Source organism: Paraconexibacter antarcticus, assembly GCF_024220175.1.
In the GTDB taxonomy this organism is placed as follows: domain Bacteria; phylum Actinomycetota; class Thermoleophilia; order Solirubrobacterales; family Solirubrobacteraceae; genus Paraconexibacter; species Paraconexibacter antarcticus.
This window is the reverse complement of record NZ_CP098502.1, coordinates 2,670,351-2,728,021: the sequence shown is the minus strand read 5'-3', so window position 1 is coordinate 2,728,021 and position 57,671 is coordinate 2,670,351. Positions and strand designations below refer to the sequence as shown.

The following is a 57,671-nucleotide window of genomic DNA, read 5'->3' as shown; positions in this document are numbered from 1 at the left end:
GAACGCCTCGCCGTCGAGGAAGCCCTTGAAGTCCATGACGACGAAGTCGCCGTCGACCGCCGCGCCCTCCTTCGTCTCCAGGCGGGCGGCGCGCTCGCGCAGCTGCTCGACCTGCTCGTCGATGACCTTCGGGTCGGGCTCGGGGTCGCGGCGCGGCGCCTCGACGCCCTCGTACTCGCCGAGCGTCGCGACCGGGCGCACGCCGATCTCGAAGGTGAAGGTCAGGGGCGCACCCACCTCGGGCATCTCCCCGAGGTTGAGGTCGGGCTCGCCGACGGGGGCGATGCCGGACGCGTCGAGCGCCCCGGAGTACCAGCGCCCGATCGAGCCGCGGATCGCCTCGTCGAGGACCGCCTCGCGGCCCATCTGCCGGATGACGACCGGCGGCGGGACCTTGCCCTTGCGGAAGCCCGGGAGGCGCAGGTCACGCCCGATCTGGCGGGCGGAGTCGGCGAGGCGGCGCTCCAGCTCGGCGGGGCTCACCTCGGCCTCGACGCGCACGCGCGACTCGGGGAGCTCGGTGACGGTGGTGGTGATGGGGTCGGTGACAGCGGCCATGTGAAGGCCACGATACCTTGGGCCTGTGCCCGAGCGGATCCTGACGCGCCCCGAGCGGCTGCGCGCCCGGTGGCTCACCGGGCCCGTCGCCCACTTCACCGCCGGGGTGACCGACTGGGCCGTGCTCGTCTGGACCTTCGCGCGGGACCGCCGCCGCGCGCGCCGGGACGACCGGGCCTGACCGCGGCGTGGGCCCGGCCCCGGCCCCGGCCGTCGCCACGCCCCCGACCCGACCCGGCGTCAGGCGGGCGACGGCGCCGAGCCGCCGTCGCCCCCGGCGAGGACGAAGATCGGCCACTCGCCGGGGATCCCCTTGAGCCGGTGGTGCCCCCGGTCGGAGAACGACAGGCCGCTGCCGACGACGGTCCCGAACGTCGTCCCCGACATGAGGACCTCGCCGCCCTTCGCCATCGCCCCGACGCGCGCGGCGATGTGGACGGCCATCCCGCCGACGTCGCCGCCGATCCGCTCGCACTCCCCGGTGTGCATCCCGATCCGCACGGTGAGGCCGAGGGGTTCGACGGCCTCGAGGATCGCCGCCGCGCAGCGGACCGCCTGCGACGGCGGCCCGGCGAACGTCGCGAGGAAGGCGTCCCCGATCGTCTTGACCTCCTCCCCGCCGAACGACACGAGCGTCGCGCGGATCGCGGCGTCGTGCGCCGCGAGGAGGTCGCGCCAGCGGGCGTCGCCGATCGAGGCCGCACGGCCGGTCGCGTCGACGATGTCGGTGAAGAGGACGGTGAGCAGCTCGCGCTGGAGCCCGCCGCCGCGGCGCCCGCCGGTGAGGAAGGCCTCGATCTCGCCGAGGATCGCCTCGGCGTCGCCGACCATCGGGAGGTTGTCGACGCCGGCCAGCTCCACGAGCCGGGCGCCCGCGATCCGCTCGGCGAGGTAGCGCGAGTGGCGGACGTCGATGAGGACGTCGCGGGTGCGGTGCATGATGAGCGTCGGGACGCGGATGCGCCCGAGGTGCGGCCGCACGTCGACCGTGGCGAGGGCGGCGGACATGCGCTCCAGGCCCGACGGCGTCATCGACTGGCGCTCGAGCCGGGCGAGCCACGCGCGCATGCGCGCGTCCTCGGCGACCGACGGCGCGATCCGGGCGAGGTTCGCCCCCGTCCCCCACTCGGACACGAGCAGCGCGACCCGCACCGCACGCTCCTCCTCGCTCGAGGCCCACTCGACCTCCTCGTCGCGGAGGTTGCGGACGACCGGCGCGTAGAGGAGGAGCGCGAGCGTGCGCTCCGGGTGGATCGCGGCGAAGGCGAGCGCCTGCGACGCCCCGCCGGTGTACCCCATGAGGACGGCGCGCTCGGTGCCGAGGGCGTCGAGGACGGCCTCGAGGTCGGCGACGTCGAGCTCGTCGGTGAACTCGCCGTGGTGCGGATCGGAGAGGCCCGAGCCACGCCGGTCGACGAGCACGACCCGCGCCGTCTGCGCGAGGCGCGTGAAGAAGCGGAGGGCCCCCGGCTCCTCCAGGAGGGCCTCGACGTGCGAGATCAGGCCGGACAGGAAGACGAGGTCGACGGGCCCCTCGCCGATCGTGCGGTAGGCGATGCTCGTGTCACCGTTGCGGGCCCAGCGGGTGGTGCTCGCCGTCGGCTGCCGCATCCGGCCAGCCTAACCACGCGGCGGCGCCCGGGCCCGGGTGAGTCCCCGGAAACCGGCGTCCTGCCCCGCACGCGTCATCGGCACCCACCGAAGGGGGTGGTTCCCCCTTGCTCCGGCCTCGCCGATCGGCGAGGCTCAGGCGACCATGCGCGGACTCATGCAGGACTACCCACTGACCCTCTGCCACGTCTTCCACCGGGCCGAGCGCCTGTGGCGGGACAAGGAGATCGTCACCGTCACCAAGAACGGCGCTCGCGAGCGGACGACCTACGGCGACTGGGCCGAGCGGACGCGGCGGGTCGCCGGTGCGCTCGACGAGCTCGGCGTCTCCGCCGACGGCCGGGTGGGCACCTTCGCCTGGAACTCCGCCCGGCACCTGGAGCTCTATTTCGCCGCGCCGTGCACCGGGCGCGTGCTGCACACGCTGAACATCCGGCTCTTCCCCGAGCAGGTCGTCTACGTCGCGAACCACGCGGAGGACGAGGTCGTGTTCGTCGACCGCTCGCTCCTGCCGCTCTTCTGGCCGCTCGTCGACGAGCTGAAGACGGTGCGCCACGTCATCGTCATGGACGACGGGGACGGGCCGGAGATCCCCGACGACCCGCGCGTGCTCGACTACGAGGAGCTGCTCGCGCGGTCCGCCCGCGTGGACCGCTTCCATGTCGCGGACGAGAACAGCGCCGCGGCCATGTGCTACACGAGCGGCACGACCGGCAACCCCAAGGGCGTCGTCTACTCGCACCGCTCGATGACGCTCCACGCGATGGCGACGATGCTGTCGGACACCTTCGGGCTCTCCGAGCGCGACGTCGTCCTGCCGGTCGTCCCCCAGTTCCACGCGAACGCCTGGGGCCTCGCGCACGCCGTCGTCATGACCGGCGCGTCGATCATCATGCCGGGCCCGGACCTCTCGGCTCCGGCGATCGCGAAGCTCATGGTCGAGGAGAACGTGACCGTTGCCGCCGGCGTCCCGACCATCTGGATGGGCGTCCTCCCCGAGCTCGAGGGCAAGGAGCTCCCCCACCTGCGCCACGTGCTGTGCGGCGGCTCGGCGGTGCCGCGCGCGCTCTCCGAGGCCTACCGCAAGCAGATCGGCCTCCCGATCCTCCAGGCCTGGGGCATGACGGAGACGAGCCCGATCGGCTCGGTCGCGACGATCCGCAGCTCGCACGCGGACCTGCCGGAGGAGGACCTCGCGGCGCTCCGCGCGACCGTCGGCATCACGAGCCCCCTCGTCGACGTGCGGATCGTCGAGCCGGGCGCCGACACCGAGCTGCCGTGGGACGGCAAGGCCCAGGGCGAGCTGCAGGTCGCCGGCCCGTGGATCGCCGCCGGCTACTACCGGGACGAGCGCTCCGCCGGGTCCTTCAGCGAGGACGGCTGGCTGCGCACGGGCGACGTCGCCACGATCGACGAGCACGGCTACATCCGCCTCGTCGACCGCACGAAGGACGTCATCAAGTCCGGCGGCGAGTGGATCTCCTCGGTCGAGCTCGAGAACGAGATCATGGGCCACCCGGACGTCGCCGAGGCCGCCGTCATCGGCGTGCCCGACGCGCGCTGGGGCGAGCGGCCGCTCGCGTGCGTCGTCGCGAAGGACGGCGCCACGCTCGACGCCGACGCCATCAGGGGCTACCTCGACGGCCGCGTCGCGAAGTGGTGGATCCCCGAGCGCGTCGAGATGATCGACGAGGTCCCGAAGACCTCGGTCGGGAAGTTCTCGAAGAAGGACCTGCGCGAGCGCTTCACCGGTGAGGCGACCGGCGCGACGAAGGCGGTCGAGACGGCCTGACCGGGCGGCGTGCGGTCAGGTGGGGGCATATCCCCCACGCGGCCGCACGCCGACGCCGGCGGCGGTCCGCTCAGGCGCGGCAGCCCGCGGGCGCCGGACCGCCGTCCGGCACCCACGCGCCGAGGTCGCGGTCGTCGTCGACCGGGGCCCAGCCGCGCTCGCCCTCGGCGTAGCCGGCGTGCGCGTGGCCCGCGACGAGCTCGCGCAGCGCGAAGAGGAGGCGGTCGACGTCGGCGGCGGTGCTGCCGACGCCGAGGCTCGCGCGGAGCGCGCCGCCGGGGAGGCCGAGCCGGGTCAGCAGCCGGTGGGCGCAGAAGCGCCCGTCGCGCACGCCGATGCCGTGCTCGGCCGACAGGTAGGCGCCGACGTGGCCGGGCGCGAAGCCCTCGACGCTGAAGCAGACGACGCCGATCGCGTCGCGGCCGTCGTCCCAGATGCGGTGGGTCCGGACGCCGGCGATCGTCCGCAGACCGTCGAGCAGCCGGGTCCGCAGCGCCGCCTCGTGGGCCTCGAGCACGCCCGCCGGGAGGACGCAGAGCGCGTCGCACGCGGCGGCGAGGGCGACCGCGCCGAGGAGGTTCGGCGTCCCGCCCTCGTGGCGCTGCGGGGCGGGCAGCCAGTCGGTGCCGTCGGCGCGTACGTCGCGGACCGCGCCGCCGCCGAGCAGGAACGGGGGCGCCGCGTCGAGCCAGTCGCGACGGCCGACGAGCGCGCCGGCGCCGAACGGCGCGTACAGCTTGTGGCCGGAGAAGGCGACGTAGTCGACGCCGGTGCCCGCGAGGTCGAGCGGACGGTGCGGCGCGAGCTGCGCGGCGTCGAGGGCGACGCGGGCGCCCGCGGCGTGCGCGAGCCGGACGAGGCGGCGCAGCGGCAGCACCTCGCCGGTGACGTTCGAGGCGCCCGTGACGGCGAGCAGGGCGACGGGCCGCTCGCGGAGCGCCGCCTCCACCGCGGCGAGCGTCCCTTCGACCGTCGGCGGCGCCTCCAGGCAGCGGTGCGGGCGCGCCGTCCACGGCAGGAGGTTCGCGTGGTGCTCGACGTCGAGGACGAGGACCTCGCCGCCGGACGGGACGGCGGACGCGAGGAGGTTCAGCGCGTCCGTCGTGTTGCGGGTGAAGACGACGGCGTCCTCGCCCGGGCGGGCGCCGCTGAACGCGCCGACGGCGGCGCGGGCGGCCTCGTACCTCGCGGTCGACGCCTGCGACGGGAGGCCGGCGCCGCGGTGGACGCTGCCGTACGTCGTCAGGGCGGTGGTCGCGGCGTCGGCGGCGACCTGCAGGGCCGGGGCGGTCGCGGCCCAGTCGAAGTTCGCGTAGCGGACGTGGCCGCCGCCGAGGACGGGCACCCGCAGGTCCTGGCCGACCGTCGGCAGGAGCGGTTCGGTCGCGGTCGTCGGGTCCGTCGGGGTGCCCGCGTACGGGCGGTGCTCGATGAGCGTCATGGGGGTCTCGATTCGTTCCGGGACCCGCTCGTCGCAGGTCCGCGCTTGCCACAGGAACCGCTTGCGCGGCCTGTGCGGCCTGGTCGTTCACCCGGGGCACCCCACCGCGGTGGAGGGTTGCCGGCCAGCGAGCCGGGGCTTGACGCTGGCGCTCTTGACCGCGGCGAACGGTAGCGGACGGGACCGGCAGGCGCAATACCTGATCGGGTTACTGGACATTGAGGCGGCGGCCCCGCGAGGGGCGGCGCGGGCCCCTCCGATCCTCCGCCGCCGCGCACCGGGCCGCCGACTGACAGCTGACGCAGGACTCCCCTGCGTCAGCTGTCAGTCGGCGCGGTGGCGGGGCGTCAGATCCCGCGCAGCAGGCCGCCGTCGACGGGTACCGCCGTGCCCGTGACGTAGGCCGCGGGCTCGCCGCACAGGAAGGCGGCCACCGCCGCGATCTCCTCGACGGTCCCCACGCGGCCGGCCGGGACGTCGCGCGCGGCCCGGGCGTGGACCTGCGCCTCGTCACCGCCGGCGCCGGCGAGCAGGCGCGCGGTGAGGATCCGCCCGGGCAGGACGGAGTTGATCGTCACGCCGTCGGCCGCGCACTCGAGCGCGAGCGTCTTCAGCGCGCCGAGGAGCCCGGAGCGCTCGGTCGTCGAGAGCATGAGGTGCGGGAGCGGCTCGCGGACGGAGGTCGAGGCGACCGAGACCACCCGCCCCCACCCCCGCGCCCGCATCCCGGGGAGGGCCACCTGCAGGAGTGCGAGCGGCGCGAGGACGAGCGTGCGGTGCGCGGCCTCCCACTGCTCCCGGGAGAAGGCGAGCGGGTCGGAGCCGGGCGGCGGGCCCCCGGTGCTGACGACGAGGATGTCGAGCGGGCCGCCGAGCGCCGACTCGGCCGCGTCGACGAGACCGGCGGCGCCGTCGAGGTCGTCGCTGTCCCACGTGAGCCCGGCCACCGCGCCGGTGTCCGCCGCAGCCGCCGCGCTGCGCTCGGCCGACCGCGAGCTGAGGACGACGGCCGCCCCCTCCCCCGCGAGCTGCGCGGCGATCGCCTTCGCGATGCCCGCCGAGGCACCGGTGACGAGGGCGCGGCGGCCCTGCAGTCCGAGGTCCATGGCCCGAGGCTAGTGCGCGGTGGCGGTGGCGGTCGCCGCGGCCGGGCTCGGCTCGCGGACCAGGAGGTGCGGGCGGTCGGCCGGCTGCGGGCGCTCCGCGAGGTGCGGGCGGCGGGACTCGCGGCCGGGCCCGGGACGGCGCTCTCGGGCCGCCGCCCAGCGGATGCCGGGACGCTCGACGAACGTCCACGAGAGCCAGGCGACCGGGAGCGTGACGGCGAGGACGGCGGCGAACGCGGCGGCCGGGTGATGCTCGGGGAAGACGTGCGCCCCGCGCAGGCCGAGCATCAGCGGCATGTGCCAGAGGTAGACCGGGAAGCTCAGCGCGCCGAGCACGCGGAACGGTGCGGTCGCGAGGACCCGCGCCGTCGTCCCCCGCGCCTGCGCCGCGACGAGGATGACCGCAGCGAACCCGGCGGCCGCCGGGAGGTCGCGGAGGATGCGTCCGGCGTACCCCGCGTCCGCCTCGTGCCAGCCCCCGTCGAGGACGACGAGCGCGGCGGCGGCGAGCAGGACCAGGATCCTCACGCCGGGCGGACGGCGCCGCACCGTCGGGCGCTCCGCGAGCACCGCGGCGGCCATGCCGCAGGCGAAGCACGGCGCCAGCGCCGGCAGCGAGGTCGCCACGACGATGCTGCCCGCGCCGACGGCGTGGGCGAGGTTGAAGAGCGTCCCGCCGGCGAGGAGGACGAGCGGCGGGGCCAGGAGCCGGGCGGTCCCCGGGACGCGGGTGTCACGCCGCTCCGGCGCGTCGAGCGCGAGCCAGGCCAGCACCGGGAGCAGGACGTAGAACTGCACCTCGACGGCGAGCGTCCACATCGGCGGGTCGAGGGCGCCGGTCGTCGCCGGGGAGAGGTTCGACGCGAAGACGGCGAACAGCGGCAGGGCGTGCAGCGGCGGGATGTCCACGCCCCGGACGTCCGCCAGCGGCGCGAGCAGGAGCAGGCTCCCGAGGAGCGCCGCGGCGTAGGCGGGGACGACGCGCGCGGCGCGCCGCCGCGCGTAGGTGCCCAGCCGCGGAAGCGGCCGCCCGCCGCGGGCGGCCACGACCCACGAGCGGTAGAGCAGGAAGCCCGACAGGACGAAGAAGAGCGGCACGCCGAGGCGGAGCTGGTGGACGACCGCGTCCCCGAGCGAGTCGCCCTTCTCGGCCACGGTCGTCGTGTACAGCCAGGCGTGCAGCGCGACGATCGCCAGGGCGGCGACGCCGCGGAGCGCGTCCAGGGCGGGGGCGCGGGACATGGCTCTGTGGTGCCCCGCGAACCTGAAGATCAGCCAAATGTTCATCCAGCCGCGGCTGAGCGTGCGTCCCGCGATCGTTGTGCCGGTCGCCCAGCCGCGGCCGCTCCGCTTGTGGGAAGACACCCCGCGCGTGCCGGAGGCCCCGGGTTAGGGTCGCGTCATGTCCGCTTCCTCGCTCTCCGACGTCCGGCACTTCGCCGCCCTCCCCGAGGCCCGCGCGGCCGCCGATCCCTCCGCGCCCGCGATCGCCGACGACAACCTGAAGCTCGACAACGCGGGCCTGCTCGACCGCGTCAACCGCGCCGCGGCGGCCTTCCAGCGGCAGGGCATCGGCACGGGCGACGTCGTCGCGGTCGTCCTCCCGAACCGCGCCGAGCTCGTCATCAGCCTCTTCGCCGCCTGGCGCCTGGGCGCCGCGGTCACGCCGGTGAACCCGGTGCTGACGAAGACCGAGATGCAGTACCAGGTCGACGACGCCGGCTCGAAGGTCATCGTGGGCGACGGCCTCGAGCTCGAGGGCAACGTCATCGAGGTCGGCTCGCTCGCCGACGACCCCTCCGGCGCCGCGCTGCCCGAGATGCCGGCCGACACGGCCGCCGTCGCCCTGCTCATCTACACGAGCGGCACGACCGGCAAGCCGAAGGGCGTCATGCTCGACCAGTCGAACCTCTACGCGATGTGCCGCAGCGCGGGCGAGGCCTTCCAGATCTCGCCGGAGGACCACAGCCTCCTCATCCTGCCGCTCTTCCACGCGAACGGGATCATCGCCGGGACGCTCACGCCGCTCCTCGGCGGCGGCCGCATCACGATCGCCTCGCGCTTCAGCCCGAAGACGTTCTTCGGCCTCGTCGAGCAGGCCCGCCCGACGTACTTCTCGGCCGTCCCCGCGATCTACGCGATGCTCACCGCGCTGCCCGAGTCCGAGAGCGCGGACACCTCGTCGCTGCGCTTCGTCGTGTGCGGCGCGGCGCCCGCGCCGGTCGAGCTCATCGAGCGGGTCGAGTCCCGCTTCGGCGTCGTCCTCATCGAGGGCTACGGCCTCTCCGAGGGCACGTGCGCCTCGACGATCAACCCGATCGACGGCGTGCGCAAGCCCGGCACGGTCGGCCCCGCCATGCCCGGCCAGGAGGTCGAGGTCATGGACCCCGACGGCAACATCCTGCCCCAGGGCGAGCGCGGCGAGGTCGTCATCCGCGGGCCGGTCGTCATGCGCGGCTACCTCAACAAGCCCGAGGAGACCGCCAAGACCATCATCGACGGCTGGCTGCACACCGGCGATGTCGGCATCATCGACGAGGACGGCTACCTGCGGATCGTCGACCGCATCAAGGACATGATCATCCGCGGCGGGGAGAACATCTACCCCAAGGAGATCGAGTCGGCGCTCTACACGCACGAGGGCATCCTCGAGGCCGCGGTCGTCGGGCGCCCCGACGACGTCCTCGGCGAGGTCGTCGTCGCCTACGTCTCGCTGCGCCCGGACGCCGACGTCACCGTCGACGAGCTCCACGAGCTCTGCAGGGACAAGCTCGCGAAGTACAAGCTCCCCGTCGAGATCCACATCCTCGACGAGCTGCCGAAGAACCCCGTCGGCAAGATCGACAAGCCGACGATCCGCAAGCGCGATCAGGCGGCCGCGACGGCCTGAGGCCGGACGTGTGGAATCCCGGTGCGCGTGACGCGCACCGGGATTCCACGCACGTGCGTCGTGCCCCCGGCGGGCCTGGCGACGTCAGGCCCGTGCCCGCGCCCGCGCCTGCGCCGCGGCGTAGGCGATCGGCCAGCCGCACTCGAAGTGGATCAGCGCGGGGGCGCCGTCGATCGTGCCGGTGCACGCCGCCTCGTTGAGCGTCGCGGCGCCGCCGGCCTCGAAGCTCAGGAGCGCGAACCGCCGCCCCGCGACGACGGTCTCCAGGCCCTCGGCGTCGACGATCGTCGCCGTGACGTCGCGCTGCCACCAGCGGTCGTCGTACTCCGCGCGGATCGCGACGTCGACGACCGGGGTCGTGACGCCCTCGCGGGCGACGTACCCGTGGCACGTCGTCTCGCCGCGGGCGTGGATGAGCATGACGTTCAGGGCGAGGTCGTCGGACGCCTGGGCCGAGAGCCACTTCCAGTCCTGGATCGCCGCCCAGTCCCGCTCGCCCCAGGAGTGATCGCGCTGGGCCGTCGCGTCGACCGCGATCTCGGTCCCGTCGAGGACGAGCGTGCCCGTCATCCGGCCCGCCTGCTCGAAGCGGTCGGTCGCGACGAACGACGGGCAGCCGTCGGCGTTGTCGCGGTAGCTGAACGCCGGGTGGGTCGCGGTGAACGTCGCCCGGAAGTCGACCCCCTCCCCCGCGAACGCGAGCTCCGCCGTCCGCAGCAGGTCGGCGTGCCGCAGCGTCAGGCCGTCCACCGCCCAGTCGTCGAAGTCGCGCTCGCCGATCGGCACGCCGTCGTTCGCGAAGAAGCAGCGGCGGTCGTCGTCCTCGCCGACGACGGTGAACAGGTAGCCCGCACGGTCCTCGGCGTCGACCCACGTGTAGACGAACAGGATGACGCCGTGCTCGGGGAGGAGCAGGTTGTAGAAGAGGCTCTCCCGGCCGTGCACCCCGGAGATCTCCCCGGGGTGCCGCAGGTCGTCGGCGGGCGCGAGCATCAGCCCGCGACCGTCGCCCGCACGGACGGAAACGCCTGACCGAGCAGCAGCACGGGCGCAAGCACCTCCGCGGCGGCGGGGCCGCTGAGCGTCGGCCACGCCTGCTCGGTCAGCGGGTGGATGTCGTCGAAGCCGTCGGCGACGAACCGGTCCCACAGACCGGCGGCGCGGGCGTGGGGCATGATCATCTCCCGCGAGTACATGCGGATCCCGGCGCGGAGGTTCGCGTCGGTGTCGTTCCCCGCGATGTGGGCGTAGAGCTTCATCAGCGCGGCGGAGGCGTCCTTCGCGATCTGCGCCCGCTCCTCCGGCCCGATCTGCCGGAGCCAGTCGACCGGCGTGTCCCACGTGTCGCGGACGTAGGTGCTCACCGCGACGACGTGCTTCTGGTAGTCGGCGGGCGTCGTGAACACCGTGGCCAGGTCGTTGACGACGAACTCGATCGGGGCGCCGGGCGGGAAGAAGAACGCCTGCGTCAGCGCGTACGGCAGGCCGTCGGCGACGTGCGACCACGGGTAGCCCGGCTCGCTGAGGAACAGGTCCCGCACGAGGACGAGGCCCCCGTCCGGCGTCGGGTACGGGCCGGTGTCGTTGACGCCGGCGCGGCAGTCGTAGTGGAAGAGGAACCCGAAGATCTCGGCCTGGGCGTTGAACTGGCGGACGGGCTTCGCCTCCTCGGGCGCCGAGAAGACCTCGCGGTCCTCCCAGAAGCGCTCGCGGACCGCCTGCTCGAGCTGCTCGACGCGGTAGCCGCGCGACGCGCAGAACGCCTCGCCGCCCTCCTCCTCGCCCCACGCGCCGAACATGACGCGGCGGGCGAACTGGATGAGCGTCTCGACGTCCTCGCGGCGGTCGGTCGGCTGCTCCAGGCCGAGCGCGCACGCGATGCCGCGGCCGAAGAGCGGGCACGCGAACGCCCAGTTGCGCAGGAAGTTCACCTTGCTGCCGACCTCGGTGCGCATCGAGCGCCCGAGCGCGATGACGCCCTCGGGGCCGAGCTCGGCGGTGAGCGCGCGGACGAGGTCGGGGTACGTCGCCCACTGCTGGACGAAGGCGAGCGTCTCGTACTGCTGGCGCGGGATGAGGCCCGACTCGCCCTCGGACGCGCGGGAGCGGATGACGTCCCACAGGTTCCAGCCGAAGTACTCGAACCAGCTGTCGATCTCCTCGTCGGCGAGCGCGTCCTTCATGACGCTCTCGCGGGTGAGGGTCGTGATCGGCGCGGCGAGCCTCGCCCGCATCTGCGCGTCGCCCTCGACCCCGGGCGGCGTCTGGGCGAGGTAGTTCTCGAGGAACTTCGCGAACTCCTCCTCGGCGCTCATGACGGGGTCCCCCCGGCCTGGACGAGGCCGTCGGGCACGCCGGACGTGTCCAGGCGCAGGAGCGTCCCGTCCTCGGGGACCGTCTCCCCGCGCTCGGTCTCACGGCCCTCGGTGAAGCTCACGCCGACGATGCAGGGGATGCCGAACTCGCGGGAGACGATGCCGAGGTGGCTCTCGACGCCACCCTGCAGCGTGAGGACGCCGCGGACGCCGAGGCTCAGCGCCGGGGCGACGAACGTCGTCGTGCCGCCCCGGGCGATGACGACGACATCGCTGACGTCCTCCCCGCTCGTCGCGAAGGCGAGCACGTCCTGCGGGCTGTCGAGCCACTTCGAGCGGCCCTCCACGGGCTCGGTGTCGAAGACGTTCAGGCCCCTCCCGATGTCGGTCCAGCTCATGCGATGCTCCTGTCGTTCGTGGGGGTGGTGGTGTTCTCGACCCGCGGCTCCGCGCCGGGAGCGGTGTAGTCGGCGATGTAGCTCTGCGGCCAGCCGAGCTCGATGTGCGCGATCGCGGCGTGGCCGTCGAGCGTCGCGCTGCAGGCGATCTCGTTCATCTGCATGTGGCGCGCGGGGATCGGCAGGCCGGCGACGCTCGTCGCCTCCAGCCGCAGCTCCTGCCCGTCGGCCGTCGTGAAGCGGCCGGCGACGCTCGTGTGCATGAAGGCCTCGTCGAGCGTCGCGCGGGCCTCGGCGGCGACGATCGGGCTGACGAAGCCGCCGCGGCTGACGTAGCCGTTGATCTGCCGGTCGCCGAGCGCGTAGGAGATCCAGCCGTGCAGCGAGATGTCCTCGTCGACCGCGGTCGCGTTGATCCACTTCCAGTGCTGGAGCGGACGCCAGTCGCGCGTGCCCCACGAGTGGTCGCGGTGCCCGGCGCTGACGAACTCGACCGTGCGGCCCGGGAGCGTGAACGTCCCGCGCGTGCGGACCGACTGCTCGTAGCGGTCGTCCGCGGCCCACGGCGGGCAGCCCTCGGGGCCGTCGTGCCAGCTGAACGGCGCGTGCGTCCCCTCCAGGCGGCACGTGATCGCGAAGCCGTCCGGGCTGACGAAGGCAAGCTCGGCCGCGTGCAGCGGCTCGGGCTGGCGGACGTGGAGGCCGCCGACGACGAAGTCGTCGAGGTCGTCGCCCTCGAGCTCGAGGTCGCCGGCCATGTCGAGGAAGAGCGGGTCGGGCGAGACGCCGTCGGCGAGCGCGACGATCCGGCCGAAGCGCCCGGTGCTCTCGTCCTTGAACACGTAGGCGAGCGCGAGCAGCCCCTCGTGCGGGACGGGCAGCACGTAGAACAGCGACTCGCGCCCGTTCTGGCGGCCGGCGATGTCGTGCAGCAGGTCGTCGGCGGCGGTGAACCGGCGCAGGGTCATGCGGGGGCTCCTTCGAGGGCGTGGACGAGGGACGTGACCTCGGCGGGCGAGCTGCCGTGCAGGACGACGCGGTCGGCCCCGGCGTCGAGCTGCGCGCGGACGCTGCGGGCGCACTGCTCGGGCGTCCCGGTGGCGGCGCCGTCGCGGAGCCACTCCTCGGGATAGACGTCGCGCAGCGCCCGCAGCTCGTCGGTCGTGAAGCGCGTGACGTCCGCCATCCGGCCGTCGAGGACGGGATGCTCGCGCAGCCGCTTCAGCACGCCCGGGTCCCAGCCGTTGGCCTCGACGATGAGCTCGCCGTAGCCGGGCCACTGCATGTACGTCGTCATGCGGCGGACGACGCGCTGCAGGACGTCCTCCTCGCTCATGTCGCAGGCGGTGACGAGCAGCGTCCAGATGCGCAGCGCCTCGGGGTCGCGGCCCGCCTCCTCCGCGGCGCGGCGGGCGAGCGCCGTGCTGCGCGCGACGCCCTCCGGCGTCCAGTGCGAGTGGAGGATGAGGTCGTCGTAGGCGCGGCCGGCGAGCTGCTGCGTCTTCGGGCCCAGGGCGCCGAGCGCGAGCCGCGGGATCACCGGCAGCTCGACGCCGAGCGACAGCGTCCCCGGGAAGCGGCCGAGCGGCCCGTCGTGGTCGACGACGGCCTCGCCGTTCCACATCCGCCGCAGGACGTGGGCGGCGTCCTCGAGCATCGCCATCCCGGGGCGCGGCATCCCCCACGTGTCCCAGTTGTGGTTCACGCCGCGGCCGAGGCCGAGCGTGAAGCCGCCGGTCGCCAGGTGGGCCATGGTCCCCCCGAACGCGGCGAGGTCCATCGGGTGCCGGGTGTGCGGGTACGTCAGGCCGGCGACGACCTCCATGTCCCCGGCGAGCGCCGCCGCGTAGCCGCAGAGCGCGGCCCCCTCCTTGACGTTCAGCCGCTCCGAGAGCAGGACGGCGCCGAGCCCGAGCGCGGCGCCGTCGGCCACCTCCTGGCGCAGCGGCGCCGCCGACTCGACGTGGCCGGGCAGCGCGTAGAAGGCGAGCTTGCCGGCGATGCTCACGAGGGCACCGCGATCGCGGTCGCGGTCGTCGCGGTCGCGGCCATCGCCTCGGCCGCGGCGCGCCAGCGCTCCACCCGGGCGAGCCGCTCGTCCTCCTCGGGCGCCGCGAACGCCGGCGCGGTCGTCGCGACGAGGCCGCGGTCGCCGTCGACGGCGAGCAGGTCGCCCTCGCGGATCGTGACCCCGGCGACGGTGGCGCTCGTCCCGTCGCGGGCGACGACCACCTCCCCGATGCCGCAGACCGCGGGCCGCGCCATGCCCCGCGCGACGACCGCCGCGTGGCTCGTGCGGCCGCCGCGGCCGGTGACGATCGCGACGCTCGCGATGAAGCCGTGCACGTCGGCGGGCGACGTCGTCGGGCGCACGAGGATGACGTCCTCGCCGGCCTCCCTGCGCCGCTGGGCGCGCGCGGCGTCGAAGACCGCGGCGCCGACCCCCGCGCCCGGCGAGGCGGCGAGGCCGCGCGCGATGACGGTGTCCGGTGGCGCCTCGGCGGCGAAGCGCGGCGCCCGCGCGCCGGTGAGCTGCTCGTCGCTCACGCGTGCGGCGGCCGCCGCCGCGTCGAGGAGGCCCTCGTCGACCGCGTCCGCGGCGAACCGCACCGCGGCCCGGCCCGAGCGCTGGGCGGGCCGGAACTGGAGGATCCACAGCCGGCCCTCCTCGATCGTGAACTCGCACTCGACGAGGTCGCCGGCGCTCCGCTCCAGCCCGCCGAGGATCCGGACGAGGTCGGCATGGACGCCGGGCAGCCGCTCGGCGAGCGCGCGCAGGTCGTCCGGGTCGGCCGTGCCCGCGACGACGTCCTCGCCCTGGGCGTCGAAGAGGACGTCGCCGTAGACGCCGGGCGCACCCGTCGACGGGTCCCGGGAGAACGCGACACCGCTGCCCGAACCCTCGCCGCGATTGCCGAACACCATGCTCTGGACGACCGCCGCGGTCCCGAGGTCCCCGTCGATGCCGCGGTGGGCGCGGTAGGCGTCGGCGCGCGGCGAGCGCCACGAGCGGAAGACCGCCTCCAGGCACTCGCCGATCTGCCGGCGCGGGTCCTCCGGGAACGGCGCGCCGGCGTCGGCGAGCAGGCCCTTCAGGACGCGGACGGCACCACGGGCCTTCGCCCCCGCGTCGTCCCCCTCCGGGACCGCGTCGAAGAGCGCGTCCTCGACGTCGTCGCGGGCCAGCTCGCGGACGGTGATCGCGTAGCTGTCGAGCAGGCGCTCGTAGCTCGACCAGGCGAAGTGCGGGTCGCCGGTGTGCTCGGCGAGGGCCTCGACGATCGCGTCGCTGAGGCCGACGTTGAGGATCGTGTCCATCATCCCCGGCATCGAGACCGGGGCGCCGGAGCGGACGGACACGAGCAGCGGCGCCGCGGGGTCGCCGAGGCGGCGGCCGAGCTCGGACTCGAGGCCGGCGAGCGCCGCGTCGATCTGCTCGTCGAGGCCGGCGGGCAGCGCGCCGTCCGCGAGCCAGGCACGGCCGACGGGCGTGCCGAGGACGAAGCCGGGCGGGACGGGCAGCCCGAGCTGGGCCATCCGGACGAGGCTCGCGCCCTTGCCGCCGAGGACGGCCTTGTCCGCCTCGACGGGGTCGGTGAACGCGACGAGGGCCATCAGTAGCTCCCCTCCTCTTCGCGCGTGATGCCCTGGGTCATGAGGTAGTCCTCGTGCAGCTCCATCCAGACGGTGTGGACCGACTCGCAGAGCGGGCTGAGGACGTAGCCCTCCTCGCCGCCGAGCGCGCGGCCGAGCGCGACCGACAGGCGCTCGTCGTAGCGCCCGAAGCGCGGCAGGACCTTCGCGGTGCGCCGGATCGCGGGGCGCGCCCGGTCGACGAGGTCCTCGAGCTCGCCGAGCAGCGCGGCGCGCTGGTCGGCGTCGCCCGCCTGCCAGGAGACGCAGAGCACCTTGAGCTTCCCGTTCACCGTGAGGAACCGGTCGTAGGCGGGCGCGATCGCCGCGCGGTCGAAGGACGCGCGCTCGGCGGCGAGCAGCTGCTCGTGACCGGTGCGCCCGGCGTCCGTGAGCATCCAGCCCGCCGGGGTCGGGACGACGAGCCCGGCGGCCTCGAGCGCTGCCCCGTCGCCGGGCAGCTCCGCGGCCATGCCGCGCAGCGCGAGCGTGTGGAGCGCGTCGAAGGCCTCCGGGTCCGGCGGGTCCGCCGCCTCCGGGAGCGGCGGGAAACCCGTCCCGGTGAGGAACAGCCGCGGGACGAGCGCGGCGGCGGTCCCGTCGCGCACGAGCGTGTAGTACGACTGCGACGTCACCGGGTCGAGCTCGAAGAAGTCGAGCTCGCCCACGAGGCGGTTCCACATGCCCGCGCCCCGGGCGTACGGGAGCAGGAAGTCGGTGTAGTAGACCTTGGCACCGGCCATGATCTTCTCGCGCTTGGACATGCCCGCGATGTGCGGGTAGAGGCGGCTGCAGCCGGCGTCGCACGCCACCTGGATGCGGCGCATCTCCTCCGGATCGAGCAGGCGGATCCGGTCGGCCGGGGTGTCCCACCGGTCGCGGGCGTAGACCGCGGCGCCCTTCAGGTGCCGGAGGTAGTTCGCCGGCTCGGTGAAGAGCGTCCCGATGTCAACGAGCTGCAGGTCGAGCGGCTCGTCCGGCTTGAAGTACATCGCCTGCGTCACCGCGTACGGGAGGCCCTCGGCGAGCTGGCCCCACTGGTAGGCGTCCTCCTGGAGGAAGTGGTCGCGGACGATGACGAAGCCCCCGTCCGCAGTCGGGTAGGGCCCGGTGTCCGAGAGCCCGGCGCGGTTGTCGAAGTGCAGGAGGAAGCCGAGCATCTCGGTGCTCGCGGAGAAGCGCTGGAAGTCGCGGCGCTGCTCCGGCTCGGTGAAGAACGTCACCTCGTCGTCGAACCGGCGCAGCCAGTGGTCCTCGAGCAGCTGTGCGCGGTAGCCGCGCATGGAGGTGAACATCGGGCCGCCGCCCCACTGCCCGTGGTAGAGGCGCCGCTGGAAGGCGAAGGCCTCGCGGAGGTCCTCCGGCCGATCCTCGGTGAGGCCGAGCTCGAGCGCGACGCCGCGGCCGAACGCGACGCCGAAACCGAGGGCCCACGAGTGCAGGAGGTTCGCCTTCGTCCCGATCTCGCGGCGCGAGGCGCGGCCGAGCTCGACGACGCCGTCGACGCCGATCTCCTCGGTGATGAGGCGCAGGAACTCCGGGTAGCGCTGCCAGATCTGGACGAACGAGACCGACTCGTACTCCTGGCGCGGGATGAGGCCGGACTCGCCCTCGGTCGCGCGGGCGGCGAGGCAGTCCCACATGTTCCAGCCGGCGTAGCGCGAGAGGTCGTTCACCTCGGCGTCGGTGAGCGGGCGGTGCATCGACGCGTCGTCCAGGTGCAGGACGCCGGAGGTCAGGCCGGCGCGGAACTGCTCGTCGCCCGCGGTGCCGTGCGGGACCTCGCCGCCGAAGCGCTCGAGGAGCACCTGGACCTGCGCGAGCGTCTCGGCGTCCATCGCGGGCGGGGCGGTGGGCGTCCCCTCCTCGGCCTCGGGGGCGCCGGCCTCGATGAGCACCGTGCCCTGCGGCGCGGCGGAGATGTCGAGCCGGACGAGCGCGCCGTCGGCGGGGATGACCTCGCCGCGGGCGCTGCGCACGCCGCGGTCGAACGTCACGCCCATGACGCACGGGATGCCGTACTCGCGGGTGAGGATCCCGAGGTGGCTCTCGGGCGCGCCCTGAAGGGTGAGGACACCCTTCACCCCCGCGTTCAGCGCCGGCGTGAGGAACGTCGTCGTCCCCCCGCGGACGAGGACGATCGTGTCCTTCACCGCGTCGGAGGCGACGAACTCCATGACCGCCTGCGGCGAGTCGAGCCACCGGACCGGCCCCTCCACGGGCGTGTCGTCGGTGAAGACCGTCAGGCCGGTCCCGACCGCCTCGAATGCGGTGTCGAGCATCTCGTCTCCCTTGGGTGAGGCGGCGACCGACGGCCCCGCCGATGTGGTGTGAGTCGTACCGGAGTCGCTCATGCGATTGCACCGGCGATTGCCGCCTCGGTGACACGATCGCCCTCGAGCACGGCGGCGACGCGGCCGTCGCGGATGCAGACGACGCGGTCGCAGAGCGCGACGAGCTCGTCGGGCTCGCTGGAGGCGACGACGACGACGCGGTCGTGGGCGAGCTCGCGGACGGCGCCCCACAGCTCGGCGCGGGCGCGGACGTCGACGCCGACGGTCGGCTCGTCGAGGACGAGGATGCGGGCGTCGGCGGCGAGGAGGCGGGCGACGAGCGCGCGTTGCTGGTTGCCGCCGGAGAGGACGCTGATCGGGCGCTGCGCGTCGCCCTCGACCGACAGCACCGAGAGGGCGGCGGCGACGCCGCTCTCCTCCTTTGCGTTCCGGAGCAGCCCGAACCGCCCGAACCACGAGTCGAGCGCGCCGATCGAGACGTTCGACCGGATGCTCATCGTCGCGAAGGCGGCCTTCGTCCGGTCGCCCGGGAGGTAGCCGATCGACCGGCGCAGCGCGTCCGCCGGCGACCGGAGCGCGAGCGGCTCGCCGCCGAGGACGACCTCGCCGTCCGCCGGCGCCTGCGCGCCGACGAGGAACCCGACGAGCTCGGTCACCCCCGAGCCGAGCAGGCCGGTGATGCCCGTGACCTGGCCGCGGGGCGCGTGGAGGTCCACGCCGCGGGTGCGGGCCCCGCCCGCCCCGCGCAGCTCCAGGCCGCCGCCGGCCGCGGCGGCGGCGGCGGGGACGGCCTCTGCGGTCTCGGCGGCGGCGGGGATCGCGACCCCCCGGGGCACGCCGGTGAGCAGCTCGACGAGGCGGTCCTTGCTCAGCTCGTCGCGTTCGAGGGTCTCGACGACGCGGCCCTCGCGGACGCAGCTCACGCGGTCCGAGAGCTTCGCGACCTCGGAGAGATGGTGGGAGACGAAGACGATCGTCAGCTCGCCGCCGGCGAGCCGGCGGACGGCGCCGCCGACGAGCTCCGCCTCGTGGGTGGCGAGGCCGGCGGTCGGCTCGTCGAGGATGAGCAGGCGCGCCTTGCGGTGCACGGCACGGGCCATCATGAGCATGCGCTGGTGGGCGGCGGAGAGCGTCCCGGCGTTCGCCTCGGGGTCGATGTCGAGGTCGAGCACCGCGAGCGCGGCGGCGGCCTCGCGGCGGCACTGGGCGTCCCAGCGCAGCCCGCGCCGGGTGGGCTCCGCGCCGAGGTTGATGTTGTCGATGACCGACGCCGCGGGAACGATCGCGATCTCCTGCGGCATGAGGATGAGCCCGCGCTCGGAGGCGTCGACCGGCGTGCGCAGGTGGACCTCCTCCCCGTCGACGAGGACCTCGCCGCCGTCGCGCTGCACGACACCGGTGAGGACCTTCACGAGCGTCGACTTCCCGGCCCCGTTCGGGCCGATGAGGCCGTGGACCTCGCCGGGACGGAGGTCGAGGTCGGCGCCGGCGAGCGCCCGGACGCCGGCGTAGTGCTTCTCGACCGCGCGGCAGACGATCCACGGCGCCGTCGCGACGGCGCTCTCGGCGAGCGGGCTCATGACGTCGCCTGGCGGCCGCGGGAGGCGACGAGGACGGCGATGGCCAGGACGAGGCCCTGGATGAAGCTCGACGTCCAGGCGGGGGCGTTGGCCTGCGTCAGGCCGGTCTGCAGGGTCGTGATCCACAGGACGCCGAAGGCGGAGCCGAAGACGGTGAAGCCGCGCCAGCGGCCGACCGAGGCGCCGAGGAACGCCGCGGCGTAGGTGTTGAGCAGGAAGCCGGCCGACGAGTTCGGGTAGTACGAGGAGGCGCGCGAGGTGAGGATGATCGCGGCGACGCCGGCGAGGACCGCGACGATCGCGAAGGCGATGACGCGGATGCGGCGGACGCGGACGCCCGCGAGGTATGCGGCCGTCGGGTTGCCGCCGATCGCCTGCGCCTGCCGTCCGAAGCGCGTGCGGTGGAGCAGGACGGCGATCGCGCCCATGATGAGCAGCGCCGCCCACACCGGGCTCTTGAGCCCGAGGAGCGTCTTCGCCGAGAGGTCGGCGTAGTTCACCGGGATGTTCTGGAAGATCGTCTTGTTGCCGGTGATGGCGAGCTCGAGGCCGGTGACGGCCGAGCCGATCGCGAGCGTCACGATGAACGACGAGGCGCGGCCGACGGTGACGAGCAGGCCGACGATGACGCCGACCGCGAGCGAGGCGAGCAGCGAGACGAGGATCGCCGGGCCCACCGACCAGCCGTGCTGCGCGGTGAGGACGATGACGAGTCCGGCGGCGAGCCCGACCGTCGCGGTGTACGAGAGGTCGAACTCGCCGACCGCCAGGACGAGCGTGAGCCCGCAGACGAGGATGACCGGTACGGCGCACTGGTCGAGGATGTCCTTGACGGTGCCGCTGGTGGGGAACGTGTCCCCGGCGAGCAGGCAGAAGAGCAGGACCATGATCACGAACGAGCCGACGACGGCGGAGCGCTCCACGAGGGAGAGCCCGCGGGCCGCGCGGGACGGGCTTCCCCCGGCGCCCGGGCCGGCGGGGGCCGGAGCCCCCGCCGCCGAGCCCGCGGTCCCGGCGCGCTTCGCGCCGGCGACCTGCGGGACCGTGGTCATCGTGAGTACTCCGTCTGCCACTGCTTGACGGCTGCGGCGATCTGCGTGGCCGGGTCGAACACGAACCCGCTGGCCGGGACCGTGGCCTTGTCGACCATCTTGAACGTGTACTTCCCCGCGTCCGCCTTCGGGTCGATCGCGGTGCCGGACGCCTTCTTCGCGAGCAGCTGACCGATCGCGAGGAGCACCGACTGGTCGGAGTCCGCGGCGGCGATGACGACCGGGGCGCCCTGGCGGATGAGCGCCAGCGAGCTCGGGTTGTCGTAGCGGGCGGCGATCGTGACGCCGGTCCTGCCGGCCTGCTTCAGCGCGGGCACGACGATCGGCGGGGCGAAGTCGCAGCAGGTGAGCATGATCTTCGCCTTCGGGTGGCCCGCCGTGAGGTCGACGGCGGCCTTGGAGGTCTGCGGCACGAGGTCGGCGGGGTTGAGGTCCTTCGTCCCGACGAGCTTGAAGCCCGCCGCCTTCATGAGCGGGTCACCGGCGGTGATGAGCGCGTGCGCACCGCTGACGGCGGTGAGGTCCTGGTCGACGTACTCGGTGCCGGCCGGGAACTTCGTCTTCAGGTAGTCCGCGAGGACCTGGCCGAACCGGCCGTCCGGCGGCGCGTAGTTCGCCGCGTAGAGGTTCTTGCCGGGACCGGCGACCGTGATGCCCGCGGTGATGACCGGGATCCCGGCGGCCTTGGCCGCCTTCAGCTGCGGCAGGATCGCCGCCGGGTCGATCGCGAGCGTGACGATGCCGTCGACCTTCTCGTTGATGAACGTCGTCATCGCCTGGGCCCACGCGGCGGGGTCGCCCTTGCCGTCGATGACCTCCGACTTCCAGCCGACCTTCGAGAGGGCGTCCTTCGCGGTCTTGCCCCAGATCTGGATGCGCTCGGACTGTGCGTTGACCTGCAGCACGCCGACCTTCCCGGACGGGAGCTTCGTCGAGCCGGTGAAGCCGCCCGTGGCGGCCTTAGAGCCGGTCGTGGCCGCGGTGGCCGGTGCGGAGCCGGTGGAGCTGCCGTTGCTGCTCCCACAGGCTGAGACAGATCCCACCGCGACGACCGTCGCGATGCAGGCCATGTACTTCTTCATCGGGTCTCTCCTCCGTTGTGCCGGCCGCTGTCGCGACCGTCTCCCGGGTTGCGGCCCCGGTGCCGTGTGTGACGCGGGCCCGGCGGGCTCCTGGGGGAGCGCCCGTCCGCGACCAGTCGAGTGTCTGCGCCACGATGGGCCGGAGATACCGCCCTTGCTGCCAACGTTCGGGGTGCGGATGTGCCGTCCGGCGTAGGTTGCGGCCGGTTGCGGGGCGAGCGGCGGCGCGCCTGGTTGCGGCGGCTAGGAACCGTTGGCCGCGGCGGCCAAAGACCCAGTGGTGGTGCGGGATCACGGGCCCTGACGGCCCGCGACCGGCCGCGTGCGGTCTCGTCGGGGAATATCCCCCACGAGACCGCACGCGGCCGGTGGGGCGGGGGTCAGTCCCCGAAGAGGGTGCGGTGGATCCGGAGCGCCGCGTCCAGCTCGGCGGAGCGCTCGGTCACCGGGCGGCCGAGCAGCTGCTCGGCGCGGGCGATGCGGTACGTGACGGTCTTCTGATGGACGAACAGCTGCTCGGCGGTGCGGACCTTACTGCGACCGCAGGCGAGGAAGACGGCGAGGGTGTGACGGAGGCGGGCACTCGCCTCGTCCGGCGCGGTGAGGACCCCGAGTTGCGCGCGGCAGAGGCGCTCGGCCCGGGTCCGGTCGCTGCACAGCAGCGCCGCGAGGGCGATCGACTCGTGGGCGACGACGCCGGGCGCGGGCACGCGGGACATGCGGACGGTCTGCTCGGCTTCGGCCGCCTGCTCGTGCGTCGCGCGGAAGCCGTCGCGGTCGTGCCCCGGCTCGCCGAGCCCGACGACGACGCCGTCGAGCTTCACGCGGGCGATCGCCTCGCGCCCCTCGCTGGGCGGCGCGGAGGCCCAGCCGAGCCAGGCCCACACCGAGCCGTCGCCGGCCGGGCAGCAGAACGAGGACGGGCGCCCGGCGGCGGCGAGGATCGCGTCGAGCGCGGCACGGACGTCGGCGCCCACGGCGACGGGCCTGAGGACGAGGCCCAGATGGTGCCCGCGGAGCTCGTAGCCGAGCACCCCGCGGGCCGCCTCCAGGTCGACCGCGGTGTCGCCGAGCAGGACGTCGAGCACCTCGCGCCTGGACGCGGCCGACGTGGCGTTGCCGCTCGCCGCGAGGTCGGCGAACTCGCGGCGGTATTCCTCGACGAGCTCCTCGCAGCTGCGGTCGATGAACGTGAAGAAGTGCGCGGAGGACCGGCGCAGGACGGCGTGCTGCAGCTCCCGGTCGGCGATGTGCATCGCGACGTGGTCGGACCACACCTCCCAGAGGCGCTCGTGGCCGACGCGGTAGGCGTGCAGGAGCGTCGTCGCGTCGCCGCCCCCGGCGACCGCCTGACGCAGGAGCTTGCGGGTGCCGATCGGCGGTTCCATCCCGCTCGGCGGCACCGCGAAGGCGAGCGTCGCGAGCATGGCGCCGATGTTCTGGTCGGTGCTCTCGCGGGCGACGTCGTCCGCGCCCTCGGCCGCCGCGAGCTCCGGCAGGACCTCGAGGACCCGTGCGAGCACGACCTGCGAGACCGCGACCGAGTCCGGCAGGAGCTCGAGGGCGAGGCGCCGGGTCTCGGCGGCCGCGCGCGCGTCGGCGGCGAGGCCTGGGGTGTCGGGCGCGGCTCGTCGGGTGGCGCTGGTCAACACGACGACGCTATCCCCGGGCTCGGCCGGCGGTCAATCGTCCGTCGGCGGATGTCCCAGATGGTGCGACGGGCGGGCGGGCGGGGGCTCGTCCGGTCGCCCTCTGCGCGAGGTCGAGGAGGCACGCCACGAGGGCGGGGTTGCGGTAGTAGGCGTCCTCGCCGCGGCGGCGGCTGTACTCGTACATCGCGGCGAGCTTGTAGAGGTTCAGGACGGTGAACCAGCCGAGGCTCAAGACGTCGCGGCCGGTGGCGGCGGCGTAGCGGGCGGCGAGCTCGGCGCGGCTCGGGTAGCCGGGCTCGAGCGTCGCCCGGCCGAGCTCGGCGACCGCGTGCAGCGGCTCCCCGGGGACCGCGTAGGTGGCGAGGAGGTAGCCGACGTCCATGAGCGGGTCGCCGAGCGTCGCGAGCTCCCAGTCGAGGACCGCGAGGATCGTCGCGGGCTCGCCGCGGGCGACCATGACGTTGCCGATGCGGAAGTCGCCGTGGACGATGGTCGCGCCGGTCTCCTCCGGGACGCTCGCGTGCAGCCACGCCGAGACCGGGCGGAAGGCCGCGGGCAGCGTGCCGTCCGCGGGGTCGGCCACGAGCCGCTCGTACCGTTTCAGCAGGTGGGCGTTGGACCCGGCGGGCCGGCCGAAGCCCTCGAGCCCCGCCGCCTGCCAGTCGACGGCGTGCAGCGCCGCGAGCGTGTCGACGAGCTGCTCGGCGAGGCCGCGGCGGCCGCCGGCGGTCACGAGGCCGGGCGGCGTGCGCTCGGTGACGACCTCGCCGTCGACGTACTCCATGACGTAGGCGGGGACGTCGCCGAAGGCCTCCCCGGCGGCGGCGGTCGCGAGGATCCGCGCGACCGGGACGCCGGACCCCGCGAGCGCCTGCACGACGCGCGCCTCGCGGTGCATGTCGTGGCCGCCGGGCGGCAGCGGCGGCGGCGGCGGGCGCCGGACGACGACGCGCCGGCCGGCGGCGTCCTCGACGAGGTAGGTGAGGTTCGAGTGGCCGTCGCCGATCCGGCGGGCCGTCACCGGCCCGGCGCACAGGCCGGCGCCCGCGAGGTAGCCGCCGAGGCGCTCGAGGCCGGCCACCGGCTCCCCCGTCGCCGCCGCCGTCGCCGTCGCCTGACTCATCGCGCGGCCACCAGGCGGTCGACGTAGTCGCGCGCCCACTGCGCCTCGAACTGGCCCGCGCCGTCCTCGCCGTCGATGGTCACCCGGCAGGCCGCCTCCCACAGGACCGTGCCGCCGCCCACGGGGATCTCGACGACGCCGTAGCGCTCCATGACGAGCTCGGTCTGCTCGCCGTCCTCCGTCGTGATCGTCGCCTCAAGGGACCGCTGGGTGCCGTCGGCGTCGTAGCGGGCGTGGGTCTTCGCGTCGGCGATCCCCACCGGGACGCCGTCGCGCAGGACGTAGCCGTTCGTCCCGATCTCCCCCTGGACGATCCAGCGGAAGAGGTTCAGCGCCCGGCCGGACGGCGTGCTCGCGACGATCCACTTCCAGTGCTGCGGGGCGCGCCAGTTGCGCCGGCCCCAGGAGTGGTCGCGGTGGCCGAGGCGGTCGAGCTCGATCGTGCGGCCGGCGACCTCGACGCGGCCGGTCACGCGGCCGAGCTGCTCGTAGCGCTCGATCGCCATCCACGGCGGCGAGCCGTGCTCGTTGAGCCCGTAGTTGAAGGCCGGGTGCCGCGCCTCGAACGCATAGTCGAGGTTCACCGCGTCGGAGCGGTAGCGGAGCACCGCGGACTGCAGCGGCTCGGGCTGGCGGATCTGCAGCCCCGCGACGTCGACGTCGTCGATGTCGGCGCCTGACCCGAGCGGGACGTCGTACACCGCCTCGAACGCGAGCGGCTCGGCGCCCGGGCCCCAGACCGCGACCTGGCGGCCGGCGACGCCCTTGCCGTCGATCCACACGTAGACCTGGAGGCCGAGCTGCTCCTCGGGGAGGATGACGTTCCAGAAGTAGCTGTCACGCCCCTTCGCGCCTTCGGGGACCCGGTGGCGCAGGTCGTCGGCGGGCTGCAGGGCGGTCGTCGTCGTGCTCATGTCGGGTCAGGCTCCGGTGAATTGGGGGGCGCGCTTCGCCTTGAAGGCGTCGAGCGCCTCGGGCATGTCGGTGCCGCGGGTGGCCAGGGCCTGGCCGCGGTTCTCGAGCTCCATCGCCGCGCGCAGGGGCAGGCCGTCGAGGTTGGCGTGGAAGGCGCGCTTGGTGAGCTGCACGCCGAAGGGGGAGTTGGCGGCGATCGTCCGGGCGAGGGCGAGGCTCTCCTCGAGCAGCGCCTCGCCGGCGACGACGCGGCTGACGAGCCCGATGCGCTCGGCCTCCTCGGCGCCCACGAAGCGGCCGGTGTACATGATCTCCGCCGCGATGCCCGGGCTGACGAGACGCGGCAGCAGCCACGAGATGCCGAGGTCGCCCGCGCTCATCCCGATGCGGACCATCGCTGCGTTGAAGCGCGCCTCGGGCGTCGCGAGGCGGATGCAGGCCGCGAGCGCGAGGGCGAAGCCGCCGCCCGCGGCGGCACCGTTCACCGCGGCGATCAGCGGCTGCGGGATCCCCCGCAGCGCCTCCAGCGCGCGGGCGCCGTGCTCCTGCCGCGCGAGCATCCCGCGGGCCGAGAGCCGCGCGAGCTCGTCCGCCTCGTCGAGGTCGTAGCCGGCGCAGAACGCGCGGCCCGCCCCCGTGAGGACGACGGCGCGCAGGTCGGGGTCGTGGCGCAGGTCCAGGGCCAGCTGCTCGAGGTCGTCGAACATCCCGACGGTCATCGCGTTCAGCCGCTCCGGCCGGTCGACGGTGACGAGCAGGACGCCCGGCTCCGGCCGGGTCAGTGACAGCGTGCGCTCAGCGGACATGGCCGGCCTCCGCCCGCGGCGCGGCGTACAGGGCGGCGACCTGCGCGGCGTACCGGGCGACGACCTTCGCGCGGCGGAGCTTGTTCGTCAGCGTCAGCTCCTCGCCACCCGGCGCCCACTCCTCGTCGAGGACGGCCCAGCGCTTGATCTGCTCGACGCGTGAGAGGCGCGCGTTGCCGGCGTCGACGAGGCCCTGCAGGTGCTCGAGCACCCGCGGGTGCCGCGAGAGCTCGGCGAGCGACAGGTCCCCCAGCTTCTCGGCGTGGGCGAAGGACCGCGCGGCCGCGGCGTCGAGGACGAGCAGCGCGACGTTGTACGGCCGCGCGTCACCGAAGCAGACGCAGAAGGCGAGCAGCGGATCGCTGCCGCGGATCGCCTGCTCGATCGTGATCGGCGACATGTTCTTGCCGGCGCTGTTGATGATGAGCTCCTTCTTGCGGCCGATGATCGACACGTAGCCGTCGTCGTCGATCCGCGCGAGGTCGCCGGTGTGGAGCCAGCCGTCGGGGTCGATCGCCTCGGCCGTCCGCTCCGGCTCGCGGAAGTAGCCGGGCGTGACCGTCGGGCTCTTCATGAGCAGCTCGCCGTCCTCGGCGACCCGGAACTCGAAGCCGTCGAACGGCAGGCCGGCGCAGCCCAGCCGGATGCGGTCCGGGTGGCAGGTGGAGCCGATCATCGACTCCGACATGCCCCAGAGCTCGTTGACCTTGAGGCCGACCGCGTGGAAGCGCTCGGCGAGCTCGCGGGCCACCGGCGCACCGGCCGCGCCGAGCCACTCCGCGTGGTCGAGGCCCGTCCCGGCCCGCAGCTCCTCCTGGCCCGCGGCGTGCTCGGGCGAGGTCGCCGGCACGGGCTCGCCCGCCTGCTCGGCGCGGACCCGGACGATGCCCGCCTCCCACGCCGCCCGCAGGGCCGCGGCACGCTCGGGCTCGGCCTGGGCGATGAGCTCGTGCATCGCGACCTCGACCTTCTCGAACATCCGCGGGACGCCGAAGAAGCGGGTCGGCCGGATCGCCTTCAGGGCCGGGACGAGCTGGCCCATGTCCGGCAGGGGCGTGATCTCGTAGCCGAAGACGAAGCCCGCGTAGTGCCCGAGCAGCCGCTCGGCGATGTGGGCCATCGGCAGGTAGGAGACGTTGCGCCCGAGGGGTGAGACCGGCAGCCGCGCGTTGATCGTCTGGAGCGCGAACATCGCCCCGCCGTGGACGTACTGCACGCCCTTCGGCCGGCCCGTCGTCCCGCTCGTGTAGACGAGCGTCAGCAGGTCGTCCGCGCGGACCGCGTCCGCGGCGGCGGCGACGTCGAACCCGGGCGGGCACGAGGCCTCGAGCTGCGCGAGCGTCGTCTCCCCCTCGCGGCCCTCGGTGTCGACGAGCACGAGCCGGATCCCAGGCCGCAGCGCGACGACCTCACGGGCGCGCTCGGCGAACGCGGCCTCCGCGACGAGGACGGTCGGCTCGGCGTTGTCGATGTACTCGAGCAGCTGCGGGACCGGCGCGGTGTTGTAGAGCGAGAACGGCGCCGCGCCGAGCACGAGCGCGCCGGCGTCGACGACATGGAAGGTGAACGTGTTGCCGAGCAGCAGGGCGACGCGGTCGCCGCGCGCGACGCCGAGCTGCTGCAGGCCGCCGGCGACGGCGCGGGCGTGGGCGAGCCACTGCGCGTAGGTCAGCGTCTCGCCGCTGCCCCACTCCCGCAGCGCGACGCGCTCCGAGGCGGCCGTCGCGGTGCGGACGAACGCCGCCGCGAGCGTCGGCTGGGCCAGCGCCTCGGCGAGCTGCTCGTGAGGACCGATCGCGGTGACGGTGTCGCTCATGGATCCGATGCAACCACCGCCGGACGGGGCCGCGCCGGAGCACCCCCCGACCGGGGTGGAGGTTTCTCCATCGGCGGTCCGGAAGGTGCGACCATCGGGAGGTCCCGTCCCTGTCCCGATCGGCCCCGTGATGGCGAAGTCCGCGCCCCCCGCAGCACGCCCCGCCCCGGACGACGGCATCCGCGAGGCCGCGTCCCGGCTGGCCGTCGACGTCTGCCGGGTGCTCGACATCGCGCGCTGCAGCGTGTGGCTCCGCGAGCCCGGCGAGGAGCGCTTCCGCGGCGTCGCCGCCCACCCCGCCGCCGAGCTCGAGCGGGACGTGCGCCGCCTGCGCATCGGCGGCGAGCACGACGCCATCACCCGGGACATCGTCGCGGGCGCCGCACCGGTCTTCATCCGCGACACCGCCGCCGACCCGCGCACGTCGCTCATGGCGATCCGGCACTGGCACGTGCGGACGCTGCTCGGGCTGCCGCTGAGCCACGACGGCGAGGTCATCGGGGTCGCGATGGTCGACAACGGCCAGCGCGCCTACCCCTACCGGCCCGAGCAGATGGCGGCCGCCGCGGCGCTCGCCGACGCCGCCGGCGCAGCGATCGGCCGGGCCCGCGAGGCCCGCCAGCTCCGCGCCCAGATGGAGACCGTCGCGCGGCAGAACCGGCTGCTGCGTGACGCGAGCACGGCCGACCAGCGCCTCGCGCAGATCGTGCTCACCGGTGGCGGGCTCGGCGCGATCGCCGGCGCCGTCGCCGAGCTCACCGGCAAACCCGTCGCGCTCTACGACACCGCGCTCCACGTCGTCGCGGCGGCACCGGCGCCGAGGGACGCCGCGGCCGTCGCCGTCCACCTGCTCGACGACCCCGCGGTGCGGGCGGCCGTGCTCCCCGAGCTCGCCGCCCTCAAGCCGGGCGCCTGCCAGCCGGTCGGCCCGCTCCTGTCGGTGGGCATGCGCCTGCGTCACCTCGTCGCGCCGGTCGACCTCGTCTCGGGCCGCTGGGGCCACCTCGTCGTCATGGAGCACCGCTCGCGGCTCACGTCGCTCGACGAGTACACGACGCGGCGCGCGGCGGCCCACGTCGCCCTGGAGCTCGCCGCCGAGGAGCGTGCGACCGTCGGCGCCCGCGACGCCCGCAGCGCGCTCGCCGAGCAGCTCGTCGGGGGTGTCGAGGACGCCCGCGCGCTGCGCCGCAGCGCGGACTACCTCGGCGTCGCGCTCGACGTCGAGCGGGTCGCCGTCGTCGTGCTCTCCGCGCGGGCCCCCGGCGCCGGGGCCGGCCCCGGCGGTGACGTGCCCGATCTCGACGCCCGCGCCCACGGGATCGCCACCGCCGTGGCCGCCGCGACCGGGCGCGAGGTCCTCGACACGGGGAGCGCCGAGGGCGTCGTGCTGCTCGTCGAGACGACCCCGGGCCTCCCCGGGCCGACCGCCGCCGCGGATGTCCGGGCCGCGGTCGTCGCCGCGCTCGGCGGGGAGGTCGCCGACGAGGCGACCCGGGCGGTGGGCATCTCCACCCGCTTCGCCCGGGCCACCGATGCCGCCGGCGCCTTCCGCGAGGCGCGTGAGGTGGCCGGCTGCGCGGCACGCCTCGCCACGGGCGCGGCCGCCCACCCCGTCCTCACCGCGGACGAGCTCGGTCCGGGCCGCCTGTTCCTCACCCAGGCCGACCCGGTCGCCCTCGCGCGGTTCGTCGCCGCGACGCTGGGCCCGCTCCTCACGGCCGGCGACGGCATGCCCGCGCTGCTGCACACGCTCGAGGTCTTCTTCGCGACGACCCGCAGCGTGCGTCGGTCCGCCCAGGCGCTCGGCGTCCACGAGAACACGGTCCGTCAGCGCCTGGAGCGCATCGCGCGCCTCACCGGGCTCGACGTCGCGGGCGACGCGACCGACCAGCTCAGCGTGCAGATCGCCCTGCTCATCCGCCGCGTGACCGGCTGACGCCGCCGGACGCCGCGTCACGGTGAGGTGAATCATCTCCCGTCCCGCGCCACCGGACGCTGCGCCTGCGGGTCCACGTCCCGGCGCTCAGGGGGTAGGCGTAGGGCACGGCGTCGCCCGGGGCATCGGCGCGCGGCACCGACCGCCGCTCACGGCGGCGGTCGCTCGTAGCGCCAGCCGTCCGCGAGCATGCTGAGCCGGTGGCGCGGGCCGGGCACGTCGTGCGCCGCGCCGTCGTAGGCGGCGTCGCCCGCGTAGAGCGACAGGACGCCCCCGGCGACCGGGCGCATCCGCGGGACGTAGACCTCGGGCTCGCGACCCCCCAGGTGCGCGAGCAGCTCCGCCGCCGACGCGAACTCCCGCAGGAGCCAGAGCGTCACGAACGTCGGCGGCGGCAGCTCGATCTCGCCCCGCTCGCGGGCGGCGAGGGCGTCGGCGGCCCCGGTCCAGCGGTGCCCGCTCGTCTCCACGCCGTCGACGACGACGTCGAGCGGGCCGGCGGGCGCCGCGGCGAAGAACCACGTCGCGAACCGCCGCACGGGCCCCGGCGGCGTCGTCCAGTGCGAGAGCGTCACGAGCTCGTCGGTCGTGATGGTGAGTCCGGCCTCCTCGCGGGTCTCGCGGACCGCGGCACGGCGCGCCGCGGCGAGGTCGGCGCGGGGCGCCGCGTCACCGCCCGGCACCGCGTCCGCCGGGTCGACCCGCCCGCCGGGGAAGACCCACGCGCCGCCGTGGAAGGCGAGCCCGCCTCCGCGGCGGACGAGCAGCGCCTCGGGCCCTGCCGGCGTGTCGCGGAGCAGCAGCACGGTCGCCGCCCGGTCGACCGGCACGTCGTCGGTCACGCCCGCGGTGCTCAACGCACCCCGTCCGCCGCTCGCACCCGGCGCCGCAGCACGACGAGTCCGCCCCGCTCGGTGCCGAGGTCGAGGTCGAGGGTGTCGGTGTGGGCCCGCATGAGCTCGATGCCGCGGCCGCGGTCCGGATCGCCGGGCGGCGTGCCGCGGCCGCCCGCGTCCCGGACGGTGATGACGACCTCGCCGTCCTCGAGGCGGAAGCTCACCGACACCGGCCGCTCGGCGAAGCCGTGCCCGTGCTCGATCGCGTTCTGCCACGCCTCGTTCGCCGCGAGCACGAGCCCGGCGCTCTCCTCGGCGTCGACGGCGTGCTCGCCGAGCCAGCGGCGCAGCAGCCGCCGGGCCGCGGCGATGCCGCTCGGCTCCGGCAGCAGCGTGAGCGCCACCTCGTCGCCGAGGGTGCGGTCCGCCCGGGCGCAGAGGACGGTGACGTCGTCGCCGGCCGCCGGCCCGCAGCTCGCGAGGACCCGGCGGCAGAGCGCCTCGATGTCCCCCGTCCCCGGCGTCAGGGCGCTGAGCAGCCGCGCGAGGCCCTCGTCGGTGCCCTCGCTGCGGTGCTCGACGAGACCGTCGGTGTAGAGGACGAGGACCGCTCCGGGCGGGAACGGCCGCACCTGCTCGACGCAGTTGCTCACCTCCGTGACGCCGAGGGCGGGGCAGCCGCCCTCGACGAGGGTCGGCGAGCTGTCCGGCAGCGCGATCGCCGGCGGCGGATGGCCGGCGTTCACGATCCGCACGCGGCCGACGTCCGGCTCGACGACGGCGTACACGAGCGTCGTGAGGTCGTCCGGCGCGAGGCCTTGGTGGTAGGCGTTGAGGCGCGCGACGACCTCGACGGGCGGATGGCCCTCCAGCGCGTAGGCGCGGGCGACCGACCGCAGCTGGCCCATGCGGGCGGCGGCGTCGACCCCGCGGCCCGACACGTCCCCGACGATGAGGCCGACGCGGCCGCCGGGCAGCGGGAAGGCGTCGAACCAGTCGCCGCCGACCTGGGTGCCCTCGCCACCGGCCTCGAAGTGCGAGGAGAGGGTCAGCCCGGCCGTCGGCGGCAGGCGGCTCGGGAGCAGGCCGCGCTGGAGCGTCGAGGCGATGTCGTGCTCGCGCTCGTACAGCGCCTCGGCCTTCGCGCGGGCGGCCTGCTCGGTGAGCAGCGCGAGCCGCGCCTCCTCCACCGCGACGCGGCTGCGCAGGTCCCACAGCTCGACGAGCAGGTGCGGGTCGTCCTGGACGGCGAGCGAGGCGACGAGCCGCACCGGCAGGCCGGGACGCAGCTCGAGCTCGGTCTCGTAGCGGGCGCCGGGACGCCGGGACAGGCCGAGCAGCGCGCGGACGACCGCGTGGCCCGCGCCGAGGCCCAGCACGCCGCCGAGCGACCCTCCGGCGATCGGTCCCGGCCCGTGCCCGAGCAGGTCGGCGACCGCCGGGTTCGCGTGGACGACGGTCCCGTCCGCCCTCGCGATGATGAGCCCGTTCGGCGAGGACCGCATCGCGCCCAGCAGCAGCGACTCGCTCCGCTGACGCGCCCGCCGCTCGAGCTCGAGCTCCGCGAAGACCGCGACCTTCGACCGCAGCACGAGCGGGTCGTACGGCTTCAGCACGTAGTCGACCGCGCCGACCTCGTACCCGCGCATGACGTGCGAGAGGTCGGTCGAGACGGCGCTGAGGAAGATGATCGGCGTGAGCCGCGACCGCGGGCGGCGGCGGATGTACGACGCCGTCTCGAAGCCGTCCATCCCCGGCATCTGCACGTCGAGGAGGACAACCGCGAAGTCCTGCTCCAGGAGCGAGCGCAGCGCATCCTCCCCGCTCCCCGCCCGCACGAGCTGCAGGTCGAGCGGGCGCAGGACCGCCTCGAGCGTGATGAGGTTCTCCGGCCGGTCGTCGACCAGCAGGACGCTCGGGCGGTCGTCGGGCTCGGACGTCACGTCACGCCTGCAGCCACACGCGCATCAGGGACAGGAGCTGGTCCATGTCGACCGGCTTGGTGATGTAGTCCGACGCGCCGGCGTCGATGCACTTGTCACGGTCGCCCTTCATCGCCTTCGCCGTCAGCGAGATGATCGGCAGCGTCTCGAACCGGCGCTGCGTGCGGATCGCCCGTGCCGTCTCGTAGCCGTCCATCTCCGGCATCATCACGTCGAGGAGGACGAGGTCGATGTCCGGCTGGGCGGCGAGCCGCTTGAGGCCCTCACGGCCGTTCTCGGCGTAGAGGACCTTCATCCCGCGCAGCTCGAGCGCGCTCGTGAGGGCGAAGACGTTCCGGACGTCGTCGTCGACGATGAGGATGCGCTTCCCGTGGAAGATCGAGTCCGCGGCCCGGAGCTGGGCGAGGAGCTTGCGCGTCGGGGCGGGCAGCCGCGCCTCCATGCGGTGCAGGTGCAGCGCCGTCTCGTCGACGAGCCGCTCCGGGGAGGTGACGACCTTCGCGTTCACCTGGCCGCAGAGCGCCTCCAGGCGCACGCGGTCCTCGCGGTCGACGGCCTCGGGGGCGAAGACGATGAACGGCAGCTCGCGCAGCCGGTCGTCGCGCTGGGCCTCCTCGAGCAGCGCGACAGCGCCGTCGACCGCGCCCTGGGCGGGGACGACGACGCAGTCCGCGCCGCCGGCGGCGAGCGTGCCGAGCGCGTCGGCCGGGTCGAGCGCGGTGAGCGCGATGTCGTCCCCGGCGCCGAGCAGCGTCATCGTCGCCGGGTCCAGGTCACCGCCGGAGCCGACGAGCGCGAGGCGCCGGACGTCCCGCGTCGCGCGCTCGGCGAGGGCGAGGTCGACGCGCTCCACGGCCTGCCCGGTCGGCAGGTCCGCGTAGGCGCCGGCGGCCCCGGCCCGGAGCGCGGCGAGGCGGCCGCCGTCCGGGCCGACGACGAACACCGGCCGGTGCCGCGTCTCCGGGTCCTGCTTGAGCTGCGCTAGGAGCACCTCACCGCGCCCGTCCCCGGAGAAGATGAGGACCGCGTCGGGGCGGTGCTCACGGGCGAGCGCGAGCCCCATCGGCGCGCGGCGGGCGACGAGGACCTTGAAGCCGCGCTCGCGGGCGACGGCGAGGGCCTCGCGCGCGCGCTCGGCGTCGTGGGCGATGACGAGCAGGACGCGGTCACCGACCTCGAGCGTGCCGCGGTCGTCCTCCAGCCCGGCGAAGGCGGGCACCGGGGCCTCGTCGGGCTCGGCGTGGTCGTGGACGGGCCCGCGGGCCGGCGCCGTGGCGCCGTTCCCGTTGCCGTGCGCGGTGGGCGTGACGTGCTCGCGCATGCCGGGGTCGTGCCGGTCGCCGGCCGGCGAGGCGGGCGGGGCGGCGGCCCCCGGAGCGGGCGGGAGCCCGGCCGGGACCTCGGCGAGCCGCGGGCTCGTGGGCAGGACGAGGGTGAACGCGCTGCCCTCGCCGAGGCGGCTGACGACGCGCAGCTCGCCGCCGAGGAGGTGGGCGATCTCGCGGCTGATCGAGAGGCCGAGCCCGGTGCCGCCGTAGCGCCGCGACGTCGTGCCGTCCGCCTGCTGGAAGGCCTCGAAGATGAGGCCGAGCTTCTCCTCCGCGATGCCGACGCCGGTGTCCTGCACGGTGAACTCGACGGTCCCCCGCTCGGCCGGCTCGATCCGCAGCCGGACCGACCCGCGCTCGGTGAACTTGAACGCGTTCGAGAGGAGGTTGCGCAGGACCTGCTGCAGCCGCTGCTCGTCGGTGACGAGCGCGAACGGCAGGCCGGCGGCGCGGTCGATCGCGAAGGCGAGGCGGTTCTGCTCGGCGACGGGCCGGAAGGACCGCTCGAGGTCGTCGCACAGGTCGCTCACGGCGACCGGCCCGGCGTTGAGGTCCATCTTCCCGGCCTCGACCTTGGAGAGGTCGAGGATGTCGTTGATGAGCGCGAGCAGGTCGTTGCCCGCCCCGTGGATCGTGCGGGCGAACTCGACCTGGCTGTCGGTGAGGTTGTTCTCCTCGTTGTCCGACAGCATCCGCGAGAGGATGAGCAGGCTGTTGAGCGGCGTGCGCAGCTCGTGGCTCATGTTCGCGAGGAACTCGGACTTGTACTTCGAGGAGAGCGCGAGCTGGGCGGCCTTCTCCTCCAGGCCGGCGCGCGCGAGCTCGATCTCCGCGTTCTTGATCTCGATGTCCCGGTTCTGCTGCTGGAGCACGAGCGTCTTGTCCTGCAGCTCGTCGTTCGTCTGGCGCAGCTCCTCGGACTGCTTCTGCAGCTCCTGGGTGAGCGCCTGCGACTGGGCGAGCAGCTCCTCGGTGCGCATGTTCGCCTGGAGCGTGTTCAGGACGACGCCGATCGTCTCCGTGAGCTGGTCGAGGAAGGCGCGGTTGACCTCGGTGAACGGGCGCAGCGAGGCGAGCTCGATGACGCCGAGCACCTGCTCCTCGAAGGTGATCGGCATGACGACGATCTGCGCCGGGGCGGCGTGGCCGAGCGCCGAGCGGACGGTGACGTAGCCGTCGGGGACGTCGGTGATCGAGACCGCGCGGGCCTCCTGCGCGACCTGTCCGACGAGGCCCTCCCCGAGGCGGAAGCGCATCGCCGCGCCGCGCCCGGGGACGTAGCCGTAGGAGGCGATGAGGTCGAGCGTCACCGCGTCCGCCTCGGCGCCCGGCGTCGCGAGGAAGAACGCGCCGTGCTGCGCGCTGACGACCGGCGTGACCTCGCTCATGATGAGCTGGGTGACGGCCTCCAGGTCGCGCTGGCCCTGGAGCATGCCGGAGATCCGGGCGAGGTTCGTCTTGAGCCAGTCCTGCTCCGCGTTGACCTTCGTGGTCTCGCGGAGGTTCTCGATCATCTGGTTGATGTTGTCCTTCAGGCCCGCGACCTCGCCCTGGGCCTCGACGGCGATCGTGCGGGTGAGGTCGCCCTGGGTCACGGCCGTGGAGACCTCGCCGATGGCGCGCACCTGCGTCGTGAGGTTGCCCGCGAGCTGGTTGACGTTCTCGGTGAGGTCGCGCCAGGTGCCGGCGACGCCCTCGACGCGCGCCTGGCCGCCGAGCTTGCCCTCGGTGCCGACCTCGCGCGCGACGCGGGTGACCTCGTCGGCGAACGAGGAGAGCTGGTCGACCATCGTGTTCAGCGTCTGTTTGAGCTCGAGGATCTCGCCCTCGGCCTCGACGGTGATCTTCTGCGAGAGGTCGCCGCCGGCGACGGCGGTCGCGACGTGCGCGATGTTGCGCACCTGGCTCGTGAGGTTCGTCGCCATCGAGTTGACGTTGTTCGTCAGGTCGCGCCAGGTGCCCGAGACGTTCTCGACCTTCGCCTGCCCGCCGAGTTTGCCCTCGGTGCCGACCTCGCGCGCGACGCGGGTGACCTCGTCGGCGAACGAGGAGAGCTGGTCGACCATCGTGTTGATCGTGTCCGCGAGCGCGGCGACCTCGCCCTTCGCCTCCACGGTGATCTTCTTCGAGAGGTCGCCGTTGGCGACCGCGGTCGTGACGGTCGCGATGCCGCGCACCTGGTCGGTGAGGTTCGTGGCCATGAGGTTCACGTTCTCGGTCAGGCCCTTCCACGTGCCCGAGACGCCGGCGACCTCGGCCTGGCCCCCGAGCTTGCCCTCGGTGCCGACCTCGCGCGCCACGCGCGTCACCTCGGCCGCGAAGGCGCGCAGCTGCTCGACCATCGTGTTGATCGTGTCCTTCAGCTCGAGGATCTCGCCGCGCGCGTCGACGGTGATCTTCTTCGAGAGGTCGCCGCCGGCGACGGCGGTCGTCACCGCGGCGATGTTGCGCACCTGGTCGGTGAGGTTGCGCGCCATGAAGTTCACGTTCTCGGTGAGGTCGCGCCAGGTGCCGGAGACGCCGGCCACCTCGGCCTGGCCGCCGAGGGCGCCCTCGGTGCCGACCTCGCGGGCGACGCGGGTCACCTCGTCGGCGAAGGCCGAGAGCTGCTCGACCATCGTGTTGATCGTGTCCTTCAGCTGGAGGACCTCGCCCTTGGCGTCGACGGTGATCTTCTGCGAGAGGTCGCCCTTCGCGACGGCCGTCGTCACCTGGGCGATGTTGCGCACCTGGTCGGTGAGGTTCGTCGCCATCGAGTTGACGTTGTCGGTCAGGTCCTTCCAGGTGCCGGCGACGCCCGGCACGAAGGCCTGGCCGCCGAGGCGCCCCTCGGTGCCGACCTCGCGCGCCACGCGCGTCACCTCGTCCGCGAACGCCCGCAGCTGCTCGACCATCGTGTTGATCGTGTCCTTCAGCTGGAGGACCTCGCCCTTGGCGTCGACGGTGATCTTCTGCGAGAGGTCGCCCTCTGCCACGGCGGTCGTCACCTGCGCGATGTTGCGGACCTGGTCGGTGAGGTTCGCCGCCATCGAGTTGACCGAGTCCGTGAGGTCCTTCCACGTGCCGGCGACGCCCGGCACCTCGGCCTGACCGCCGAGCTTCCCGTCCGTGCCGACCTCGCGCGCCACGCCGGTGACCTGCTCGGCGAAGACGCTCAGCGTGTCGGTCATCGAGTTGATCGTGTCGGCGAGCGCGCCGACCTCGCCCGTGGCCTCGACCGTGATCTTCTGGCCGAGGTCGCCCTTGGCCACCGCGGTGGCGACCTGCGCGATGCCGCGCACCTGGTCGGTGAGGTTCGAGGCCATGAAATTCACGTTGTCCGTGAGGTCCTTCCACGTCCCCGCGACGCCCGGCACCTCGGCCTGGCCGCCGAGCTTGCCCTCGGTGCCGACCTCGCGCGCCACGCGCGTGACCTCGTCCGCGAACGAGCCGAGCTGGTCGACCATCGTGTTGATCGTGCTCTTCAGCTCGAGCACCTCGCCGCGCGCGTCGACGGTGATCTTCTTCGAGAGGTCGCCGCCCGCGACCGCCGTCGTCACCGTGGCGATCTCGCGCACCTGGTCGGTGAGGTTCGAGGCCATGAAGTTCACGTTCTCGGTGAGGTCCTTCCACGTCCCCGCGACGCCCGGCACCTCGGCCTGGCCGCCGAGCTTGCCCTCGGTGCCGACCTCGCGCGCCACGCGGCTGACCTCGTCCGCGAACGAGCCGAGCTGGTCGACCATCGTGTTCACGGTCGTGCCGATGCGGGCGAACTCGCCCTTGACGGGCTGACCGTCGATCGTCAGCTCCATCTTCTGCGTCAGGTCGCCCTCGGCGACCGCCACGATGACACGGGCGACCTCAGTCGTGGGCCGCACGAGATCGTCCACCAGGCCGTTGACCGACGAGAGCGCGGTCTCCCAGCCGGCGCCGGCGGGCCCGACGTTCGCCCGCTCGGTCATGCGGCCCTCGCGGCCGACGACGCGGCCGAGCCGCACGAGCTCGGCGGTGAGCTGGGCGTTGCGCTCGACGAGGTCGTTGTACGCGCCCTCGATCTCCCCGACGATGCCCTTGCGCCGCGCGGGCAGGCGGGTCGAGAAGTCCCCGTCGGCGGCAGCGCGCAGGGCGCTGCGGAGGCGCACGAGCACCTCCTCGTCACCCGCGCGAGAGCTCGCGCGCGGCGTCCTCGTCGTGGTGGGCGTGCCCCCAGCACTGTTCTTCATCGCGTTCCCCCGGGTCTGTCGGCCGGAGGGCTGATACCCGCCGTGGGAACGATCCAACCACACCACCCCCGGCGGGTGGCGCCCGGCGCTCCCGCGCGCCGCGGACCGCGTTCCGCGTCGCCACCGTGCCTGCCGTGGCGACGACCGAGGCGACGACCCACGTAGGCTCGTCCTCATGACAGCACGCGGCGGGATCGACCTCGGCGGCACGAAGATCCAGGCGGTCGTGGTCGGTGAGGACCATGAGGTGCTCGGGCAGGCCCGGCGGCCCACGCCGACCACGGGCGGCCCGCAGGACGTCGCCGACGCGATGGCCGGCGCGCTCGGCGACGCGGCCGAGGCCGCCGGGGTGAGGACGAAGGCGCTCGGCGGGGTCGGCGCGGGCTCGCCGGGCATCGTCGACGCAGGTGCGGGGACCGTCAGCGGCGCGCGCAACCTCCCCGGCTGGGAGGGGACGTTCGCGCTCGGGGACGCGCTGTCGCGGGCGCTCGGCTGCCGGGTCGCGCTCGGGAACGACGTCCAGGTCGCGACCGACGCGGAGTTCGCGCTCGGGGTCGGGCGGGCGTACCACTCGCTGCTCGGCGTCTTCTGGGGCACCGGCGTGGGCGGCGGCATCGTCCTGAACGACGAGCCGTGGCTCGGCCGCGGCGCCGCCGGCGAGATCGGGCACGTCGTCATCGAGCGGGACGGCCTGCGCTGCCCGTGCGGCCGCCGCGGCTGCATGGAGGCGTACGCCGGCCGCGGCGCCCTCGAGATCCGCGCGCGCAAGCTCGAGGCCAAGGGCGAGAAGACGAAGCTCTTCAAGCTCATGGAGGAGCACGACCGCCCGCGCCTGACGAGCGGGATCTGGGCGCGCGCGCTCGACCAGGGCGACAAGCTCGCCACGTCGCTCATCGACGAGGCCATCGCCGCGCTCGGCGTCGGCGTCGCCTCCGTCGTCAACGTCCTCGACGTCGAGGCCGTCGTCCTCGGCGGCGGGATGGGCGTCCGCTTCGGGGAGCCGTTCGCGGACCGCATCCGCGAGGCGATGGCGCCGCACCTGTTCAGCAGCGACAACCCGCCGGTCTTCGAGATCGCCGCGCTGGGCGACCTCGGGGGTGCGATCGGCGCCGCGATGCTCGTCGCCTGAACACCGCCGCCGCGCCCGGACGCCGCGCACGCGGCGCGGGCGCTCAAGGCCCGCTCGGCCACGACCGATACGTCCCCGATGACGATGGGGGAACAGACGCCGGCGGCGTCGGTCGCCGGCGAGGCGGTCGTCAACGGACACGAGCACGCCCACGGCCACCTCGTCGAGTTCTACGAGAGCGACGCGTTCCTCGTCGAGACGGTGCGCGACTTCCTCCTCCCCGTGCTCCGCGACGGCCACGCCGCCGTCATCGTCGCGACCGCCGAGCACCGCAGCGCGTTCCGCCTCGCCCTCCAGGACGCGGGCGTCGACGTGGACGACGCCGAGGCCGCCGACCGCCTCGTCATGCTCGACGCCCGCGACACGCTCGCGCGCATCATGGGCGACGACGGCCCCGATCCCGTCCGCTTCGCGGCCGCGGCCCGAGCCGTCCTGGGCCGGGCGGGCGCGAACGGGGACCGCGCCGTGCGCGTGTACGGCGAGATGGTCGCCCTCCTGTGGGCCGACCGTGAGATCAACTCGGCGATCGCGCTCGAGGGCCTGTGGAACGACCTCGGCGAGGTCATGCCCTTCTCCCTGCTGTGCGCGTACCCGATGGACGCCTTCGACGACGCCCAGAGCGCCGCCGCCTTCGCGGCCGTCTGCGACCTCCACAGCCACGTCATCCCCGCCGAGGGCTATTCGCGCCTGCCCGCCGGCGACCCGGACGAGCAGCGGCGGGTCGTCGCCTCGCTCCAGCACGAGCTCGCCGCCCTGCGCGCCGACCTCACGCGCGTGCGCTCCGAGCAGGCGCTGCTCGAGGAGTACGCGTACGTCGACTTCCTCACCGGCGTCGCGAACCGCCGCGTCTTCGAGAACGCCCTCGCGCGCGAGTGGGCCCTCGCCCGCCGCGACGAGCTCGACTCCCACATCGTCGTCCTCGACCTCGACGGCTTCAAGGCGCTCAACGACGAGGACGGCCACGCCGCCGGCGACCACGCGCTGCGCCGCTTCGCCCACGCCCTGCGGCTCACCGCGCGCAGCACCGACATCGTCGCCCGTCTCGGCGGGGACGAGTTCGCCGTGCTCCTCACCCGCTGCGACGCCGGCGCGGCGAACATGTTCGTCTCGCGGCTGCGGAGCGCGGCCGGCAGCCGGGCCGGCGCCCCGATCGCCTTCAGCGCCGGGGCCGCCTCGCTCGCCCGCAGCCTCTCCCCCGCCGAGGCGCTCGAGCGCGCCGACCGCCAGATGTACGCGCGCAAGCCGCAGCGCTGCGGCACGACCCCCCGCTGACGCACGGCCCCGTGCACCGCCCCGGCCGCCCGAGGTCCGGGTTCGCGCGAGGCCGCTGACGGGCATGCCGGGGGACGTGCCCACGACCCCCACCACCGTCGTCCTGCCCGCCGTCCCGGCCTCGGCCGCCGCCGCGCGGCGCCAGGTCTGCGCGCAGGTCGAGGACGCCGAGGCGGCCGAGACGGTCGCGCTGCTCGTCAGCGAGCTCGTCACGGTCGCCCTCGTGGAGGGTGAGCTGACGCCCCAGGACACGATCACGATCCACACCGACCCGCTCGACCACGGTCTGCGCGTCACCGTCTGCGACACCGCGATGGAGGCCGAGGCGAGGATGGCCGGTCACGGCGCCGTCGAGGTCCACCGCCATGGCGGCCCCGGAGGCCTGGGCCTGAAGATCGTCGCGCGGCTCGCGCGGCGCTGGGGGATCACCTCGTCGCACCCGGGCACCCGGGCGTGGTTCGAGGTCGACGGCCTCAGATAGTCCCGGAGAACCAGGCGAGCAGCACGGCCATCACGACGACGACGAACGCCGCGTAGGCGACGAGGACGCCGGCGTTCGGGCCACGGGCGGCGAGCCGCTCGGCCGTGGCCGGCGGCCCGTGGTCGGCCAGGCCCGCGAGCAGCACGAGCCACCCGGCGCCGACCGGCACGATGACCGCCGGGACCGCCCACCAGTGGCCGCCCTCCGCCATCGCGAGGACGAGGCTCACCGCCATCGCCGCGAGCGCGCCGGTCGCCGGGAGCCCTGCCTCCGTCGCGCCCGCCCCCGACGCCGGCAGCGCGGCCGTGAGGAGGACGACGAGGGCCGCACCGCACACGGCGCCCCCGGCGACGAAGACGTAGTAGCTGCCCGCCACGGCGACGAGGATCGGGCCCACGACCGCCATGAGCCAGGCCGCGCCGATGACCTCCTCGGACCACAGCGGCTCCGGCGCCGCCTCCCGCGGGGCCGCCGGGCGCGGGCGCTCTCCGCGCGGGCGCACGGCGGCGCCGAGCGCCTGCCGATCTCCGATGCGCGCCCGCTGCTCGGTCATCTCGCCATTATGTCTCCGGCCGCATGCGGTGGATAGGGCCGCGCGCCGATCCGCCGCGCCCCGCCGTTCGGGGGGTCGCACGCCAACTATGTGGACGTCCGACTACCTCCTGTCCTACCATCGGATCATGGCGATCAACGTTTCCTCTCCCACGGACGACTGGAGCGCGGTCTTCAGCGGCGCCGAGGCGCTCGCCGGCGAGCGCGCGCGGCCCTACGGCGTGGCCGTCGAGGCGGCTCTCGAGGACCTCACGGCCGCCGCGGCCAAGGGGCGCCCGCTCGCGGGCCACCTCCGCGCCGCCGCGCAGGCCGGCTGCACCCCGGACCAGATCCTCGGCGCGCTCGACGAGCTGCGCGGCGCGGGCCTCTCGGCACCGCCGCTCTGACCCCCGGCAGCCGCCGCGGTCACCAGACCGTCGTGCCCGGCGGGAACACGTGCCGCACCGACACGAGCCGGCCGCTGCGGCTCCACACGCGGACGACGAAGGAGCCTCCGCCGCACGTCTCGACCGCGACGTCGCAGCGGGGATAGCGGACGACGAGTGCTCTGAGGGAGTGCAGCTGGGCCTCGGTCAGGACCGAGAGCTCCTCGCGCGCGTCGAGATCTGCGGGGGACCGGATCACGAAGCGCTCGGCTGACCGGACTGCGAAGGGCGTGGACATGGGGGGACTCCGGACGAGGATGACGGGGGCGGGCCATCCGGTCCGCGGCGCTCCGGCGCCGCGGTCCGAGGACCCACGGTACGCCTCCCCGGCGGTCTGGCGCAAGGGCGCTCGTCAGATGAGCCTGACGGGCGCCGTTACTGCTCGATCGTGACGAGTGTCCCGATCGGCGTGTACGGCCAGACCTTCGCGGCCGTGGCCAGGGGCAGCTCGACGCATCCGAGGCTCTGCGGGGTCCCGAACGACGCGCGGTTGAACGAGTGCAGCGCGTCGCCGCCGTTGAAGTAGCTCACCCACTTGATGCCCGGGTCGTGGTAGTGCGACCCGTCCGGGTTCGTCCCGCTCATCGTCGTGACGGCGAGGTGCTCGAAGACGGGGAACGTCCCGAGCTCGGTCGGCGCGGCCGGGACGCCCGTGTTGCCCGGGGACGTGAGGACCGTGTGCCCGGCGTGCCACAGCGTGAGCCGCTGCGGCACCCTGCGGTGCACGTAGACGTAGTTGTAGCCCCCGGCGTGGCGCTTGCCCGCGATCGTGTCGTCCAGGAGCGCCTTCCACACGCCGGCGCCCGCGACGGCGTCGACGGCGAGGTGGTGCTCGTCCTGGAACATCATGAGCGCGCCCCGGGTGATGACGTCGACCTTGCCGGGCGTCCACAGGCCCTTGAGCTCCTTCGGCGTGTTCGCGTAGCGCCAGCTGAAGGTCCCGTCCGGCGCCTGCGACGCGGCGCGCGACTGGGCGGCGCGGGTCCTCGCCACCGGCGTCCCGCTCGGGGCCCAGTCGAGCGGCAGGTACCCGGCCTCGGCGAGGAGCTGCTGCAGCCGCAGGGTGGAGCCGGGCTGGCTCGTCCAGGAGACCTCCCGGACGGCGCGCACGTCGCGCCCGTCCTGGCCCGCGATGCCGACGGTCCGCGGGAGCGTCACGTGGACGGCCTGGCCGAAGCCCGTGCCGTAGCCGGACGGCGTGAAGACGAGGGTATGGCTGTCGGGCTTCGTCCACCGGCCGGGCGTGGAGGGCGACAGCGCCGGCTTCGTGCCGCCGAGCGCCTGGCGCACCGGGACGGAGAAGGTGAGGCGGATCGGCTCGGCGGGGCCGCGCAGGCCGCCGGGCTTCGGGCTGACGATCGCGACGGGGACCTTGGCCTTCGGGAACCAGTCGACCGTCGCCTGGTGGTCCAGGCGCAGCCACGGCCGGGCGCTGGCGGCGATCTTCACCGAGCCGGCCGCGGCGGGGCGCCCGAGCGAGACCGTCGTGGCGGGCGTCGCGAGGCGGCGCTCGGAGGCCTGGTGCCCGAGGACGTAGGAGACCCGTTCGACGGTGCCGTCGAACGGGACGCGGACGGTGCCGTCGGCCGCGGCGTCGATCCAGCGCGAGGCGACGGACGCCTGCGGGGTGCGGAGGGTGAGGTGCTCGTGCCGGACCTTGCCGAGCGCCCAGGCGACGATGCCGGGCCGCCGCACGTCGACGGTCACGCGGACCCGCTGCCCGCTGGCGAGCTGCTTCGCCGGGGTCAGGAGGTCACCGGTCCGGACGAGCGGCACGGTCTTCCCCGAGGCGGTGACGACGCGGGCGCCGGTGACCGTCCCCCCGAAGGCCGAGAGGTGGACCCGCGCGAGCGCCTCGTCGTCGGCGCCGAGCGTCGCGCCCGACCAGTGCACGACCGCGAAGGCCGCGCCGGCGAGGAGGACGAGGACGAGCGCCGCGGCGCCGCCCGCCCGCGGCAGCCAGGAGCGATCGCGGGTTCTCGTCGGCTCGGGCACGCGACCAGGGTAGGGCGTCGGCGGCCCGGTTCGCGCCGGAATGCCGCGCGCTGCAAGCCCGCGTGCATCCCCGGGCGCCCGTGGCGCTCAGGGCGTCTGCGCGATGACGGTGTCGCCGCTGCGGAGGCCGGGCGCGGGAGCCGTCAGCCGAGCGGGTCGAGCACGAGGAAGCCGCGGGTGTCGGAGTTCGCCTGGGTCAGGCTGAACTTGAACAGCGTCGACAGCGTGATCGCCTGCACGAGCCGCGCGTCCGGGGATTTCGCGACCGACGACACGGTCGGCGTCTGCGGGGTGAGGGACGCGTCCAGCGGCACCTGCTCGAGCTGCTTGCGCAGCTGTGAGCGCTTGAAGAACAGGGCCTCGTTCGCCGTCTTGCCGGGTGGCGGCGGCATGAACACCACGACCTGGTCGACGGCGATGTACCGCAGGGTGTAGAGCGCGAGCTCGAGCGCCTCACGGCGGAGCAGGAGGTGGCGCTTGACCGACGGCCTGCCGGTGGCGATCGAGCAGCGGGCGCCGAGGCCGCAGAGCCGGTAGAGGACGGCGGTGCCGGACTCGAGGTCGATGTTGCCCCCCTGGCTCGCCGGCTCGCGCAGCGCGACGGTCAGCGGAAGCCCGGCCGCCTCGAGCGGACCCCCGGTGACGGCCACGAGCTGCTTCCGGTCCGAGCCGCGGTACTCGCGGCCGACGCGGGTGGCGATCTGGGCGACCTGCTGCTCGCCGGTGCCGTGGGGGCGCCACGCGGACCACGCGACGCCGGTCGGCGCCGGCTTGCTGTCGTGCCCGTTCCCGGCGAGGATGAGGACGGAGACGCCGATGCCGGCGACCGCGAGCGCGAGCAGCGCGCCGGCGATCGCGCCGATGCGGCGCGACTGCTTCGGCGGGATTCCCCGCTCCCCCGTCGCCGGCACGGATCCGGCGGGCTGGCGGACCGGGAGCAGGTGCTCGTCGTCGCCGGCGTCGTCCGGAGGCCCGGGCGCGTCGCCACCACCGAACGTGGACCACGGCTCCTCGACGGCATCGCCGTCGACGACGTCGCCGGGGAGCAGCCCCTGGGCGCCGGCGGGCAGCAGGTCCTCGAGGCGATGCTTGGGCCGGGTCCCGGCCGGGTCGTACGGCCGGGAGGCGGCGAAGCCGGCGTCGCCGGGCTGCGGGCGGGCGGGCTCCGGGCGGCCGGGTCCGGTCTCCTCGGGCGCGGTCTCGTCGGTGATGTGCTCGTCGCTCACAGCTTCGGCCAGATCGTCTCGTCGTGGATGTCGATCGCGGGCGCCTCGAGGTGGGCCGCGTCCAGGAGCGCGACGACCTCGTCGCCGTGCAGCTCCTTGCGCTCGATGACGGCCTCGGCGATCTGCGCGACCTGCTCCCGGTTGTGCCGGATGAGGCAGACGGCGGTGATGTACGCCTGCCCGAGCATGATCGCGGCGGCGCGCTGCTTCGCGCGGTCCCCGAGGATCGCCCCGATCGGGCTCGGGTTCATCATGTTCCCGGTGCCGGCGCGGTTCATGATCCGCGCGCCGATCCCCTCGAAGCGGTCGTACAGCTCCTTCTCGTACTTGTCGCGGGCCTCGTCGTCGGCGAAGTCCATGCCGCTGAGGTCGATCGGCTCGGGGCCCATCCCCCAGACCCCGACCATCAGCGCGGCGAGCGACGTCGCGGAGCCGACGTCGCCACCGACGCCGCGGCCGTTTTCGCCGTAGAAGACGTGTTCGGCCGCCATCGCGCCGAGGATGTGGACGAGGCGCCCGACGTCCTCGTGGCGCCAGCGGGAGAAGCGCTCCTCCTTCTCGCGGGCCATGTGGTGGCCGAGCGAGCCGCCGCGCATCCGGATCGACAGGCGGGTGGACTCGACGCCCTCGCAGTACACGTGGCTCGCGACGGCGTGCCCGGCCTCGTGGATCGCGACGGCGCGCGTCTCCTCCGGGACGTAGTCGACGCCGACGGCGGTGCCGGTCTCGATCGTCGTGATCGCCTCGATGAGGTCCGGCCAGGAGAACTGGGCCCGCCCGTCGGAGTGCGCGAAGGTCAGCGCCATCGACGTCGCCTGCTCGATCATCGCGGGCGAGTAGCCGCCGGTGATGCGGGCCATCTCGTCGCGGCGCTGCTCACGGTCGAGGTCCGGGTCGTGGTCGACCTTCGAGAGGTAGAGGTCGAAGATGTCCTTGCGGTCGTCCTTCGTCGGGGTGCGGAACCAGACGTGACGGCCCATGCGCCCCGGTCGGATGAGCGCGGGATCGAGCTCCTCGATGTCGACGTTCGTCGCCCCGATGAAGTACACCTGCTCCGAACGGGGACGCGGAGCCTTGAGCCGCAGCGACCGGCCGCCGACCCGCTGGGGCACGATGTACGAGGCGTCCAGGAAGGTGTTCCACTTCTTCGTCGTCCACTTGCGGAGGACCGGCGGACTGTCCATGCCGTCCATCTGGACGAGCAGCTGGTTCAGCGCCATGCCGCCCCCGCCCATCATGCCGCCCATGTAGCGGGTGACGATCGACGGGGCGACGACCGCGCTCCCGCCGCCGTGACGCTCGCGGAAGAGCCGCTCGCGCCAGGCGAGCGACTCGATGACGACATCGCCGCTGGACGTCATCGCGCCCCACGGGCCGTGGAAGAGGTGATCCTCCGGGCGGTCGACGGCGAAGCCGCCCGTGCGATGGCCCATCATCCCCCCGAGCCCCTGGCGGCGGCGGCCGACGGCGTCGATCTCGTCGATGAAGATCATGCACGTGCCGCCCCACTTGCGGGCGAGGCGCCGGGCGCGGGCGATGAGGATCATGACCATGACGACGTCGAGGCCGATGAACGTCTGCGCGAAGCCCGACCCCGGCATCGTCATGAGCGGCGAGTTGAAGCTCGTGGCGATCGCCTTGGAGAGCATCGTCTTGCCGGTGCCGGGCGCGCCGATGAGCAGCAGGCCGCGCTCGGGCTTGCCGCCGGCCTCCTTGAACTCCTCGCCGGCCGCCCACAGCGTGATGACGCGCTCGACGTCCTTCTTCGGCTCGCGCTGGCCGCGGACGTCGTCGAGGCCGACGCCCCAGTCCGACTCGCCCGGCTCGAACGACTTCATCTGCATCACGCCGAACATGAGCAGCGGCCCGAAGAAGATGAGGAAGTTCACGAGGAAGAACATCGGGAGCTGCGCGAAGGTGATGACCTGCTGCAGCGCCAGCGTGATGCGGTCCTGCTTGGAGAAGCTGTCGCCGAACGCCTTCAGCGGGTTGAAGAACGGTGCGCCCTTCCCGAGCAGCACCTGGGACAGCAGCTGCCCGAAGAGCAGCACGATCCCCGCGATGAAGAGGTAGACGACGATCCGCCGGAAGCGGCTGCGCCAGTACCAGCGGCGGCGCCGGAAGATGACGTCCTCGGCCTTCGTGCGCTCGTCGGCGTTGTAGAGGCTCGGGCGCTCGACGAGCCGGTGGCAGATGATGTCGACGAGGCCGCGGAACGCGGCGATCGCGAGCAGCGTCACCGGCAGGGCGACCCAGACCGGCCAGTCGCCGACCTGCGCCAGCGCGAGGAACAGCGCCGGCGACGTGAGGATCGCGACCGCGGTCGCCCCCCGTCCGAGCCGGCGCCAGGCGAGCGCGAGCGCATCGCTGTCTTCCCGTGTGACGGGACCGGCCTGTGGATCACGTGCGCTCATGGGCTCTGGCTGGAGGGTACGGACCGTTCACGCCCCGTACAACGGGCTACGACCCGACGTGCCGCGGGTCCGGACTACCCACCGTGGGCGCTCAGCCAGCGGTCCATGGCCGAGCGGAACGCGTCGTGCGTCCGCCCGAGCGTCACGGCGTGTCCGGTGTCCGGCAGCTCGTCGAGGGTGACCTGCGAGGACGCGGGGTAGGCGGTCGCCGCGGCGAGCTTGTTCGTCGGCGGCGTGAAGAGCGCGTCGTCGGCCCCGGAGACGATCAGGACGGGCGCGCTGATCGTGTGGCTGAGGAGCTCGTTGCCGATCAGTCCCTGGAGCGCCGAGAGCAGGTCGCCGCACGGATCGCGGGTGCGGCGCGCGAGGACGTCCTTCGCGACGGCGGGGTCGATGTCGTGGAAGTGCGCCGCGGTGAAGTCCGCGTCGGTCCGCCCGAACGGCGCGTAGTTCGGGGAGCCCGTGGTCCCGTGCGCGCGCTGGGGCGCGGTGAGGCAGTCGCCCCCGGCGGTCGCGAACTGGGCGAGCGCGAGCGGGGACGGCACGTCGTTGTAGGCGATGACGGCGATCGCGTCGGCGCTCGAGAACGCGTACTGCGTGATCTCGGTGATGAGGCCGCCCGCGGAGTGGCCGGCGAGCAGGACGCGGTCGAAGGCGCGCGGCGTCCCCGGGACGGTGAAGCTGCCCTTGCGCAGGGCCTTGATGACCTGGTCGGCCATGTCGGCCTGGGCGGGCAGGCAGGTGGCGTTCCCGTCCGGGAGGTCGTCGTGCGACGGGTTGCCGAGGCGGTCGATGACGACCGAGGCGTGCCCGGCCTGCGCCTGCTGCAGGCCGTAGTCGTAGCCCGGCACGCCCTGGTAGCGGAAGAAGAGCTCGCCGGTGTAGCCGAGGCCGTGGAGGTACAGCGTCACCGCCGGCTTCGGTGCGTCGAGGACGGCGCGCGGCGCGACCAGGGTGCCGTGGACGGTGTACGGCCTGCCGTCCGGCGTGCCGGGCGGGCAGGGCAGCGGCGTGCGATTCCGGTTCACGACGCCGAAGCTCACCGGGACGTCGACGATCTCCCCCACGCCGACCCGGGCGAAGGCCGCGCGGCCGAAGCGGCCGCTGCGGGAGCGCGTGCGGACGCGCAGGTCCGCGGCCGGGCCGCCGGCGCCGGTCAGGTCGGTGGTCAGCGGCGTGCGGCGGGCGCCGAGCGTGACGGTCCTCAGCGCCGTCCAGCGGCCGTCCTGGCAGCGGTCGACGACGACGGTCGAGCCGCGGCGCGAGGTCCGGACGCGGTCCAGGCGGGCCGCGGAGACGTGCAGCGCGAGGGCGCCGCCCGCGGGCACCGTGCGCGCGGTATGCGTCGCGCCGCAGAGCCGGACCGGCGCCGGGCCCGTCCCCCCGGTGAGCGTGACGGCGGGCGCGGCCTGCGCTCCGGCGGCGGCCACGCCGCCGACGACGACGATGCCCGCAACGGTCCGGGCGAGACGGCGCGCGGCCGGGAGGAGCGGGCGGAGAGCAGGACTGGACACGGTGTCAAGCCTACGGCCGGGACGCGGGCCCCGACAACCGCGAGCGCGAGCCCGGCGCGTCACCACCCGTCGGGGTCCGATCGAACATCCGTCCGTCGTGCGTGAAGTCACGATCTCCCGGGCACACGGCACGCATGCTCCTCATCCTTGCCATCGTCCTGTTCATCATCGCCATCGCGGGCGGGGTCATCATCCACCCCATCCTGTTCGCGCTCGCGATCGTCGCGCTCGTCATGTACTTCAGCGGCCGCCGCGGCGCCGCCATCTGACCCCGCTGGGGGACGCCGTCCTCCTGCTCGGAGGACGGCGGGCCCCCGGCGCCCTCGTAGTGTCGGCGAATGGGAATCGAGACCGCCGACGTCGTCATCGTCGGGTCACGCTGCGCCGGGACGGCGGCCGCCGTCCCCCTCGCCCGAGCCGGCCGCGAGGTCGTGCTCCTCGATCGCGCCCGCTTTCCCGCGGACGCGCTGTCCACCCACGTCCTCGTGCCGAACGGCGTCGCCGAGCTCGAGCGCATGGGCGCGCTGGAGCGCATCCTCGCGCTGAACCCCGCCCGGCCGCAGCACCTGCGGATCGAGGACGGCGACATGGTCGTCCGCGAGCGCTTCCGCCCCTTCGACGGGATCCCCTACGGCGTGTGCGTCCCGCGCAAACTCCAGGACGAGTGCCTCGTCGCCGCCGCCCGCGACGCGGGCGCCGACGTCCGCGAGAAGCACACCGTCACGAACGTCGTCTGGCGCGGCGGGCGGGCCGCCGGCGTGGCCTACACCGACGCGGACGGCACCGAGCGCGAGCTCCACGCGAAGCTCGTCGTCGGGGCCGACGGGCGCCGCTCGCGCGTCGCCGCCGAGGTCGGGGCGTGGACCCCGTACCGCGGGTCGCGCAACGGCCGCGGCTTCGCCTTCCGTTACATGGACGACCCCCAGGCCGGCACCGAGCGGTACGACGAGTTCGGCGTCTACCGCGCGGAGCGGACCGTCGCCCTCACGCTCCCCTCGACCCCCGACGGCCGCGTGCTCGTCGTGTGGATGTGCCCGGCGGAGGACATCCCGTCCTTCCGCGCCGACGCCGAGGCCGCCTGGCAGCGCAAGCTCGACGGCGACCCCGCGATCGCGGCGCGCCTCGCGGGCGCGACGAACATGACGAAGGTCCGCTCGACGGCCGACCTCTCGGCGTACTACCGCCGCTCGAGCGGACGCGGCTGGGCGCTGGCCGGTGACGCCGGGCACTTCAAGGACCCGGTGACCGGCAACGGCATGCGCGACGCGCTCCGCCACGGGCGCCTGCTCGGCGAGGCGGCTGCGACGACGCTCGACGACCCGTTCGCGCTCGACGCGGCGCTGCGCCGCTGGGAGCGCGGCCGCGACCAGGACACGCTCAGCACGTATCACTGGGGCAACCGCGAGTCGCGCCCCGAGCCGGTCGGCGACCTCGTGCGCGAGGTCCTGCGCACGTTCTCCGGTGACGACGCCCCGGACGTCTCGGACACCTTCAACCGCGCGCGGACGATCGAGGCGATCATCTCGCCCGACCACCTCGTCAAGGGGCTCGTCGCGGCGCTGCGCCGCCCGGGCGCGGATCGGGCGCGCATCCTGCGCCAGGTCGCGCGCGAGCTGCCGCTCGAGTGGCAGGCACGGCGCAACCGCCGGCTCGACGGCTTCCGCTCGACGCGGCCGACCGGCACCGAGCGCCCGGACTGGACCGTCGGCCCCGCCCCCGGCCCGCCGTCGTGGCGCGTGGCGGCGACGGGCGCCGCGCCCGCCGACGTCCGCGCGGAGACGCCCGCCGCCGCCTGACCCCGCGCCCCTGGCGCACGGACCGCGGGCACGTGTAGCGTCCGCCCATGCCTCTCGGGTCAGGGAAGACGCCGGCGGCGATCGCGCTCCTCTGCGCGCTCGCGGCGCCGGCGACGGCGACCGCGCACGTCGCGCGGCCGGCGCCACCGGTCATCACGGACGTCTCCGGGCGGGCCGACCTCGTGTCCGGCGGTGACGTCCTGCTCCACGTCGACCTCCCCGCGCGGGCCCGCCACGCGCGGGTGCGCGTGACGCTCGGCGGGCGCAGCGTGACGCGGCGCTTCCGCCGCAGCGGGCTCGCCATGGACGCGCTCCTGACCGGGCTGAAGGTCGGCCTCAACCTCGTCGACGTCCGGCTCCCCGACGGGACCGGCGCGCGGCTCGTCGTGCGCAACCATCCGCAGGGCGGGCCGGTCTTCGCCGGGCCGCAGCCGCAGCCGCGCACCTGCCAGAAGGGGGCTGTCGACGCGCAGTGCAACGCCCCCGCGACCTACACCTTCCTCTACCGGTCGGCGAACCCGCTCACGAAGGGCCTGCAGCCCTACGACCGGTCCAGGCCGCCGGCCGACGTCGCGACGACGACGACGCAGAACGGACGCAAGGTGCCGTTCGTCGTCCGCCTCGAGACCGGGTACCAGGATCGCGACCAGTACCGGATCGCCACGCTCTACGACCCGGGCCGGCCGTGGACCGCGCTCGACCCGCAACCGCAGTTCAACCACAAGCTCCTCATCGCCCACGGCGCGAGCTGCGGCGTCTCCTACGCCCCCGCGACCGCCCCGAGCGTCACGAGCTACAACCCGGCCGACCTGCTCGGGCTCCCGGTGAGCACGCCGCCCGGCATCTTCGCCGACAGCGTCGAGTTCGCGCTCGGGCAGGGGTACGTCGTCATGTCGACCGCGCTGGACAACAGCGGCCACAACTGCGACGTGACGACCCAGGCCGAGTCGCTCGTCATGGCCAAGGAGCACGTCATCGAGGCGTACGGGACCCTCCGCTACACCATCGGCACCGGCTGCTCGGGCGGGTCGCTCGCCCAGCAGTGGATCGCGAACGCCTACCCCGGCATCTACCAGGGCATCCTGCCGACGTGCTCGTTCCCGGACACGTGGTCGAGCGCGACGCAGGTCATGGACTACCACCTCCTGCGGGCCTACTTCGAGCATCCGGACACGTGGGGGCCCGGCGTCGCCTGGTCGCCGACGCAGTTCGGTGCCGTCGAGGGCAACCCGCTGCCGGTCGACGCGATCGTCAGCGACATCGGCTTCTTCGACGCGATCGTCCCGACCCACGCCTGCCCCGGCGTCAGCGCCCAGCAGCTCTACGACCCGCAGGCGAACCCCGGCGGCGTGCGCTGCTCGATCGCCGACCTCGCGGTGAACGTCTTCGGCCGCCGCCCACCCGCGGTGTGGAGCCCGGTCGAGCAGGCGCTCGGCCACGGCTTCGCCGGCGTGCCCGTCGACAACGTCGGCGTCCAGTACGGCCTCGCCGCCCTGCGGGCCGGCGCGATCACCCCCTCGCAGTTCGCCGACCTCAACGCCCGCGTCGGCGGCCTGAGCATCGACATCCGGCCGACGAAGGCGCGCATCCGGGCCGACACCCCGGCGCTCCCGAACGCCTACCGCAGCGGCATGATCAACGAGACGAACAACCTCGACCGCACCGCGATCATCGACTGCCGCGGCCCCGACCCGGGCGCCGCGCACGACTCCTACCGCGCGTTCGCCGTCCGGGCGCGCCTGGACCGCGAGCACGGCGGGCACGGCAACCAGCTCATCTGGGAGGGCCCGGCCGTCATCGTCGGCGACACGCACTGCGCGCAGCTGAGCCTCGTCGCGATGGACCGCTGGCTCGCCGCGGTCGAGCACGACACGTCCGGCGCGCCGCTCGCGCGGAAGATCGTCGCCGACAAGCCCGCCGACCTCGGGGACACGTGCCTCAGCGGTGTCGGGCAGGTGGTCGCCAAGGGCCTCTGCCCCGACGCCGTCGTCCCGGTCTACGGCACCCCGCGCATGGTCGCGGGCGACGCGATCACGACCGACGCGAACAAGTGCGCGCTGCGCCCGCTCGACCGGGCCACCGAGGGCGCGACCTTCACCGACGCGCAGCGGGCAAGCCTGCAGGCGACGTTCCCCGACGGGGTCTGCGACTTCTCCCGCCCGGGGGTCGACCAGCAGGGGACGGTGGCGTGGCTCGGCTACCAGGACCGCCGCGGGAGGGTCATCACCGGCGGGCGCCCGCTCGGCCCCGTCCCCCACTCGGTCGCGCTACGGCGGCGGGCCCGCGGGTAGCCACGGGCCGGCCGGCCGCCCGCGTTAGGGTTCGCGCCGTGCCGAGCGACGTCCCCGTCCTGCCCCCGCTCGTCGCGCCCGAGCCCGGGGCGCTCGGCGACCTGCGCCGCCGGGCCGCGGACGTCGCCGCGCGCATCGCGCCCGACGCCCGGCGCTGGGACGACGAGGAGACCTTCCCGCAGCCGTCCTTCGAGCGGATCCGCGACGCGGGCCTGCTCGGGCTGACGGTCCCGAGGGCCTATGGCGGCGACGGGCTCGGCGTCCGCGAGGCATGCGTCGTCCTGGAGGAGCTCGCCGTCGGCTGCATGTCCTCGGCGATGGTCGCCCAGCTCTACCTCAACGGGCCGCCCCGCGCGATCGCGACGCTCGGCGACGAGGCCCAGCGCCGCCGCTACCTTCCCGGCGCCGCCGACGGCACGCGGTCCTTCGCGATCGCCATCAGCGAACCGGGCGCCGGGTCGGCGGCGACGGAGCTGCAGACGTGCCTGCAGGCCGACGGCGACGGCTTCCGGCTCACCGGCGAGAAGTGCTACATCACGAACGGCGTCACCGCCGACACGATCCTCGTCTCCTGCCGCCTCGCCGGGACGACCGGATCACGTGGGCTCGGCGCCGTCGTCGTCGAGGCCGGGCAGGACGGGTACGCGCCGCCGCGCTCGCATCCGAAGATGGGTGGCCGGGGCATGTCCGAGGCGGCGCTGGCGTTCGACGGCGTCCGGATCGACCCTGGCGCCGTCATCGTCGCGCCGGACGCGGACTCGAGCCGCGGTGCCGCGATCATGCTGCGCCAGTTCAACCCCGAGCGCTGCGGCAACGCGGCGATGACCCTCGGCGTCGCCCGCGCCGCGCTCGACGAGGCGCGTCTGCACCTGCGCACGCGCCGCCAGTTCGGACGCGAGCTGGCGGAGTTCCAGGGGCTGCAGTGGAAGGTCGCCGACATGGCCACGCGCCTGGAGGCCGCGCGGCTGCTGCTCGCGAGCGCCGCGTCCTCCGAGGAGGACGGCTTCCCCGCGATGCGCCTCACGGCGATGGCGAAGATCACGGCGAACGAGACCGCCGAACCGAGTTCATCTGCCGCGAGGCGATCCAGCTGCTCGGGCACGGCGGCTACACCCGCGAGCACGAGGCCGAGCGGCGCTACCGCGACGTGCGCGGCATGTCGCTCGCGGGCGGCACCCTGGAGATCATGCGCAACGTCCTCGCCGGCGAGGTCCTCGGCCGGCGCTTCCGCCAGCAGCCCTGACGGCCGCGCGCACCCCGGCGGCGCTCAGCCGTCGTCGGACAGCGACTCGCGCCGCCCGCTGAGCTCCTCGATCGCGTCCGCGAGGTGGACCGTGTCGATGTTGTAGTCGCCCCGGGCGACGCGGATCCGGTGGGCCGCGAGGAGGACGTCCGCGTGCGTGAACCCGTGCGGCGGGACGAAGCGGTAGGCCGCGAGCTCGATGAGGAGCCCGAGCGGGTCCTTGAAGTAGATCGAGTCCATGAACCCGCGGTCCTTCACCCCGCTGTGGTGGATGCCGCGCTCGTCGAGGCGCTCCACGGTCTGGGCGAACGTCGCCGCCGAGATCGCGAACGCGAGGTGGTGCACGCAGCCCGGCTCGGTCGGCGTGCGGTCGCCGTCCCCCTGCCGCTCCTCGTTCGTGAAGATCGTGATGAGGCGCCCGTCGCCCGGGTCGAAGTAGAGGTGGCTCTCGGCCGGGTTGTCGAGGTTGGGCTGCTCGAAGACGAACGGCATGCCGAGCACCCCCTCCCAGAAGTCGATCGACGTCCGCCGGTCGGCGCCCGTGAGCGTGATGTGGTGGACGCCCTGGCTCTGCAGCTTGCGCATGGTTGACGCTCTCCGGGTGGTGGTGGTCTACGACGCGTTGAGCTCGACGGCGGCACGCACGAGGGCCACGAACGCCGCCTCGTCGATCGCGGCGTCCTGACCGATGTCGATCGCCCGGCGCGCGTTGCCGTCGAGGCTCGAGTTGAAGATGCCGGCCGGGTCCGGCACCGACGCGCCCTTCATGAACGTGAGCTTCACCTTGTCCTTGTACGTCTCGCCGGTGCAGATGATGCCGCCGTGGCTCCAGACCGGGACCCCGAGCGGGTTGGAGGGCTTGCGCCACTTGATCTCCTCCACGACGTCGGGATCGGCCTCGCGGATGAGCCCGCGCATGCGGGCCAGCAGCGCGCCCCGCCAGTCGCCGAGCTGGGCGATGATCGTGTCGATGACCTCGGCGGGGTCCTCGGTCGAGGCGTCGTCGGATATCCCCGAACCCTCTCAGACCCGGCCCGGAGACGACAGAAGCCCCGCACCAGCAGGGCTTCTTGTAGGCGTTCAGTGCCCTGCGGCTGGTGTTAGGCCAGCAGCGGCACTGGTTCGCTGTGTGCGTTGGCGTGGAGCACCTGGATGAGGTACTCGTGGAGGCTGCGGCCTTGCATGCGGCAGGTGGTGTGGGCGGAGAGCAGCCGGGCGATGCGGGCTTCGCCGTTTTCGGATTGGCTGCCGAAGCTGAGTTTGCGGTAGATGACGGCGCCGCGTAGGCCGCGTTCGGCGTGGTTGTTTGTCGGCGTGACGCCGGGCTGGCGGGCGAAGGTCCAGAGGGCGGGCCACAGGTTCAGCAGGCCGCGGGAGAAGCCGCGGCCTTGGCGGTAGCGCACTTTCTTGCCGCCGTGCTCGCGTAGCACCGGTTTCAGCCGTCGCTGCAGAAGCCGGATCTGGCGCTGCAGTTCGGGGCGGTCGCCGGTCTGCTGAAACGCGGCCCAGGCGGCGAACAGGTCGGCGCAGACGGCGAGGCCGGCCTCACCGAGTTGTTTTTCGATGCCGCGGCCTTCGGCTTGGAAAGCGAAGTCGCGCTGCAAATGTGACCAGCAGATCTGCCGTCTTCGGACCGGCAGATGGTTGTAGGCCCACCACCTGTCAGAGGTGATGATCGCCCGGCTACCACCGAGGAGTTCTTTGGCGTGGTCATCGTGGCGGCTTGCGGTGATCTGCAAGATCGCGTGACGCTCGGTGAACGCCCCCCACATCGCGCGCTGTCCACCGCGCAGGCGCCAGCCGGTCTCGTCCATGTTCACCGCCGACGCTGAGCGGACGCGGTCAAGGAGGTCCTCGCACGGGACGATCAGCGCGTCGGCGACGCGGGCGAGGATGGTGTCGACGGTCCCGACGCTCACGCGGGCGTTGAACAACTGTTCGCAAAGCTCGACCACGTCGCGGCGGCTGATGCGGTTGCGGACCGACAACGTCACGACCGCCGCCTGCAGCCGCGGACCCAAAGCGCTCGCGGCGACTGCCGCGGGAAGTTCGCCGCGCCGCTGAGCTCCGCAGCCGGGACAGATCACGTGGTGACAGCGGTGCTCGGTCACGGTGACGGCCATCACCGGCAGCTCCTCGACCTGATGCCGTGCCGGGCCCCCGACCGCAACCAGGTCGCCCGGGGCGAACAGCCTGCCGCACCCGCATCCGGCAGGCCAGTAGTCAACGACCTCGTCAACCGCGGCGGCCTCAAGCAACGAGCGACCCTTGCCCTCATGCCCGGGCTGACCGCCCGGTGCCCGGCCTGACGGGCCCTTCACCCGCGGCGGCACACGAGGCGGGTCGGCGCTCGGCGGCTGCGACGAGTTCCGCGACGACCGGCCCAGCTGCCGCTCCAGCACGGCGATCCGCTCGTCTTGCTGAATGACGCGCTTCTCAAGGCGCTGGACCTGCTCGTCCAGCCGCATCAACACCGCGACAACGACATCGCGGCCCTGCTCATAGATCGCCTCCGCGTCCTGCCGCTCCACACAACCAAGTTCGACAACCCCCGGTTATGTCCCCCCGACCAACTGAACGCCTACGGCTTCTTCACGAGGGGTGGAGTGGCTGGCCGATGGGACTACCCGGTGAGCGCCCGAACACCGCGAAGCCAGAGGGTCGTCGGGCGCTGACACCGCGACACCGCGCTACTACCCTGCGGCTATGCGTGTCGCCGCCGTCCAGCTGGAGTCCGTCGTGGCCGACGTCGGCGAGAACTTGCGCCGCTGTCGCGCGTTGGCGGACGAGGCCGCCGCGGCGGGCGCCGAGTGGATCATCCTGCCCGAGTTCTTCACCACCGGCATGGCCTTCGACGACCGGCTCGCGGGCGCAGCGCTGCCGCCCGACGGCGCAGGGATGCAGCTGCTGGTCGACATCGCGCGGCGTCACGGGATCGTGGCCGGCGGGTCGTTCCTCTGCCGCGATCCGGACGGCCACAACCGCAACGCGTTCTTCCTCGTGGACCGCGACGGGACAATCCTC

Annotated in this window: 45 protein-coding genes, 1 pseudogene and 1 riboswitch (2 of these 47 cut by a window edge); of the genes and pseudogenes, 14 read left to right on the top strand and 32 right to left on the bottom strand. The window is 74.1% G+C overall.

The genetic code is table 11. The features are described 5' to 3' along the window. Positions 1 to 558: the beginning of a trigger factor gene (gene tig / locus NBH00_RS13410; protein WP_254569098.1), read on the bottom strand. It extends 807 nt beyond the left edge of the window; 558 of the gene's 1,365 nt are visible here — the first part of the coding sequence; its start codon is at positions 556 to 558; its stop codon lies beyond the left edge, outside the window. Positions 559 to 583: 25 nt separating this feature from the next. Between tig and NBH00_RS13405 the strand changes: the two genes are divergently transcribed. Continuing rightward, entirely contained in the window at positions 584 to 739 is a 156-nt protein-coding gene (locus NBH00_RS13405; RefSeq protein ID WP_254569097.1) for a hypothetical protein, read from the top strand. A gap of 59 nt (positions 740 to 798) precedes the next feature. On the opposite strand, the gene NBH00_RS13400 is transcribed toward NBH00_RS13405, so the two are convergent. Next, positions 799 to 2,169, bottom strand: coding sequence for an adenylate/guanylate cyclase domain-containing protein (locus NBH00_RS13400; RefSeq protein ID WP_254569096.1), 1,371 nt, complete (start codon positions 2,167 to 2,169; stop codon positions 799 to 801). 157 nt (positions 2,170 to 2,326) lie between these two features. Between NBH00_RS13400 and NBH00_RS13395 the strand changes: the two genes are divergently transcribed. Next, positions 2,327 to 3,961, top strand: a complete 1,635-nt coding sequence (locus NBH00_RS13395; protein WP_254569095.1) for a long-chain fatty acid--CoA ligase — start codon at positions 2,327 to 2,329, stop codon at positions 3,959 to 3,961. Positions 3,962 to 4,031: 70 nt separating this feature from the next. Here NBH00_RS13395 and NBH00_RS13390 read toward each other — a convergent pair whose 3' ends face one another. The 3 genes from NBH00_RS13390 to NBH00_RS13380 all read right to left on the bottom strand — a co-directional run bounded on the left by NBH00_RS13390 (position 4,032) and on the right by NBH00_RS13380 (position 7,750). Then, a complete protein-coding gene (locus NBH00_RS13390; RefSeq protein ID WP_254569094.1) occupies positions 4,032 to 5,402 on the bottom strand; it encodes an aminotransferase class V-fold PLP-dependent enzyme in 1,371 nt (456 codons plus the stop codon). Between the two features lie 36 nt (positions 5,403 to 5,438). Beyond that, positions 5,439 to 5,562: riboswitch (SAM riboswitch) on the bottom strand. Between the two features lie 187 nt (positions 5,563 to 5,749). After that, positions 5,750 to 6,508, bottom strand: coding sequence for an SDR family oxidoreductase (locus NBH00_RS13385; RefSeq protein WP_254569093.1), 759 nt, complete (start codon positions 6,506 to 6,508; stop codon positions 5,750 to 5,752). A 9-nt stretch (positions 6,509 to 6,517) separates the two neighbouring features. After that, entirely contained in the window at positions 6,518 to 7,750 is a 1,233-nt protein-coding gene (locus NBH00_RS13380; protein ID WP_254569092.1) for an acyltransferase family protein, read from the bottom strand. 160 nt (positions 7,751 to 7,910) lie between these two features. On the opposite strand from NBH00_RS13380, the gene NBH00_RS13375 reads away from it, so the two are divergent. Continuing rightward, positions 7,911 to 9,398 (top strand): class I adenylate-forming enzyme family protein, encoded by a 1,488-nt coding sequence (locus NBH00_RS13375; RefSeq protein ID WP_254569091.1) that lies wholly within the window; start codon positions 7,911 to 7,913, stop codon positions 9,396 to 9,398. Between the two features lie 84 nt (positions 9,399 to 9,482). Here NBH00_RS13375 and NBH00_RS13370 read toward each other — a convergent pair whose 3' ends face one another. The 15 genes from NBH00_RS13370 to NBH00_RS13300 all read right to left on the bottom strand — a co-directional run bounded on the left by NBH00_RS13370 (position 9,483) and on the right by NBH00_RS13300 (position 28,064). After that, positions 9,483 to 10,391 (bottom strand): DUF7064 domain-containing protein, encoded by a 909-nt coding sequence (locus NBH00_RS13370; protein ID WP_254569090.1) that lies wholly within the window; start codon positions 10,389 to 10,391, stop codon positions 9,483 to 9,485. After that, positions 10,391 to 11,713, bottom strand: a complete 1,323-nt coding sequence (locus NBH00_RS13365) for a hypothetical protein (RefSeq protein WP_254569089.1) — start codon at positions 11,711 to 11,713, stop codon at positions 10,391 to 10,393. Before NBH00_RS13365 ends, NBH00_RS13370 begins: the two co-directional genes overlap by 1 nt. Continuing rightward, a complete protein-coding gene (locus NBH00_RS13360) occupies positions 11,710 to 12,111 on the bottom strand; it encodes a PEP-utilizing enzyme (RefSeq protein WP_254569088.1) in 402 nt (133 codons plus the stop codon). Before NBH00_RS13360 ends, NBH00_RS13365 begins: the two co-directional genes overlap by 4 nt. Further along, positions 12,108 to 13,079, bottom strand: a complete 972-nt coding sequence (locus NBH00_RS13355; protein ID WP_254569087.1) for a DUF7064 domain-containing protein — start codon at positions 13,077 to 13,079, stop codon at positions 12,108 to 12,110. Before NBH00_RS13355 ends, NBH00_RS13360 begins: the two co-directional genes overlap by 4 nt. Continuing rightward, a complete protein-coding gene (locus NBH00_RS13350; protein ID WP_254569086.1) occupies positions 13,076 to 14,119 on the bottom strand; it encodes a TIGR03857 family LLM class F420-dependent oxidoreductase in 1,044 nt (347 codons plus the stop codon). Before NBH00_RS13350 ends, NBH00_RS13355 begins: the two co-directional genes overlap by 4 nt. After that, a complete protein-coding gene (locus NBH00_RS13345) occupies positions 14,116 to 15,726 on the bottom strand; it encodes a pyruvate, phosphate dikinase (protein WP_254569085.1) in 1,611 nt (536 codons plus the stop codon). The genes NBH00_RS13350 and NBH00_RS13345 overlap by 4 nt, the downstream gene beginning before the upstream one ends. Then, a complete protein-coding gene (locus NBH00_RS13340; RefSeq protein WP_254569084.1) occupies positions 15,726 to 18,026 on the bottom strand; it encodes a PEP-utilizing enzyme in 2,301 nt (766 codons plus the stop codon). The genes NBH00_RS13345 and NBH00_RS13340 overlap by 1 nt, the downstream gene beginning before the upstream one ends. 68 nt (positions 18,027 to 18,094) lie before the next feature. Continuing rightward, complete coding sequence (locus NBH00_RS13335) at positions 18,095 to 19,618, bottom strand: sugar ABC transporter ATP-binding protein (protein ID WP_254569083.1); 1,524 nt, start codon at positions 19,616 to 19,618, stop codon at positions 18,095 to 18,097. After that, a complete protein-coding gene (locus tag NBH00_RS13330) occupies positions 19,615 to 20,670 on the bottom strand; it encodes an ABC transporter permease (protein WP_254569082.1) in 1,056 nt (351 codons plus the stop codon). Before NBH00_RS13330 ends, NBH00_RS13335 begins: the two co-directional genes overlap by 4 nt. Then, positions 20,667 to 21,752, bottom strand: coding sequence for a sugar ABC transporter substrate-binding protein (locus NBH00_RS13325; protein ID WP_254569081.1), 1,086 nt, complete (start codon positions 21,750 to 21,752; stop codon positions 20,667 to 20,669). The genes NBH00_RS13330 and NBH00_RS13325 overlap by 4 nt, the downstream gene beginning before the upstream one ends. Before the next feature lie 380 nt (positions 21,753 to 22,132). After that, complete coding sequence (locus tag NBH00_RS13320; protein ID WP_254569080.1) at positions 22,133 to 23,401, bottom strand: PucR family transcriptional regulator; 1,269 nt, start codon at positions 23,399 to 23,401, stop codon at positions 22,133 to 22,135. Positions 23,402 to 23,411: 10 nt separating this feature from the next. Beyond that, positions 23,412 to 24,527, bottom strand: a complete 1,116-nt coding sequence (locus NBH00_RS13315) for a phosphotransferase family protein (protein ID WP_254569079.1) — start codon at positions 24,525 to 24,527, stop codon at positions 23,412 to 23,414. Beyond that, positions 24,524 to 25,441: a DUF7064 domain-containing protein gene (locus NBH00_RS13310; RefSeq protein WP_254569078.1), complete on the bottom strand. Its 918-nt coding sequence runs from the start codon at positions 25,439 to 25,441 to the stop codon at positions 24,524 to 24,526. Before NBH00_RS13310 ends, NBH00_RS13315 begins: the two co-directional genes overlap by 4 nt. 6 nt (positions 25,442 to 25,447) lie before the next feature. After that, the gene (locus tag NBH00_RS13305) at positions 25,448 to 26,248 is read right to left on the bottom strand and encodes an enoyl-CoA hydratase/isomerase family protein (RefSeq protein ID WP_254569077.1); all 801 of its coding nucleotides are present in this window, start codon (positions 26,246 to 26,248) and stop codon (positions 25,448 to 25,450) included. Next, complete coding sequence (locus tag NBH00_RS13300; protein ID WP_254569076.1) at positions 26,238 to 28,064, bottom strand: AMP-dependent synthetase/ligase; 1,827 nt, start codon at positions 28,062 to 28,064, stop codon at positions 26,238 to 26,240. The genes NBH00_RS13305 and NBH00_RS13300 overlap by 11 nt, the downstream gene beginning before the upstream one ends. 130 nt (positions 28,065 to 28,194) lie before the next feature. On the opposite strand from NBH00_RS13300, the gene NBH00_RS13295 reads away from it, so the two are divergent. After that, positions 28,195 to 30,000, top strand: a complete 1,806-nt coding sequence (locus NBH00_RS13295) for a helix-turn-helix domain-containing protein (protein ID WP_254569075.1) — start codon at positions 28,195 to 28,197, stop codon at positions 29,998 to 30,000. A 149-nt stretch (positions 30,001 to 30,149) separates the two neighbouring features. Here the strand turns inward: NBH00_RS13295 and NBH00_RS13290 are convergent, their stop codons facing one another. From NBH00_RS13290 to NBH00_RS13280, 3 genes are read right to left on the bottom strand one after another with little or no spacing between them, the layout of a single operon-like run. Further along, on the bottom strand, positions 30,150 to 30,842 hold the full coding sequence (locus NBH00_RS13290) for an NUDIX hydrolase (RefSeq protein ID WP_254569074.1): 693 nt from the start codon (positions 30,840 to 30,842) through the stop codon (positions 30,150 to 30,152). Between the two features lie 11 nt (positions 30,843 to 30,853). Further along, positions 30,854 to 32,779: a SpoIIE family protein phosphatase gene (locus tag NBH00_RS13285; RefSeq protein WP_254569073.1), complete on the bottom strand. Its 1,926-nt coding sequence runs from the start codon at positions 32,777 to 32,779 to the stop codon at positions 30,854 to 30,856. A 1-nt stretch (position 32,780) separates the two neighbouring features. Then, the gene (locus NBH00_RS13280) at positions 32,781 to 38,309 is read right to left on the bottom strand and encodes a hybrid sensor histidine kinase/response regulator (protein WP_254569072.1); all 5,529 of its coding nucleotides are present in this window, start codon (positions 38,307 to 38,309) and stop codon (positions 32,781 to 32,783) included. 175 nt (positions 38,310 to 38,484) lie between these two features. Here NBH00_RS13280 and NBH00_RS13275 point away from each other — a divergent pair, with 175 nt between their 5' ends. The 3 genes from NBH00_RS13275 to NBH00_RS13265 all read left to right on the top strand — a co-directional run bounded on the left by NBH00_RS13275 (position 38,485) and on the right by NBH00_RS13265 (position 41,191). Further along, positions 38,485 to 39,438: an ROK family protein gene (locus NBH00_RS13275; protein WP_254569071.1), complete on the top strand. Its 954-nt coding sequence runs from the start codon at positions 38,485 to 38,487 to the stop codon at positions 39,436 to 39,438. A 78-nt stretch (positions 39,439 to 39,516) separates the two neighbouring features. Beyond that, entirely contained in the window at positions 39,517 to 40,710 is a 1,194-nt protein-coding gene (locus NBH00_RS13270; RefSeq protein WP_254569070.1) for a diguanylate cyclase domain-containing protein, read from the top strand. Positions 40,711 to 40,786: 76 nt separating this feature from the next. Next, complete coding sequence (locus NBH00_RS13265; RefSeq protein ID WP_254569069.1) at positions 40,787 to 41,191, top strand: ATP-binding protein; 405 nt, start codon at positions 40,787 to 40,789, stop codon at positions 41,189 to 41,191. On the opposite strand, the gene NBH00_RS13260 is transcribed toward NBH00_RS13265, so the two are convergent. Further along, positions 41,184 to 41,744, bottom strand: a complete 561-nt coding sequence (locus tag NBH00_RS13260) for a hypothetical protein (protein WP_254569068.1) — start codon at positions 41,742 to 41,744, stop codon at positions 41,184 to 41,186. The two genes, NBH00_RS13265 and NBH00_RS13260, sit on opposite strands and share 8 nt — an antisense overlap. A 127-nt stretch (positions 41,745 to 41,871) precedes the next feature. On the opposite strand from NBH00_RS13260, the gene NBH00_RS13255 reads away from it, so the two are divergent. Next, a complete protein-coding gene (locus NBH00_RS13255; protein WP_254569067.1) occupies positions 41,872 to 42,129 on the top strand; it encodes a hypothetical protein in 258 nt (85 codons plus the stop codon). 19 nt (positions 42,130 to 42,148) lie between these two features. Here the strand turns inward: NBH00_RS13255 and NBH00_RS13250 are convergent, their stop codons facing one another. The 5 genes from NBH00_RS13250 to NBH00_RS13230 form a co-directional block, all read right to left on the bottom strand. Beyond that, a complete protein-coding gene (locus NBH00_RS13250; protein WP_254569066.1) occupies positions 42,149 to 42,406 on the bottom strand; it encodes a hypothetical protein in 258 nt (85 codons plus the stop codon). Positions 42,407 to 42,543: 137 nt separating this feature from the next. Next, entirely contained in the window at positions 42,544 to 44,163 is a 1,620-nt protein-coding gene (locus NBH00_RS13245) for a L,D-transpeptidase (RefSeq protein WP_254569065.1), read from the bottom strand. 143 nt (positions 44,164 to 44,306) lie between these two features. Continuing rightward, positions 44,307 to 45,389: a hypothetical protein gene (locus tag NBH00_RS13240; RefSeq protein WP_254569064.1), complete on the bottom strand. Its 1,083-nt coding sequence runs from the start codon at positions 45,387 to 45,389 to the stop codon at positions 44,307 to 44,309. After that, positions 45,386 to 47,803 (bottom strand): AAA family ATPase, encoded by a 2,418-nt coding sequence (locus NBH00_RS13235; RefSeq protein ID WP_254569063.1) that lies wholly within the window; start codon positions 47,801 to 47,803, stop codon positions 45,386 to 45,388. Before NBH00_RS13235 ends, NBH00_RS13240 begins: the two co-directional genes overlap by 4 nt. A 74-nt stretch (positions 47,804 to 47,877) precedes the next feature. Further along, entirely contained in the window at positions 47,878 to 49,317 is a 1,440-nt protein-coding gene (locus NBH00_RS13230) for an alpha/beta hydrolase (protein WP_254569062.1), read from the bottom strand. Positions 49,318 to 49,451: 134 nt separating this feature from the next. On the opposite strand from NBH00_RS13230, the gene NBH00_RS25260 reads away from it, so the two are divergent. The 5 genes and pseudogenes from NBH00_RS25260 to NBH00_RS25520 all read left to right on the top strand — a co-directional run bounded on the left by NBH00_RS25260 (position 49,452) and on the right by NBH00_RS25520 (position 54,647). Then, entirely contained in the window at positions 49,452 to 49,586 is a 135-nt protein-coding gene (locus NBH00_RS25260) for a hypothetical protein (RefSeq protein ID WP_302182631.1), read from the top strand. A gap of 69 nt (positions 49,587 to 49,655) precedes the next feature. Beyond that, positions 49,656 to 51,113 (top strand): NAD(P)/FAD-dependent oxidoreductase, encoded by a 1,458-nt coding sequence (locus tag NBH00_RS13225; RefSeq protein WP_254569061.1) that lies wholly within the window; start codon positions 49,656 to 49,658, stop codon positions 51,111 to 51,113. A gap of 47 nt (positions 51,114 to 51,160) precedes the next feature. Continuing rightward, positions 51,161 to 53,404 carry a DUF6351 family protein gene (locus tag NBH00_RS13220; protein WP_254569060.1) on the top strand — a complete coding sequence of 748 codons (2,244 nt, stop codon included), beginning with the start codon at positions 51,161 to 51,163 and terminating at the stop codon, positions 53,402 to 53,404. Continuing rightward, positions 53,302 to 54,501: pseudogene (locus NBH00_RS13215) on the top strand (acyl-CoA dehydrogenase family protein); the annotation flags it as partial. The gene NBH00_RS13220 and the pseudogene NBH00_RS13215, both read left to right, overlap by 103 nt. Then, positions 54,474 to 54,647, top strand: a complete 174-nt coding sequence (locus tag NBH00_RS25520) for an acyl-CoA dehydrogenase family protein (protein ID WP_367401329.1) — start codon at positions 54,474 to 54,476, stop codon at positions 54,645 to 54,647. The pseudogene NBH00_RS13215 and the gene NBH00_RS25520, both read left to right, overlap by 28 nt. 24 nt (positions 54,648 to 54,671) lie before the next feature. On the opposite strand, the gene NBH00_RS13210 is transcribed toward NBH00_RS25520, so the two are convergent. The 3 genes from NBH00_RS13210 to tnpC all read right to left on the bottom strand — a co-directional run bounded on the left by NBH00_RS13210 (position 54,672) and on the right by tnpC (position 57,178). After that, a complete protein-coding gene (locus NBH00_RS13210; protein ID WP_254569058.1) occupies positions 54,672 to 55,232 on the bottom strand; it encodes a VOC family protein in 561 nt (186 codons plus the stop codon). Positions 55,233 to 55,259: 27 nt separating this feature from the next. Continuing rightward, positions 55,260 to 55,658 carry a DUF1801 domain-containing protein gene (locus tag NBH00_RS13205; protein WP_367401328.1) on the bottom strand — a complete coding sequence of 133 codons (399 nt, stop codon included), beginning with the start codon at positions 55,656 to 55,658 and terminating at the stop codon, positions 55,260 to 55,262. Positions 55,659 to 55,747: 89 nt separating this feature from the next. Continuing rightward, positions 55,748 to 57,178, bottom strand: a complete 1,431-nt coding sequence (gene tnpC, locus NBH00_RS13200; protein WP_254569056.1) for an IS66 family transposase — start codon at positions 57,176 to 57,178, stop codon at positions 55,748 to 55,750. A gap of 175 nt (positions 57,179 to 57,353) precedes the next feature. On the opposite strand from tnpC, the gene NBH00_RS13195 reads away from it, so the two are divergent. Beyond that, positions 57,354 to 57,671 carry the start of a carbon-nitrogen hydrolase family protein gene (locus tag NBH00_RS13195; RefSeq protein ID WP_254569055.1) on the top strand. Its footprint extends 666 nt past the window's final position, so 318 of the gene's 984 nt are visible here — the first part of the coding sequence; its start codon is at positions 57,354 to 57,356; its stop codon lies beyond the right edge, outside the window.

Coding starts and splice junctions, on each gene's coding strand:
- NBH00_RS13400 (WP_254569096.1), bottom strand. CDS start 2,169: ATGCGGCAGCCGACGGCGAGCACCACCCGCTGGGCCCGCAACGGTGAC.
- NBH00_RS13395 (WP_254569095.1), top strand. CDS start 2,327: ATGCAGGACTACCCACTGACCCTCTGCCACGTCTTCCACCGGGCCGAG.
- NBH00_RS13390 (WP_254569094.1), bottom strand. CDS start 5,402: ATGACGCTCATCGAGCACCGCCCGTACGCGGGCACCCCGACGGACCCG.
- NBH00_RS13385 (WP_254569093.1), bottom strand. CDS start 6,508: ATGGACCTCGGACTGCAGGGCCGCCGCGCCCTCGTCACCGGTGCCTCG.
- NBH00_RS13380 (WP_254569092.1), bottom strand. CDS start 7,750: ATGTCCCGCGCCCCCGCCCTGGACGCGCTCCGCGGCGTCGCCGCCCTG.
- NBH00_RS13375 (WP_254569091.1), top strand. CDS start 7,911: ATGTCCGCTTCCTCGCTCTCCGACGTCCGGCACTTCGCCGCCCTCCCC.
- NBH00_RS13370 (WP_254569090.1), bottom strand. CDS start 10,391: ATGCTCGCGCCCGCCGACGACCTGCGGCACCCCGGGGAGATCTCCGGG.
- NBH00_RS13365 (WP_254569089.1), bottom strand. CDS start 11,713: ATGAGCGCCGAGGAGGAGTTCGCGAAGTTCCTCGAGAACTACCTCGCC.
- NBH00_RS13360 (WP_254569088.1), bottom strand. CDS start 12,111: ATGAGCTGGACCGACATCGGGAGGGGCCTGAACGTCTTCGACACCGAG.
- NBH00_RS13355 (WP_254569087.1), bottom strand. CDS start 13,079: ATGACCCTGCGCCGGTTCACCGCCGCCGACGACCTGCTGCACGACATC.
- NBH00_RS13345 (WP_254569085.1), bottom strand. CDS start 15,726: ATGGCCCTCGTCGCGTTCACCGACCCCGTCGAGGCGGACAAGGCCGTC.
- NBH00_RS13340 (WP_254569084.1), bottom strand. CDS start 18,026: ATGCTCGACACCGCATTCGAGGCGGTCGGGACCGGCCTGACGGTCTTC.
- NBH00_RS13335 (WP_254569083.1), bottom strand. CDS start 19,618: ATGAGCCCGCTCGCCGAGAGCGCCGTCGCGACGGCGCCGTGGATCGTC.
- NBH00_RS13330 (WP_254569082.1), bottom strand. CDS start 20,670: ATGACCACGGTCCCGCAGGTCGCCGGCGCGAAGCGCGCCGGGACCGCG.
- NBH00_RS13325 (WP_254569081.1), bottom strand. CDS start 21,752: ATGAAGAAGTACATGGCCTGCATCGCGACGGTCGTCGCGGTGGGATCT.
- NBH00_RS13315 (WP_254569079.1), bottom strand. CDS start 24,527: ATGAGTCAGGCGACGGCGACGGCGGCGGCGACGGGGGAGCCGGTGGCC.
- NBH00_RS13310 (WP_254569078.1), bottom strand. CDS start 25,441: ATGAGCACGACGACGACCGCCCTGCAGCCCGCCGACGACCTGCGCCAC.
- NBH00_RS13305 (WP_254569077.1), bottom strand. CDS start 26,248: ATGTCCGCTGAGCGCACGCTGTCACTGACCCGGCCGGAGCCGGGCGTC.
- NBH00_RS13300 (WP_254569076.1), bottom strand. CDS start 28,064: ATGAGCGACACCGTCACCGCGATCGGTCCTCACGAGCAGCTCGCCGAG.
- NBH00_RS13295 (WP_254569075.1), top strand. CDS start 28,195: ATGGCGAAGTCCGCGCCCCCCGCAGCACGCCCCGCCCCGGACGACGGC.
- NBH00_RS13280 (WP_254569072.1), bottom strand. CDS start 38,309: ATGAAGAACAGTGCTGGGGGCACGCCCACCACGACGAGGACGCCGCGC.
- NBH00_RS13275 (WP_254569071.1), top strand. CDS start 38,485: ATGACAGCACGCGGCGGGATCGACCTCGGCGGCACGAAGATCCAGGCG.
- NBH00_RS13270 (WP_254569070.1), top strand. CDS start 39,517: ATGACGATGGGGGAACAGACGCCGGCGGCGTCGGTCGCCGGCGAGGCG.
- NBH00_RS13260 (WP_254569068.1), bottom strand. CDS start 41,744: ATGACCGAGCAGCGGGCGCGCATCGGAGATCGGCAGGCGCTCGGCGCC.
- NBH00_RS13255 (WP_254569067.1), top strand. CDS start 41,872: ATGGCGATCAACGTTTCCTCTCCCACGGACGACTGGAGCGCGGTCTTC.
- NBH00_RS13250 (WP_254569066.1), bottom strand. CDS start 42,406: ATGTCCACGCCCTTCGCAGTCCGGTCAGCCGAGCGCTTCGTGATCCGG.
- NBH00_RS13235 (WP_254569063.1), bottom strand. CDS start 47,803: ATGAGCGCACGTGATCCACAGGCCGGTCCCGTCACACGGGAAGACAGC.
- NBH00_RS25260 (WP_302182631.1), top strand. CDS start 49,452: ATGCTCCTCATCCTTGCCATCGTCCTGTTCATCATCGCCATCGCGGGC.
- NBH00_RS13225 (WP_254569061.1), top strand. CDS start 49,656: ATGGGAATCGAGACCGCCGACGTCGTCATCGTCGGGTCACGCTGCGCC.
- NBH00_RS13220 (WP_254569060.1), top strand. CDS start 51,161: ATGCCTCTCGGGTCAGGGAAGACGCCGGCGGCGATCGCGCTCCTCTGC.
- NBH00_RS13210 (WP_254569058.1), bottom strand. CDS start 55,232: ATGCGCAAGCTGCAGAGCCAGGGCGTCCACCACATCACGCTCACGGGC.